General features: G+C 66.8%; 49 protein-coding genes, 1 tRNA gene and 1 other RNA gene (1 of these 51 running past the window's edge). 16 read left to right on the forward strand and 35 right to left on the reverse strand.

Annotation, left to right across the window (positions count from 1 at the left end):
* Positions 1 to 341 precede the first annotated feature (341 nt).
* The 4 genes from AB7P10_RS13360 to AB7P10_RS13375 all read right to left on the reverse strand — a co-directional run bounded on the left by AB7P10_RS13360 (position 342) and on the right by AB7P10_RS13375 (position 6,008).
* Entirely contained in the window at positions 342 to 3,431 is a 3,090-nt protein-coding gene (locus AB7P10_RS13360) for an efflux RND transporter permease subunit (RefSeq protein WP_428294350.1), read from the reverse strand.
* A gap of 24 nt (positions 3,432 to 3,455) precedes the next feature.
* Positions 3,456 to 4,598, reverse strand: a complete 1,143-nt coding sequence (locus AB7P10_RS13365; RefSeq protein WP_428294351.1) for an efflux RND transporter periplasmic adaptor subunit — start codon at positions 4,596 to 4,598, stop codon at positions 3,456 to 3,458.
* A 132-nt stretch (positions 4,599 to 4,730) separates the two neighbouring features.
* Complete coding sequence (rnhA, locus tag AB7P10_RS13370; RefSeq protein WP_428294352.1) at positions 4,731 to 5,165, reverse strand: ribonuclease HI; 435 nt, start codon at positions 5,163 to 5,165, stop codon at positions 4,731 to 4,733.
* A gap of 60 nt (positions 5,166 to 5,225) precedes the next feature.
* Positions 5,226 to 6,008 (reverse strand): class I SAM-dependent methyltransferase, encoded by a 783-nt coding sequence (locus AB7P10_RS13375; protein ID WP_428294353.1) that lies wholly within the window; start codon positions 6,006 to 6,008, stop codon positions 5,226 to 5,228.
* A 101-nt stretch (positions 6,009 to 6,109) separates the two neighbouring features.
* On the opposite strand from AB7P10_RS13375, the gene gloB reads away from it, so the two are divergent.
* Both gloB and AB7P10_RS13385 read left to right on the forward strand, forming a co-directional pair.
* Entirely contained in the window at positions 6,110 to 6,883 is a 774-nt protein-coding gene (gene gloB, locus AB7P10_RS13380; protein WP_428294354.1) for a hydroxyacylglutathione hydrolase, read from the forward strand.
* Positions 6,880 to 8,466 carry a transglycosylase SLT domain-containing protein gene (locus tag AB7P10_RS13385; RefSeq protein WP_428294355.1) on the forward strand — a complete coding sequence of 529 codons (1,587 nt, stop codon included), beginning with the start codon at positions 6,880 to 6,882 and terminating at the stop codon, positions 8,464 to 8,466. The genes gloB and AB7P10_RS13385 overlap by 4 nt, the downstream gene beginning before the upstream one ends.
* Positions 8,467 to 8,491: 25 nt before the next feature.
* Here AB7P10_RS13385 and AB7P10_RS13390 read toward each other — a convergent pair whose 3' ends face one another.
* From AB7P10_RS13390 to dnaX, 5 genes are all read right to left on the reverse strand, one after another.
* The gene (locus AB7P10_RS13390; RefSeq protein ID WP_428294356.1) at positions 8,492 to 9,562 is read right to left on the reverse strand and encodes an ABC transporter substrate-binding protein; all 1,071 of its coding nucleotides are present in this window, start codon (positions 9,560 to 9,562) and stop codon (positions 8,492 to 8,494) included.
* 145 nt (positions 9,563 to 9,707) lie between these two features.
* Positions 9,708 to 10,112, reverse strand: a complete 405-nt coding sequence (locus tag AB7P10_RS13395) for an MAPEG family protein (protein ID WP_428294357.1) — start codon at positions 10,110 to 10,112, stop codon at positions 9,708 to 9,710.
* A gap of 40 nt (positions 10,113 to 10,152) precedes the next feature.
* Positions 10,153 to 10,764, reverse strand: coding sequence for a recombination mediator RecR (recR, locus tag AB7P10_RS13400; protein ID WP_428294358.1), 612 nt, complete (start codon positions 10,762 to 10,764; stop codon positions 10,153 to 10,155).
* A gap of 28 nt (positions 10,765 to 10,792) precedes the next feature.
* A complete protein-coding gene (locus AB7P10_RS13405) occupies positions 10,793 to 11,125 on the reverse strand; it encodes a YbaB/EbfC family nucleoid-associated protein (RefSeq protein ID WP_204734911.1) in 333 nt (110 codons plus the stop codon).
* 36 nt (positions 11,126 to 11,161) lie between these two features.
* A complete protein-coding gene (gene dnaX / locus AB7P10_RS13410; protein ID WP_428294359.1) occupies positions 11,162 to 13,114 on the reverse strand; it encodes a DNA polymerase III subunit gamma/tau in 1,953 nt (650 codons plus the stop codon).
* Between the two features lie 74 nt (positions 13,115 to 13,188).
* On the opposite strand from dnaX, the gene ffs reads away from it, so the two are divergent.
* An RNA gene (gene ffs, locus AB7P10_RS13415) (signal recognition particle sRNA small type) lies at positions 13,189 to 13,285 on the forward strand.
* A gap of 18 nt (positions 13,286 to 13,303) precedes the next feature.
* Positions 13,304 to 13,654: a DOPA 4,5-dioxygenase family protein gene (locus AB7P10_RS13420; protein WP_428294360.1), complete on the forward strand. Its 351-nt coding sequence runs from the start codon at positions 13,304 to 13,306 to the stop codon at positions 13,652 to 13,654.
* Here AB7P10_RS13420 and AB7P10_RS13425 read toward each other — a convergent pair.
* From AB7P10_RS13425 to AB7P10_RS13435, 3 genes are read right to left on the reverse strand one after another with little or no spacing between them, the layout of a single operon-like run.
* Positions 13,624 to 14,913: a TIGR03862 family flavoprotein gene (locus tag AB7P10_RS13425; protein WP_428294361.1), complete on the reverse strand. Its 1,290-nt coding sequence runs from the start codon at positions 14,911 to 14,913 to the stop codon at positions 13,624 to 13,626. The two genes, AB7P10_RS13420 and AB7P10_RS13425, sit on opposite strands and share 31 nt — an antisense overlap.
* Positions 14,910 to 18,287 (reverse strand): UvrD-helicase domain-containing protein, encoded by a 3,378-nt coding sequence (locus tag AB7P10_RS13430; RefSeq protein ID WP_428294362.1) that lies wholly within the window; start codon positions 18,285 to 18,287, stop codon positions 14,910 to 14,912. The genes AB7P10_RS13425 and AB7P10_RS13430 overlap by 4 nt, the downstream gene beginning before the upstream one ends.
* Positions 18,284 to 20,947 carry a PD-(D/E)XK nuclease family protein gene (locus AB7P10_RS13435; RefSeq protein WP_428294363.1) on the reverse strand — a complete coding sequence of 888 codons (2,664 nt, stop codon included), beginning with the start codon at positions 20,945 to 20,947 and terminating at the stop codon, positions 18,284 to 18,286. Before AB7P10_RS13435 ends, AB7P10_RS13430 begins: the two co-directional genes overlap by 4 nt.
* Positions 20,948 to 21,070: 123 nt before the next feature.
* Between AB7P10_RS13435 and trxA the strand changes: the two genes are divergently transcribed.
* The 4 genes from trxA to AB7P10_RS13455 all read left to right on the forward strand — a co-directional run bounded on the left by trxA (position 21,071) and on the right by AB7P10_RS13455 (position 25,075).
* On the forward strand, positions 21,071 to 21,403 hold the full coding sequence (gene trxA / locus AB7P10_RS13440; RefSeq protein WP_297647908.1) for a thioredoxin TrxA: 333 nt from the start codon (positions 21,071 to 21,073) through the stop codon (positions 21,401 to 21,403).
* A gap of 187 nt (positions 21,404 to 21,590) precedes the next feature.
* Complete coding sequence (rho, locus tag AB7P10_RS13445) at positions 21,591 to 22,853, forward strand: transcription termination factor Rho (RefSeq protein ID WP_428294364.1); 1,263 nt, start codon at positions 21,591 to 21,593, stop codon at positions 22,851 to 22,853.
* Positions 22,854 to 22,954: 101 nt separating this feature from the next.
* A complete protein-coding gene (locus AB7P10_RS13450; RefSeq protein WP_428294365.1) occupies positions 22,955 to 23,209 on the forward strand; it encodes a type B 50S ribosomal protein L31 in 255 nt (84 codons plus the stop codon).
* A gap of 132 nt (positions 23,210 to 23,341) precedes the next feature.
* Complete coding sequence (locus AB7P10_RS13455) at positions 23,342 to 25,075, forward strand: hypothetical protein (RefSeq protein WP_428294366.1); 1,734 nt, start codon at positions 23,342 to 23,344, stop codon at positions 25,073 to 25,075.
* Here AB7P10_RS13455 and phoR read toward each other — a convergent pair.
* The 7 genes from phoR to pstS form a co-directional block, all read right to left on the reverse strand.
* Positions 25,065 to 26,384: a phosphate regulon sensor histidine kinase PhoR gene (phoR, locus tag AB7P10_RS13460; RefSeq protein WP_428294367.1), complete on the reverse strand. Its 1,320-nt coding sequence runs from the start codon at positions 26,382 to 26,384 to the stop codon at positions 25,065 to 25,067. The genes AB7P10_RS13455 and phoR overlap by 11 nt on opposite strands.
* Positions 26,381 to 27,112, reverse strand: a complete 732-nt coding sequence (phoB, locus tag AB7P10_RS13465; protein ID WP_428294368.1) for a phosphate regulon transcriptional regulator PhoB — start codon at positions 27,110 to 27,112, stop codon at positions 26,381 to 26,383. Before phoB ends, phoR begins: the two co-directional genes overlap by 4 nt.
* On the reverse strand, positions 27,109 to 27,810 hold the full coding sequence (gene phoU / locus AB7P10_RS13470) for a phosphate signaling complex protein PhoU (protein WP_428294369.1): 702 nt from the start codon (positions 27,808 to 27,810) through the stop codon (positions 27,109 to 27,111). Before phoU ends, phoB begins: the two co-directional genes overlap by 4 nt.
* A gap of 54 nt (positions 27,811 to 27,864) precedes the next feature.
* Positions 27,865 to 28,668 carry a phosphate ABC transporter ATP-binding protein PstB gene (gene pstB / locus AB7P10_RS13475; protein ID WP_428294370.1) on the reverse strand — a complete coding sequence of 268 codons (804 nt, stop codon included), beginning with the start codon at positions 28,666 to 28,668 and terminating at the stop codon, positions 27,865 to 27,867.
* A gap of 52 nt (positions 28,669 to 28,720) precedes the next feature.
* Positions 28,721 to 29,575 (reverse strand): phosphate ABC transporter permease PstA, encoded by an 855-nt coding sequence (gene pstA, locus AB7P10_RS13480; RefSeq protein ID WP_428294371.1) that lies wholly within the window; start codon positions 29,573 to 29,575, stop codon positions 28,721 to 28,723.
* 21 nt (positions 29,576 to 29,596) lie between these two features.
* Positions 29,597 to 30,577 carry a phosphate ABC transporter permease subunit PstC gene (gene pstC, locus AB7P10_RS13485; RefSeq protein WP_428294424.1) on the reverse strand — a complete coding sequence of 327 codons (981 nt, stop codon included), beginning with the start codon at positions 30,575 to 30,577 and terminating at the stop codon, positions 29,597 to 29,599.
* A 111-nt stretch (positions 30,578 to 30,688) separates the two neighbouring features.
* Positions 30,689 to 31,720 (reverse strand): phosphate ABC transporter substrate-binding protein PstS, encoded by a 1,032-nt coding sequence (pstS, locus tag AB7P10_RS13490; protein WP_428294372.1) that lies wholly within the window; start codon positions 31,718 to 31,720, stop codon positions 30,689 to 30,691.
* Between the two features lie 226 nt (positions 31,721 to 31,946).
* On the opposite strand from pstS, the gene ppx reads away from it, so the two are divergent.
* Positions 31,947 to 33,431 carry an exopolyphosphatase gene (gene ppx / locus AB7P10_RS13495; protein WP_428294373.1) on the forward strand — a complete coding sequence of 495 codons (1,485 nt, stop codon included), beginning with the start codon at positions 31,947 to 31,949 and terminating at the stop codon, positions 33,429 to 33,431.
* A gap of 111 nt (positions 33,432 to 33,542) precedes the next feature.
* Positions 33,543 to 33,980: a hypothetical protein gene (locus AB7P10_RS13500; RefSeq protein ID WP_428294374.1), complete on the forward strand. Its 438-nt coding sequence runs from the start codon at positions 33,543 to 33,545 to the stop codon at positions 33,978 to 33,980.
* Positions 33,981 to 34,014: 34 nt separating this feature from the next.
* On the opposite strand, the gene AB7P10_RS13505 is transcribed toward AB7P10_RS13500, so the two are convergent.
* The 5 genes from AB7P10_RS13505 to AB7P10_RS13525 form a co-directional block, all read right to left on the reverse strand.
* The gene (locus AB7P10_RS13505; protein WP_428294425.1) at positions 34,015 to 34,497 is read right to left on the reverse strand and encodes a SixA phosphatase family protein; all 483 of its coding nucleotides are present in this window, start codon (positions 34,495 to 34,497) and stop codon (positions 34,015 to 34,017) included.
* 20 nt (positions 34,498 to 34,517) lie between these two features.
* Positions 34,518 to 36,599 carry a polyphosphate kinase 1 gene (ppk1, locus tag AB7P10_RS13510; RefSeq protein ID WP_428294375.1) on the reverse strand — a complete coding sequence of 694 codons (2,082 nt, stop codon included), beginning with the start codon at positions 36,597 to 36,599 and terminating at the stop codon, positions 34,518 to 34,520.
* Positions 36,600 to 36,675: 76 nt separating this feature from the next.
* Positions 36,676 to 37,773, reverse strand: coding sequence for a glycosyltransferase family 4 protein (locus tag AB7P10_RS13515; protein WP_428294376.1), 1,098 nt, complete (start codon positions 37,771 to 37,773; stop codon positions 36,676 to 36,678).
* Positions 37,774 to 37,789: 16 nt separating this feature from the next.
* A complete protein-coding gene (locus tag AB7P10_RS13520) occupies positions 37,790 to 38,716 on the reverse strand; it encodes a UDP-2,3-diacylglucosamine diphosphatase (RefSeq protein ID WP_428294377.1) in 927 nt (308 codons plus the stop codon).
* A gap of 1 nt (position 38,717) precedes the next feature.
* Positions 38,718 to 39,584 carry a GNAT family N-acetyltransferase gene (locus tag AB7P10_RS13525; protein ID WP_428294378.1) on the reverse strand — a complete coding sequence of 289 codons (867 nt, stop codon included), beginning with the start codon at positions 39,582 to 39,584 and terminating at the stop codon, positions 38,718 to 38,720.
* A 162-nt stretch (positions 39,585 to 39,746) separates the two neighbouring features.
* On the opposite strand from AB7P10_RS13525, the gene AB7P10_RS13530 reads away from it, so the two are divergent.
* Together AB7P10_RS13530 and AB7P10_RS13535 are read left to right on the forward strand one after the other, a co-directional pair.
* Positions 39,747 to 40,319: a DOMON-like domain-containing protein gene (locus tag AB7P10_RS13530; RefSeq protein WP_428294379.1), complete on the forward strand. Its 573-nt coding sequence runs from the start codon at positions 39,747 to 39,749 to the stop codon at positions 40,317 to 40,319.
* 9 nt (positions 40,320 to 40,328) lie between these two features.
* Positions 40,329 to 41,531, forward strand: coding sequence for an exo-beta-N-acetylmuramidase NamZ family protein (locus AB7P10_RS13535; RefSeq protein ID WP_428294380.1), 1,203 nt, complete (start codon positions 40,329 to 40,331; stop codon positions 41,529 to 41,531).
* A 4-nt stretch (positions 41,532 to 41,535) separates the two neighbouring features.
* Here AB7P10_RS13535 and AB7P10_RS13540 read toward each other — a convergent pair whose 3' ends face one another.
* The 5 genes from AB7P10_RS13540 to AB7P10_RS13560 form a co-directional block, all read right to left on the reverse strand.
* Positions 41,536 to 42,039: a GNAT family N-acetyltransferase gene (locus tag AB7P10_RS13540; protein WP_428294381.1), complete on the reverse strand. Its 504-nt coding sequence runs from the start codon at positions 42,037 to 42,039 to the stop codon at positions 41,536 to 41,538.
* On the reverse strand, positions 42,036 to 43,379 hold the full coding sequence (glmM, locus tag AB7P10_RS13545) for a phosphoglucosamine mutase (RefSeq protein WP_428294382.1): 1,344 nt from the start codon (positions 43,377 to 43,379) through the stop codon (positions 42,036 to 42,038). Before glmM ends, AB7P10_RS13540 begins: the two co-directional genes overlap by 4 nt.
* A gap of 74 nt (positions 43,380 to 43,453) precedes the next feature.
* Positions 43,454 to 44,284 (reverse strand): dihydropteroate synthase, encoded by an 831-nt coding sequence (gene folP / locus AB7P10_RS13550; protein ID WP_428294383.1) that lies wholly within the window; start codon positions 44,282 to 44,284, stop codon positions 43,454 to 43,456.
* Positions 44,285 to 44,356: 72 nt separating this feature from the next.
* A complete protein-coding gene (gene ftsH, locus AB7P10_RS13555; RefSeq protein WP_428294384.1) occupies positions 44,357 to 46,276 on the reverse strand; it encodes an ATP-dependent zinc metalloprotease FtsH in 1,920 nt (639 codons plus the stop codon).
* A 133-nt stretch (positions 46,277 to 46,409) separates the two neighbouring features.
* Entirely contained in the window at positions 46,410 to 47,081 is a 672-nt protein-coding gene (locus AB7P10_RS13560; RefSeq protein WP_428294385.1) for an RlmE family RNA methyltransferase, read from the reverse strand.
* A gap of 44 nt (positions 47,082 to 47,125) precedes the next feature.
* Here AB7P10_RS13560 and AB7P10_RS13565 point away from each other — a divergent pair, with 44 nt between their 5' ends.
* The 3 genes from AB7P10_RS13565 (at position 47,126) to AB7P10_RS13575 (ending at position 50,443) form a co-directional block, all read left to right on the forward strand.
* The gene (locus tag AB7P10_RS13565; RefSeq protein WP_428294386.1) at positions 47,126 to 47,602 is read left to right on the forward strand and encodes a YhbY family RNA-binding protein; all 477 of its coding nucleotides are present in this window, start codon (positions 47,126 to 47,128) and stop codon (positions 47,600 to 47,602) included.
* Positions 47,603 to 47,676: 74 nt separating this feature from the next.
* A complete protein-coding gene (locus tag AB7P10_RS13570) occupies positions 47,677 to 49,758 on the forward strand; it encodes a M3 family metallopeptidase (protein WP_428294387.1) in 2,082 nt (693 codons plus the stop codon).
* 31 nt (positions 49,759 to 49,789) lie between these two features.
* Positions 49,790 to 50,443 (forward strand): glutaredoxin family protein, encoded by a 654-nt coding sequence (locus AB7P10_RS13575; protein WP_428294388.1) that lies wholly within the window; start codon positions 49,790 to 49,792, stop codon positions 50,441 to 50,443.
* Positions 50,444 to 50,482: 39 nt separating this feature from the next.
* On the opposite strand, the gene rpiA is transcribed toward AB7P10_RS13575, so the two are convergent.
* Complete coding sequence (gene rpiA / locus AB7P10_RS13580) at positions 50,483 to 51,154, reverse strand: ribose-5-phosphate isomerase RpiA (RefSeq protein ID WP_428294389.1); 672 nt, start codon at positions 51,152 to 51,154, stop codon at positions 50,483 to 50,485.
* Positions 51,155 to 51,191: 37 nt separating this feature from the next.
* On the opposite strand from rpiA, the gene AB7P10_RS13585 reads away from it, so the two are divergent.
* Complete coding sequence (locus AB7P10_RS13585) at positions 51,192 to 52,277, forward strand: quinone-dependent dihydroorotate dehydrogenase (protein ID WP_428294390.1); 1,086 nt, start codon at positions 51,192 to 51,194, stop codon at positions 52,275 to 52,277.
* On the opposite strand, the gene AB7P10_RS13590 is transcribed toward AB7P10_RS13585, so the two are convergent.
* The 5 genes from AB7P10_RS13590 to pheT all read right to left on the reverse strand — a co-directional run.
* On the reverse strand, positions 52,278 to 53,399 hold the full coding sequence (locus tag AB7P10_RS13590; protein WP_428294391.1) for an NAD(P)/FAD-dependent oxidoreductase: 1,122 nt from the start codon (positions 53,397 to 53,399) through the stop codon (positions 52,278 to 52,280).
* Between the two features lie 70 nt (positions 53,400 to 53,469).
* Positions 53,470 to 53,546 (reverse strand) — tRNA-Pro (locus AB7P10_RS13595).
* Between the two features lie 36 nt (positions 53,547 to 53,582).
* Positions 53,583 to 54,035: a MerR family transcriptional regulator gene (locus AB7P10_RS13600; RefSeq protein WP_428294426.1), complete on the reverse strand. Its 453-nt coding sequence runs from the start codon at positions 54,033 to 54,035 to the stop codon at positions 53,583 to 53,585.
* Between the two features lie 192 nt (positions 54,036 to 54,227).
* A complete protein-coding gene (locus AB7P10_RS13605) occupies positions 54,228 to 54,554 on the reverse strand; it encodes an integration host factor subunit alpha (protein WP_291127007.1) in 327 nt (108 codons plus the stop codon).
* A gap of 25 nt (positions 54,555 to 54,579) precedes the next feature.
* Positions 54,580 to 56,510 carry the 3' portion of a phenylalanine--tRNA ligase subunit beta gene (pheT, locus tag AB7P10_RS13610; protein WP_428294392.1) on the reverse strand. Its footprint extends 490 nt past the window's final position, so the window shows 1,931 of its 2,421 coding nt (coding positions 491-2,421); its start codon lies off the right edge, out of view; the stop codon is at positions 54,580 to 54,582.

Below are 56,510 nucleotides of genomic sequence, written 5' to 3' on the forward strand. Positions count from 1 at the left end.
CGTCGAAGTGATGCTATTTGATGGGGTTGTCTGAGGGGCCTCTCCGGCAGGTCCGGCGGACGGCGACCGGGATGTCCGGCTCCGCTCATGTACCCCGGGCCGGCTGCGCCGGCCCTCCTCCTTGACTTCGCTGCGCCGGACACCCCGATCACCGCCCACCTCGTGCCCATGCGATGCGGGCACGCTCAAACATCACTTCGGCTCGCGGTTGTGGGGTGCTCCACGCAGCGGCATCAAGGAGGAGGACCGCGCAGCGGTCCGGGGGACAGCCGCGGAGTGGAGTACCCCGCGACCGCGAGCACGCGAGGAGCAACCAGCGAGGCCCGCCGAACCCCACAACATCACTTCGCGGGAATCACCTCGGAAGGCGGCACATCGTCGTGCATCACCGGATGCGCCGGCTGGTGGGCCTTCATGCGCGAGAGCAGCGTGTACATGGTCGGCACCACGAAGATGGTCAGCAGTGTGCCCACGCTCATGCCGCCCACGATCACCCAGCCGATCTGCTGGCGGCTTTCGGCACCAGCGCCCGTGGCCAGTGCCAGTGGGATGGCGCCCAGCACCATGGCGCCGGTGGTCATCATGATCGGACGCAGGCGCAGGCCTGCCGCGCGCTTGACGGCTTCGATCTTGTCCACGCCCTGCTCGCGCAACTGGTTGGCGAACTCCACGATCAGGATGCCGTGCTTGGTGATCAGGCCCACCAGCGTGATCAGGCCGATCTGGCTGAACACGTTGAGCGTGCCGCCCGACAACTTGAGTGCGAGCAGGGCCCCCAGCATGGACAGAGGCACGCTGAGCATGATGATCAGCGGATCGACGAAGCTCTCGAACTGGGCCGAGAGCACCAGGAAAATGAACAGCAGCGAGAGCACGAACACCAGCGCCAGCGAACCCGAGGCGTTGCGGAATTCGCGGCTCTGGCCATTGAGATCGGTGGCATAGCCCGCCGGCAGGATCTCGGCCGCGGTCTGCTCCATGAAGACCAACGCCTCGCCCAGCGAATAGCTGGGGCTGATATTGGCCGTGATCGATGCGCTGCGACGCTGGCCGAAGTGATTGAGCTCGCGCGGCACCACCGCTTCGCGCGTGGTCACGAGCGAGGCCAGCGGGATCATCGCGTCCCCACGACCACGCACGAAGAGGCGATCGATGTCCTCGGGCGTGCTGCGGTTGGTCGAGACGGTCTGCACCACCACGTCGTACTGCTCGCCGTCGCGCTTGTAGCGCGTCACTGTGCGCCCGCCCAGCATGGTTTCGACGGTGCGGGCGATGGTATCCACGCTCACGCCCATGTCGGCCGCGCGCTCACGGTCCACGTCCATGCGGATCTCGGGTTTGTTCAGCCGCAGGTCGGTGTCCACCTGCATCAACCCGGGGTTCTGCGCCATGCGGTCCTGGAACTGGCGCACCACGGCCGACAGGTTCTCGTAGGTATCGCTGGTGACGATGATGAAGTTCACCGGGCGCTCGCGAAAGCCCTGACCCAGCGAGGGCGGCGTGATCGGGTAGGCACTGATGCCTGGCAAGCCGGCCATCTGCGGCGCCATCTTGTTCGCAATCTCCATCGTGGTGCGGTCGCGCTCTTCCCAGGCCTTGCCGCGCATCACCACCGCACCCTGGGCCACCGTGGGATTGCCCACCACCGTGAAGATCCGGTCGAACTCGGGCTGGGCCATCGCCATCTTCTCGATCGCGTCGGCATAGCGGCTCGTGTAGGCCAGTGTGGCGCCATCCGGGCCATTGATGTTGGCCAGGACGACCCCGCGGTCTTCCATGGGGGCCAGTTCGGAGCGCGTGCTCTGCAGCAACCACCAGCTCGCGCCGGCACTGCCCATCATCACCGCGACCACCAGCCAGCGCACGTTCAGCGACCAGCTCAGCGCGCGCTCGTAAGCCCGGTTCATGCGCACCAGGACGGCTTCCATGAACCGGTCAAACCGCGAGGGCTCGTCCACATGGCGCAACAGCTTGGAGCACATCATGGGCGAGAGCGTGAGCGCCACGAAACCCGACACCACCACCGCACCCGCCAGCGCCAGCGCGAACTCGGCGAACAGACGCCCGGTGCGCCCGGGCGTGAAGGCCAGCGGCGCATACACGGCGGCCAGCGTGAGTGTCATGGCCACGATCGCAAAACCGATTTCCCGCGCGCCCTTGATCGCCGCGTCGAACGGCTTCATGCCTGCCTCGATGTGCCGGTAGATGTTCTCCAGCATCACGATCGCGTCGTCCACCACCAACCCGATCGCGAGCACCAGGGCCAGCAGCGTGAGCGTATTGATCGAGAAGCCGAACAGCGCCATCAGGGCAAACGAGCCGATCAGGCTGACCGGAATCGTGATCAGCGGAATCACGGACGCGCGCACCGTGCGCAGGAAGACGAAGATCACCAGTGCCACGAGCACCGCGGCTTCGGCAATGGTCGTGTACACCGCCTTGATCGAGCGGTCGATGAAGATCGAATTGTCGTTGGCGACCTCGATGCTCACGCCTTCGGGCAGTTCCTCCACGATGCGCGGCAGCATGACCTGCACCGCGGCCGAGAGCTCCAGCGGGTTGGCCGTGGCCTGGCGGATCACGCCCAGGGAAATCGCATCGCGCCCGTTGTAGCGCACCGAGGTGCGCTCATCCTGCGGCGCCTGCTCCACGCGCGCCACGTCGCCAATGCGGATGGTCTGGCCGTTGATCGTGCGGATGCCGATGGCACGGAACTGCTCGGGCGTCTGCACGTCGGTGGCGGCCGTGACGTTGAATTCGCGCAGCGAACTCTCGATGCGCCCGGCCGGCACCTCCAGGTTGGAGCGGCGCAGTGCGTCCTCCACATCCTGCGTGGTCAGGCTGTAGGCAGCGAGCCGATCCGGGTCCAGCCAGATGCGCATGGAGTAGCGCCGTTCGCCCCAGATGCGCACGTCGGCCGCGCCGGGCGCGGTCTGCAAGCGGGGCTTGACCAGCCGGTTGGCGATGTCGCTGAGCTCCAGTGCGGAGATCGTGTCGGAGTTGAGCGCCAGCCAGATGACCGGCGACGCATCGGCCTCGACCTTGGCGATGGTGGGTTCATCCACCTCGCTGGGCAGGCGCTGGCGCACCCGGCTGACCTTGTCGCGCACATCGGCCGCGGCGGAGTCGGGGTCGCGTTCGAGCTTGAAGCGCACCGTGATCTGGCTGCGTTCGGCGCGGCTGATCGAGGTGATGATGTCCACCCCCTCGATGCCCGCGAGCGAATCCTCGAGCACCTTGGTCACCTGCGATTCGATCACCTCGCTGGACGCACCACCAAACGTGGTGCTGACTGTCACGGTTGGTTCGTCGATGCGCGGGTACTCGCGCACCGTGAGTCCGTTGAACGAGACGAAGCCCACCAGCAGGATGAGCAGAGACAGCACCGAGGCGAAAACCGGGCGGCGAATGGCAATTTCTGGCAGTTGCACGGGGACTCCTGTGCGGATGGGGACTCAGCGCGCCGGCGGGGTGGCCGCGCCCGGGGCTCGCGCCATGTCGATCACGCGCACGGCCGTGCCGTCGCGCTGCAAGCGCTGCTGCCCGGCGACGACCACCGTGTCGCCCGCCGCCAGGCCCCGGGTCACCTCGACCTCGGCGCCCCGGCGCACGCCCAGCTCCACTTCAACGCGGCGCGACACCAGCTTTCGCGCATCGCCCTGGCCTTGCTCTTCCAGGACGTACACGAACTGCTTGCCCCCCTGGGGCACCATGGCCTCCTCGGGCACCACCAGCGCGCCGTCGTTCACCGAGAATAGGATGAGCACCCGGGCGAACATGCCAGGGCGCAGCTCCGAACCGGCGCTTCGCGGCATCACGGCCCGCACGGCGATAGAACGCCCGTTGGCGTCCAGCAGGGGGTCGACCGCGAGCACCCTTGCCTCGTACTTCTTGCCCGGAAGGGCATCGAGCTGCACCTGCACGCCTTGGTCCACCGCCAGGCGGCTCTGGTAGCGCTCGGGCAGACGGAAGTCGACCGTCAGCAGCGAGGTGTCCTCGAGATTCACGAGGCTGTCGCCCACCCCCACGTACTGGCCCAGGTTGATGCTGCGCAGGCCGAGCGTGCCGTCGAACGGCGCGACGATGCGCATGCGCTGCATGCGGGCCTCGGCCAGGGCCACCTGGGCCTGCGCGACCTGCAGGTTGGCTTCGCTCTCCTCCACCACCCGCTGCGCCACGAAGTTCTGCGCCACCAGTTCCTGGTTGCGTTTGAGGTTGGCGCGCGCGATGGAAAGCTGGGCCTGCGCCTGGCTGAGTTCGGCGCGTTGCAGCGTGTCGTCCAGTTGCACCAGCAATTGCCCCCGGCGCACCTGGGCACCGTCGGCAAACGCGATGCGGGACACGCGCCCGGCCGTCTCGGGCTTGAGCGTGACGCTCTGGCGCGAACGCAGCGACCCCACCGCCTGTGCGTCGTCACGCAGCGACGTGGTCCTGACCTTGGCGACTTCCACGCTGGGCGCGCCCCCTGGATTACCAGACCGGGCACTGGCCGGCGCAGGCGGGGCGGACGACGGGCCTTTTTGAAGCCACCAGGCCGCGCCGGAGGCCAGCCCGATACCGGCCACGGCCACCAGCACATAGAGCGTTTTGTTCGCCATGAAGTCACTTGCTGCAGGGAAGATGCCATGCCCTGCGGGGTATGGCCCGGATCAAGAAACGAAATGTAGCAGTGGTGAGGGCAAATCGCCTGCCGAGTTCCATGCGTCCGACCACCGATCCGGAACAAAGGCTCACTGGGGCACGCCCCGGTTGGCCAGCGCGTCGGCCCGTTCATTGCCCGGATCCCCTGCGTGGCCTCGCACCCAATGCCATTCGATCTGGTGCACGCCACCATGCACCAGCGCGTCCAGCCGTTGCCAGAGGTCCGCGTTCTTCACCGGCTGCTTCGCTGCCGTGACCCAGCCCTTGCGCTTCCAGCCATGGATCCATTCGGTGATGCCCTGGCGCACGTACTGGCTGTCGAGGAAGAGCGACACCCGGCACGGGCGCTTGAGCGCGCTCAGCGCCTCGATCACAGCGGTGAGTTCCATGCGGTTGTTCGTGGTCTCGCGCTCACCGCCCCAGAGCTCCTTTTCAAGGCCGCCGGACTTCAGATAAACGCCCCAGCCACCCGGGCCGGGGTTGCCCTTGCAGGCGCCGTCGGTGTAGATCACCACGTGGTTCAAGAAATGGCCTCCTCAAGGGTATGTAAAGACGAAGTAAAGATGACCACAACGGACGGTGCGTCAATGGCGGTTGGTCAGCGACACCGGCGCGGCCGAGGTGGCGCGCCGCGGCTTCCAGGCCGGGCCCAGCAGGCGCATGCCGCGCACGCGCTTGACCGCCACCACGAAGTACACCGCCCCGAAGATCGGCCACCAGCGCGCGCCCGCGCGGTCCAGCCAGGCATAGCGCTGCAGCCAGGCGTCGGTGCGCATGGCCGGGCGGTAACAGCCAAAGCGGTCGGACTCCACCTCGAAGCTGAGCAGGCGCAGCCAGTCGCGCAGGCGCCAGGGCCCGATGAAGTCGCCCGACTCGGGCAGGTACAGGCTGGACGCGCCAAAGGCCTTCAGCCCGACCCGGGCGCACAGACGCCCGCGGGCCTGGCGCAACCCCCACAAGCTGGCGGGGTTGAAGCCCGAGATCACCACCCGCCCCTCAGGCACCAGCACCCTTTCGACCTCGCGCAGCACATGGTGCGGATCGGCGCTGAACTCCAGCGTGTGTGGCAGCACCACCAGGTCGAGGCTGGCCTCGGGGAACGGCAGGGCGGCCGCGTCGGCAATCAGTGCCGTGCGAGGCGAACGGGTGGTGATGTCGCCGTCGGCCACCTCGGGCAAGGCCAGCCAGCGGTGCGGCATGCGGTTGGCCTGCAGCCCGTCCAGTTCGGGCAGGCCGAGCTGCAGCGCGTTGAAACCGAAAATGTCAGCCACCGCGAGGTCGAACTGCGCCCGCTCCCACGCCAGCAGGTACTGCCCCGGCGCGGTCGAGAACCACTCGGTCAAACCTATAATTTTTTCTTCGGTCATCTGGTGCGGGTATGAGGTCGGCTGCGACCCGAAGTCTGCGACACTGCAAGACACCGGGTAGGCCAGCCCGCACTCTACACGCCCCATCCGACATCCGCGCCATGCAGCTCATCCCCATTCCGGCCTTCAGCGACAACTACATCTGGGCCCTGCATGACGGGCGGCGCGCCGCGGTGGTCGACCCCGGCGAAGCCGATGGCGTTGCCCACTGGCTCAAGCAGCAAGGCTTGCAACTCGACACCATCCTCATCACGCACCACCACCCCGACCACACCGGCGGCGTCGCGGCCCTGCGCGAGGCGACCGGCGCGCGCGTCATCGGCCCCGCCCACGAGCCCATGCCCGAGCCGCTGCGGCGAGTCGGTGCGGGCGACACGGTCGAGGTGCTCGGCCTGCACTTCGAGGTCATGGAAGTGCCCGGCCACACGGCGGGCCATATCGCGTACCACACACCCGACATGGACGGACGCCCATTGCTGTTCTGCGGCGACACGCTCTTCTCGGGTGGCTGTGGCCGCCTGTTCGAGGGCACACCGGCGCAGATGCTGGATTCGCTCACCCGCCTGGCCGCGCTGCCCGATGACACCCGCGTGTGCTGCACGCACGAATACACCTTGTCCAACCTCAAGTTCGCACTGGCCGTGGAACCAGGCAATGCCGCGCTGGTGGATTACGCCACGCGCTGCCAGGCCCTGCGCGCGCAGAACTTTCCCACCCTGCCCAGCTCCATCGGGCTGGAAAAAAAGATCAACCCCTTTCTGCGCACCCGCGAAGTGGCTGTGGCGCAGTCCGCCCTGGCCCGTGAACCGGGCAGCGCCAACGATGCCGTGGCCGTGTTCGCCACGCTGCGTGAATGGAAGAACGTTTTCAGATGACCCCTGCCTCCCTCGCGGACCGACCCGCGCCCAGCACGCCTCGCACTGGCGCGGCATCCACCAGGTTCAAGCTCGCGACCGCCGCCCTGACCCTGTTCGTGACCGGTTGCGCCACCACCGTCGTGCCCGACGTGCCAGCCACGCCAGCAACTGCTCCGGTTCCCGTCGCCGCCGCCAAGCCCAGCCTGCCCTCCTACCGCCTGCCCAGCGACATCCCCCTGCAGGACATCGCCACGGTCAGCACCAGCCCCTACGGCGTGGTCACGCTGGATGCCCCCACCGACCTGTGGGACCGCATCCGGCGCGGCTTTGCCATGCCCGATCTCGACAACGACATGGTGCGCGACCGCGAGCAGTGGTACGCCACGCGGCCTGACTACATGCAGCGCATGACCGAGCGCTCGCGCCGCTACCTGTTCCACATCGTCGAAGAGATCGAGCTGCGCAACATGCCGATGGAACTGGCGCTGCTGCCTTTCATCGAGAGTGCCTTCAACCCGCAGGCCGTCTCCAGCGCGCGCGCCGCGGGCATGTGGCAGTTCATGCCGGCCACCGGTGAGTCGTTCGACCTGAAACAGAACGCCTTCCGCGACGACCGGCGCGACGTGCTCGCCTCCACCCGCGCCGCGCTGGACTACCTGCAGCAGCTGCACGGCCGCTTCGGCGACTGGCACCTCGCGCTGGCGGCCTACAACTGGGGTCAGGGCAACGTCAACCGGGCCATCACGCGCAACCAGCGCCAGGGTCTGCCCACGGGCTACACGGACATCAACATGCCGCTGGAGACGCGCATGTACGTGCCCAAGCTGCAGGCGGTGAAGAACATCCTGGCGCGTCCGCAGGACTTCAATACCACCCTCCCCCTGATTGGCAACCACCCCTTCTTCGATACCGTCACGCTGCTGCGCGACATGGATGTGGACCTCATCGCCCGCCTGGCGGAGGTGGATGAAAAGGACTTCCGCGTGCTCAACCCTTCGCTGCGCCAGCCGGTGGTGATGGCCGCGGGCACGCCGCACGTGCTGCTGCCCTGGGACAACGCCATCATCTTTCAGCGCAACCTGCAGCAGTACACCGGGCCACTGGCGAGCTGGACGGCCTGGGTCGTGCCCAGCACGATGACCGCGGCACAGGCGGCCGCCAAGGTCGGCATGAGCGAGAAGGAACTGCGCGCCGTGAACAACATCCCGCCGCGCATGCGCGTGCGCGCCGGCTCCAGCCTGCTCGTGCCGCGCACCGAAAAGCGCAACGGCGACGTGCCCGTGCACGTGGCAGACAACGGCCAGCTCAGCCTGCAACCGGAACTGGTGAACGGCCGCAACACGATCACTGTGCGCAAGGGCGACACCCTGAGCGGGCTGGCCCGGCGCCACGGCGTGAGTGTGGCGAAGCTCGCCTCCTGGAACCGGATCAGCGTCAAGGCGCCGCTGAAAGTCGGGCAGCGACTCGCACTTCACACGCCGCAGCGAGCGACGCAGGCCAGGTCGTCTTCGGCCAAGAAGGTGGTGTCCGGGTCTGCGCGCAAAACGGTGAAAGGCAAGCCGACAGCGAGCAAGACCCGCGTGGCCGCCACCGGCAAATAACCCCGGGGTCATCCCCCGACACGGATCAGGCCCTGAACCGGGCCTTGGCCTTGCGCGCGAATTCGTTGGTGAAGGTGCGCGCCAGATCCACCTTTTGCACCTGCGCCGGCTCCTCGAACTGCGCGAGCATGCGTGCCGCCGTGGCCGGCCCGGTCTCGGGCATGAGGCCATCGGCTGTCCAGGCCTCGCGCACCCGGGTGAAAGCTGCCAGGTACAGCGCGCGGTCACCCTGGAAGTACCGCTCCGGCACCGTCTTGATGATGTCGGACGGACCTGCCGTCTGCAGCCACTTGAGCGCGTGGACCATGGCATCGGCCAACGCCTGGCTGGCCTTGGGATACTGCGTGAGAAATTCAGCTGGCGCGCACAGGCAGCCCGATGGCATGGGCCCGCCAAACACCTCGGACGTGCCCCGCGTGCTGCGCGTATCCGCCACCACCCTGAGCGCGCCGAGCTGCTCCAGCTGCGTGACCGTCGGGTCGGTGTAGCTGATCGCGTCGAGATCACCACGGCGAAACGCCTGCACCGCCGCCGCCGGGTTGGCCAGCGGCACGTACTGCACGTCTGCCGAGCGTAGCCCCACTTTGCGCAGCACCAGGCTGGCCACGCGTTGCGAGGCCGAACCAGCTGCCATGACCCCCACCCGCCGGCCCCGAAGGTCGTTGAGCGTGCGGTAGTGCCCCATGGTTTCCTTCGACACACCCACCACCACTTGCGGCGCGCGACCTTGCAGCACAAAGGACTGAAGCGACTGGCCGCGCGCCTGCGCGGCGATGGTGCTGGCGTAGGCGCCTGAAAGCACATGCGCCGCGCCGCTTTGCATGGCCTGCAGGGCCTGCACATCGTCGGGGAACTCGCGCACCTCCACGTCCAGCCCCTCCTGCACAAAGTAACCCAGCTGCTCGGCAATCGTCAGCGGCAGGTAGCAGAAGGAGGCGCGATGGCCAATCGCAATGGCCAGCTTGGTCGCATCCGGTTTGGGCGGAGGTGGCACCGCAGGTGCCGTGAGGGACGGCGTCTGGGCGCGCAGCAGCGGCGTGGCAGCGGCGATCACGCCCAGTGCGCAGGCACGTCCCCAGTTGCGACGACTCCACATGTCCCTGTTGTCCTCTCTTGGCACGCCTGTGCCTGTGTGAAGCTTGAGACTAGGGGTCCCGAAAAAAACCCGCATCGGGACGAATCCCGAGCGGGTTTTCACCGAGCAGATGCAAGCCGATGTAACAGCGTGCGGCGCCCCATCCTCAGACGAACAGGATCGCGATATTCACCAGCAGGGCCAGTGTCCAGACCAGGCTGCGCGCGGTGGCCATGTCGGCCACGTACATCAGGATGAAGAGCAGGCGCAGCACGACAAACACGAAGGCCAGCACGTCCAGCCGCAGCTGCGAAGCGCCGAGCTGGTGCGCGATGATCACCGCGCCGATGAAGAACGGCAGGGCCTCGAAGCTGTTGGCCTGGGCCGCATTGGCGCGCGCGCGCCAATCGGTCTGGCGCGCGAGCCACGCGCGCGGGTTGTGGTTGTCGAACCCGCCCTCGCGGCGCGGCTTCCCGAACGTGCCACTCTTCGCGAGCCACGCGCAGCCGATGGGCAGCAGCGACGCCACCACGACGGCCCAGTAGGCCACGGTCAATCCTGCGAATTTCATGAGTGACTCTTTAGAGAAGGGAAGAACACGGGAGCGCTGTTCAGCGCCGATCCACCAGGGCATGGGCGATGGTGCCCAGGTCCACATACTCCAGTTCGCTGCCCACCGGCACGCCGCGCGCCAGCCGCGTCACCTGCACGTCTGTGCGTCCCTTGAGCGCCTGCGCAATGACATGCGCGGTGGTCTCGCCTTCTGCGGTGAAGTTGGTCGCCAGGATCACCTCGCGCACCGGCGTGTCGTCCGGCCCCACAGGGGCAGCAATGCGGTCAAACAGCTTCTGCAAGCCGATGTCGCGCGGGCCCACTCCGTCGAGCGGGCTGAGCTTGCCCATGAGCACGAAGAACAGGCCCTTGTAGGCCCCGGTGCGCTCCATGGCCGCCTGGTCGGCCGGGGTCTCGACCACGCACAGCTGGGAGCGGTCGCGCCGCGGGTCCCGACATGTGTGGCAGATCTCGTCCTCGGTGAAGGTGTGGCACAGGTTGCAGTGCCGCACCGAGGCGGTAGCGTGGTCCAGCGCGCGCGCCAGTTGCGTGGCGCCGTCGCGGTCGTGCTGCAGCAGGTGGAAGGCCATGCGCTGCGCGGACTTCACGCCCACGCCGGGCAGCCGGCGCAGCGCCTGAATCAGCAGTTCGAGCGAGTGGTTCTCAGCCATCAGCCTGTCTCGCCCGGGCAGCCCGCGGTCAGAACGGGAATTTCATGCCCCCGGGCAGGCCCGGCATGCCTGCGGTGATCTTGCCCATCTTCTCGGCCGAGGTTTCTTCGGCCTTGCGCACCGCGGCGTTGAAGGCGGCGGCCACCAGGTCTTCGAGCATGTCCTTGTCGTCGGCCAGCAGGCTGGGGTCGATGGTCACGCGCTTGACGTCGTGCTTGCAGGTCATGAGCACCTTCACCAGACCGGCGCCGGACTCCCCCGTGACCTCGATGAAGGCCAGTTCGTCCTGGGCCTTCTTCAGGTTGTCCTGCATGGCCTGCGCCTGCTTCATGAGGCCGGCGAGTTGTCCTTTGTTGAACATGGTCTTCCTTGCGTGTTCCGGGTGAAAAAAAAGAGGTCAGGCCGTGATGGCCTTGAGCGTGCCAGGCACGATTTTGCCGCCAAAGTCGCGCATCATCGCCTGCACGAACGGGTCGCTCATAATCCGGGCCTCGGCTTCGCGCTGGCGGCGCGAGGCCTCGGCCGCCAGGCGGCGCGCGGGCGAATCGGTCACGGTGCCGATCTCGACCGCCAGGCGCACGCCATGGCCGAGCGTCTGCAAGGCGGTGGCGAGCCGCTCGCGGTTGTTGCCCTGGTTGAGCGAACTGCGTTCCACGCGCAGCAGCCACTGGTCGGCGTCGCGCGCCACCAGTTGCGACTGCAGACCGAGTTCGCGCACCAGCGCGGTGATGGCTTCGGCGCGCACCAGTTGCATCACGGTGTCGAACCAGAAGTCGCCCTCGACGCTGCCGCCAGGAGCGGCCGGCAACACGGCCTGCGCGCCGAGCTCGTCGCGCGGCTGCGGCTGGTCCAGCGGCCCGGGTTCGCCCGCATCGCGCACGGGGATCGCCATGACGCGGCTGGTCGCCGGTTCGGCCTCTACCCAGGGCGGGCCGTCGTCTTCAGGCCAGGGCGCGTCGTCGGCCGGCGGGCCGGGTTCTGGTGCGGCCCGCGCCACGGCCGGGGTCACAGCCTGAGCTGTGGGCGCCAGTGCGACGGGCGCCACGGGAGACGCAGAGCGAATCGGCAGCGTTGCCAGCGCGGGGCGAGGCGCCTGCGGCGCGGGCGCGGGCACAGGCACCGCCACCGGCTTGTGGACTGCGGGGGCGGAGGCGGGCGCGGCCACGGTGGCGGGCACCGCCGCAACCACCGCCTCAGCCGGTTTCAGAGTTTTTTTTTCCGCCGCGGCGCTGCTGGCCGTGCCGGCGGGTTTGAAGGCCATGAGCCGCAGCAGCACCATGGTGAGCGCGGCGTACTCGTCGGGCGCCAGGCCCAGTTCGCCTCGGCCATGCAGGCACAGGCTGTACAGCAGTTGCGTCTCGTCCGCCGGCAGGCTTTGCGCCAGCCCGGCAATCTGCGCCTCGTCCGGGTCGTCCACGCCCTCGGCTTGCGCGCGTTCGGGCACGGCCTGCAGCACCGCCATGCGCTGCAGCACGCCGGTCATTTCCTCCAGCGTGGACGCGGCGTTCAGGCCGTTGAGCCGCAGCGTGTCGATGGTGTCGACCACCGCGGCGCCGTCGCCGCGCGCCAGCGCGTCGATCAGGCGCAGCACGTAGGAGCGGTCCACCGCGCCCAGCATCTGGCGCACCGTGGCCTCCTGCAACTGGCCGCCGCCAAAGGCGATCGCCTGGTCGGTGAGCGAGAGCGCATCGCGCATGGAGCCGCGCGCGGCGCGCGCCACCAGGCGCAGCGCCTGCACATCGGCCGGCACCTGCTCGGCTTCGAGTACCAGCTTGAGGTGCTCCAGCACCGTCTCGGGTGCCATGGGCCGCAGGTTGAACTGCAGGCAGCGCGAGAGCACCGTCACCGGCACCTTTTGCGGGTCGGTCGTGGCCAGCACAAACTTCAGGTACTCGGGCGGCTCCTCCAGCGTCTTCAACATGGCGTTGAACGCCGTGTTGGTCAGCATGTGGACCTCGTCGATCATGAATACCTTGAAGCGGCCCTGCACCGGCTTGTAGACCGCCTGCTCCAGCAGCGCCTGCACCTCGTCCACGCCGCGGTTGGAAGCGGCGTCGAGCTCGGTGTAGTCCACGAAGCGGCCGCTGTCGATGTCGGTGCAGGCCTGGCACACGCCACACGGCTCGGCGGTGATGCCGCCCTGCCCGTCCGCGCCCAGGCAGTTGAGCGACTTGGCCAGGATGCGCGAGACCGTCGTCTTGCCCACGCCGCGCGTGCCGGTGAACAAATAAGCGTGGTGCAGCCGCTGCGTGGTCAATGCGTTCGACAAGGCCTGCACCACATGGCCCTGCCCCACCATCTCGGTGAAATTGCGCGGGCGGTACTTGCGGGCCAGAACGACATAGGACATGCCGGCGATTCTAAGCGGCGGGGTATCGCGCCCATGCCCTGCGCCGGGCTGCCCCATCGCCTACAATTCCCCTCGACGGGCCTTCCCGCATGGTGAAGCGGCCAACCGGGTCAGGTGGGGAACCAAGCAGCCCTAACTGTGAATCCAGTGCCGGGGTCAAGGCTCGTCACCTTCTTCTCTCCATCCGCCATGTCTGTGCGCGATCCCTCCCTCATCTCCAGCTGGCACGCCCACGTCTATTTCGGCGCGGACAGCCGTGATGCCGCCTGGGCGTTGCGCGAGGTCATTGGTGCTGAACTCGGCTCGCGCGTCGAGATCGGGCGCTTTCACGAAAAGCCGGTCGGGCCGCACCCGGCCTGGACCTACCAGCTGGCCTTCGATGCCGGCGAATTTGCCTACGTGACGAGCTGGCTCGCGCTCAACCACGGTGCGCTCGACGTGTTCATCCACCCCAACACGGGTGACGAACTGGCCGATCACCGCGACGGTGCGCTCTGGCTGGGCAAGTCCTACACGCTGGATCTGAGCGTACTGGCCTGATCGGCCAGCCAGCGGCGCACGCCCTCGCCCGCTGCCACCCCGCTGGCCATGCAGGCTGTGAGAAGGTAGCCCCCGGTGGGCGCCTCCCAGTCCAGCATTTCACCGGCGCAGAACAGCCCAGGCTGGCTGCGCAGCATCAGCTGCTCGTCCAGCCCGTCCCAGCGCACGCCGCCGGCGCTGCTGATGGCTTCGTCGATGGGCCGCGTGGACACCAGGGTGATGGGGAGCGCCTTGATGGCGGCGGCGAGTTGCGCGGGCTCGTGCAGCGCGGCCTTGTCCAGCAATTCGTTGACGATGGCCATCTTGATGCCGTCCACGCCCAGCCGGCTCTTGAGGTGGCTGGAGAGGCTGCGCGAACCGCGCGGGTGGCTGACTTGCGACAGCACGTGTTCGGCCGACCGGTCGGGCAGCAGGTCGAGTTCGAAGCGGGCCTGGCCTTCGCGTGCGATCTGCTCGCGCAGCAGGGCCGAGGCGGCGTAGATCAGGCTGCCTTCGACACCGGTGGCGGTGAGCACGAATTCGCCCTTGCGCTGGAACGGCTGCCCGGCGGGGTCGGCGACCCGGATCGCGACCGACTTGAACGGCTGGCCGGCGAAACGCTCGGCCAGGAAGGGGCTCCAGCCGCCGGCCACGTCGAAGCCACAGTTGCTGGGCTGCAGGGGTGCGACGCCGATGCCGCGCGCCTGCAGGGGCGCCACCCAGGCGCCGTCGGAGCCCAGGCGCGCCCAGCTGGCGCCGCCGGTGGCCAGCACGGTGGCACGGGCCCGCACCGGCGCCGTGCCCTGGGGCGTGTCGAAGACCAGGGCGCCGTCATCGGCCCAGCCCGTCCAGCGGTGCCGCATGTGGAATTGCACGGGCACCCCACCGTCCGCGGGGTGGCGCAGGCGGTGCAGCCAGGCGCGCAGCAGCGGCGCGGCCTTCATGTCGGTGGGAAAGACGCGCTGCGAGCTGCCCACAAAGGTGGCGATGCCCAGGCCGGCGGCCCAGTCGCGCACGGCCTGCGGGCCGAAGGCGTCGAGCAAGGGCCGCAGGCGTTCGGCCTGCGCGCCGTAGCGGCCCACGAAAGCGGGCAGCGCCTCGGCGTGGGTGAGGTTCATGCCGCCCTTGCCGGCCAGCAGGAACTTGCGGCCGACCGAGGGCATGGCGTCGAACAGGTGCACGGCCAGGCCGGCGCGGCCCATGACCTCGGCGGCCATCAGGCCCGCCGGGCCACCACCGACGACGGCCACGTCCACCTGCAAGGGGGCGTGGTGGCTCATGCCGTGGACGCCGTGTCGGCCAGTTCGATCAGCCGGCCCTCGGCGTTGATGAAAGCGAGGTGCACCACTTCGCCGGGCTGGGCTTCCAGCATGGCCTGGCGATAGCCCTGCATCTGCGCGAGCAAGGCGGGCTGTCGCTCGGGGTGCACCGCGCTCTTGTAGTCCAGCACCCACCAGTCGCCGCTGTCGCGCCGCCGCACCAGGCGGTCCAGGCGCAGGCGCTCGCCCCGGTGGAACAGCTCGACCTCGTTGCCCCAGTGGTTCAGCACCTCCGCATCCCAGGCCCAGGCCGCCTCGCCGCCAACGATGCGCCGGGCCATGGCCAGCGCGTCGCGCGCCTGCGCGGGCTCCAGCGCGAACTCGCGCGCCACCGCCTGCGCGTGCTCGGCGGCCCAGTCGAAGCCCATCGCGGGCGTGGGTCGCCATTGCAGCAGGCGGTGCAGGGCCAGGCCGATGCGCGTGGCGGCATCGTCCATGGGTTCGGTGTCGACAACCGCATCGCTCGCGGGCATGGGCGCTGCCTGGAACTGCAAGGCCGGCAGGCTCGGCACATGGAAGACCGGGCCTTCGCCCTGCTCGCCCGCGGGCACGGCGTGCGGGGTGGCGGGCGGCGGCGCTTCGACCGCTGTGGCCAGACCCTGCAGTCGCTGGTACCAGGTGGCGCTGGCGCTGCGCTGGTGGGGCTCGAAGCTGGAAACCACCAACTGCGATTCGGCCCGCGTGAGTGCGACGTACAGCGCGTTGAGTTCTTCCAGCGCGCGCGCCTGCTGCTCCTGCTGCAGCACCTCGACGGCGCAGGCCGGGGGCGACTTTTCACTGGCCAGGAAGATGAAGCGGCGCGGCAGGGGGTCTTCACCCGGCCAGTCGATCAGCACGCCCATGTTCTCCGGCCGTGCGGCGCCGGTGTCGGTGTCCAGCAGCAGCACGGTGGGCGCCTCCAGACCCTTGGCGCCGTGGATGGTGAGCAGGCGCACGGCATCGGGCGTCTGCACCGGCGTGGCCTTGATGCCACCGGCCTTGAGCGCGCGCACGAAGCGGTACGGGGTGAGGAAACGCCCGCCGTCCTGGGCGAGCGACTGGGTCAGCAAGTCGCGCAGTTGCGCCAGCACCGCGCCGTGCTGGCTGACGGGCACGGCCTGCGCGAACCGCGCCAGCACGTCGCCGTGGTCGTACATCGCCGAGAGCGCGTCGTGCGGCGGCAGGCTGTGCAGCCAGCCGCGGTACAGGGCCAGGCGTCGCGCGGTCTCGATCAGGCGCGCAGCTTGGGCTGCGTCGGACACCAGTGTGGCCTGCTCGGTGGCCGGCTGCGCCGCGAATCGCTGCAGCACCTCCCACCACGAGGGCCTGGGCGGTGACTTGGCCCCCGGCTCCGCCGCCGGGGTCCAGCGCAGGCGCAGGCGCGCCAGTTGGGCCAGGTCGTCGTCGCTCCAGCCGCACAGCGGCGACTTGAGCGCGCGCGCCAGGCTCAGGTCGTGGCCGGTGGAGACCAGCGCGTCGAGCAGCGCCACCACGTCCTGTACGGCGGGCGCCTCGGCGAGGTCGAGCTTTTCTGGTTGTTCGCTCAGAATGCCGCGCTCGCGCAGGGCTTCGTGCATCCAGCCCAGGCGCTCGCGCCGCCGCGCCAGCACCATGACGTCACCGGCCCGCAGGCGGCCGTCCTCGATCTGCAGCGCCACCCAGTCGGCCGCCTGCGCGGCCTCCAGGGCGGCCAGGCTGTCCTCGGGCAGCACGCGCGGTGTGACCAGGCTGTCGCGCCATGCGGGTTCGCCGCTCCCACCGTCGCTGCGCTCGCGCAGGCTGCGCGGCAGTTGAGGCAGGCAAAGCACCTCGCCGTTGGCCGTGCTCTCGGTGCTGTGCTCGCGGTAGTCGCTGCCGTACTGGCCGGCCTGCACCGCCGCACCCATGGCGGCGTTGAGCGCATCGACCACAGCGGGCGCACAGCGGCGCGTGTGGTCGCAGCTGAGCAGCGCGCCCGCCAGGCCCTGCACCACGAAAGCCTGCGCGGCCTTGAACACCTGGGGCTCGGCACGGCGAAAGCGGTAGATCGATTGCTTGGGGTCGCCCACCAGAAACACGCAGGGCGCTTCGCCCGGGCCGGCGCCCGCGTACGCGGAGAGCCAGCCATAGAGTGCCTGCCATTGCAGGGGGTTGGTGTCCTGGAACTCGTCGATCAGCACGTGGCGCAGCCGCGCGTCCAGCCGTTGCTGCAGCCAGCCCGAGAGCTCGGCGTCGCCCAGTAGTCGGCGCGCGGCGCCTTCCACATCGTTCATGTCGACCCAGCCGCGCTCGCGTTTGAAGGCCGCGAAACTGGCCAGCAGCACGCGCGCCAGGCGCGACATGCGCTGGTGGTGCTGCCAGGCTCGGTGCTGTCGCACTGCGCCGCAGAGTTCGATGAGCTCGACCTCGGCGGCTTGCGCCGCTTCGAACTTCGCCAGGCGGCTGTTGAGGCGATCCTCGTCCGCCACCAGAAAGGCCTTGCGCAGCCGGGCCAGACGCTGCGGCATGAGGCCCGGTTCATCGGGCAACCCGAAGGCGTCGATCACCTGCGAAGCGCTGTCGCGGGGTGTCTTGTTGGTTTCGGCGCCCAGCGCGCTTGCCCAGGCCTGCCAGCGCGCACGGGCTTCAGGGTGCAGCAAGGCCAGTTCGGGGCGGGCCAGACTGCCCAGTGCCGGATACCGCGCGGCAACCGCCTCCACCGACGCCTCCACCACGCCTGCGGCATCGGCCAGCGCAAACTCCACGCGTTTGCCCAGCGCCTTCTCCAGCGCCTTGAGGGTCTGGTGGCGGCCGTGTTCAGCCACACAGTCCATGAAGTCCTGCCGCGCTGCCGCGTCGACCATCAGCGCGGCGTAGAACCGCGGCCAGACCAGGGCCACGGCCTGTGCATCGTCTTCCAGCAGTTCGTACTGCACGGGCAGCTGCAATTCCTGCAGCACGGTAAGGGGCGCGCCGCGCAGCAGCGCGGCGAACCAGCTGTGGAAGGTGCGCACCTGCACCGGTCGGCCCAGCGCCATCACGCGCGCATGCAGGCCGCGGGCATCGGGGAGGCGCCGCTGTGCGTCCGCCTCGTTCAGCCCGCGCGCGCGCAGTTCACCCGCCAGTGGCTCGTCGCTCAACATGGCCCAGCGCCGCAGCTCGGCATGGAGTCGCTCGCGCATTTCGCCCGCCGCCTTCTTGGTGAAGGTAATCGCCAGGATGTCCTGCGGTGCGCAGCCGTCAAGCAGCGCGCGCAGGATGCGCGAGACCAGCATCCAGGTCTTGCCGGCGCCCGCGCAGGCCTCCACCGCGATGCTGCGCGCCGGATCGCAGGCCAGCGCGTAGAAAGCCTCGCGTGCGGCGGGTGCGCCGTTGATTCGGTAGGCAGGCGCGTTCATGGTTCGAGTGACCAGAAATCCTTGCGGCACAGGCCGCGCGCGGCGCAGAACTCGCAAACGCGGCCCTCGCCCTGCGCCGGCATGGGGTGGCCGGCGGCCACGCGCGCCATGTCGTGCGCCAGCCCCGCGCGCAAGTGTTCGCGCGCCATCAGCACCTCGGGCTGCTCGACCAGCCAGGTGGGGCCGTCCTTGCCGCTGTCGCCGCGCTTGTCTGTGATGCTCAGGTAGGCCGCGCGCAGGTTCTCGTCGGGCAGGAGCGCGGCGTAGAACGCAAGCTGCGTATCTTCCAGCGGCTCCTTCACCCGCTCGGTGGTCTTGCTGCGACCCTCGGTCTTGTAGTCGATCACGAAGGGAATCGGGCCTTCGGGGCTGTCCTGCGCGTCGATGCGGTCGAGCTTGCCGAAGAGTTGCCAGGGGCCTGCGGTTGCGGTGAGCGCGACCTCGGCCGAGACGAAGCGGGGGCCGGCCTGCCCCTCGGCGGCCTCGAAGCCGGCCAGCCAGTCCAGGTAGCCTTCGCGCAAAGCGGGCCATACCGCCTGGTACGGCAGGAAGCCCGCGCCACCCTCACCGCCGTGCAGACCCATGTCGGTGGCGGTGTGCTCGGCCAGTTGATCGAGGTGGGCACGGTCGGCTTCGCGCCCGGGGCGGGCGTCGGCGCGCTGTTCGTGAAAGGCGCGCAGCACCGCGTGCAGCCAGTTGCCCATGTCGCGCTGGTCCGGTTCGCTCTCGAGCTCGGGCGCTTCCACCAGACGCAACTGGCGCAAGGCAAAAAAACGGTAGGGGCAGTCGCGCAGGTCCTGGTAGGCACTGGCCGAGAGCGAGGCGGGCAGCACGTCCGCCGCCGAGGGCGCGGGCCGTGGTTGGGGCATGGCGCGCAGCGGGCGCGGCACGCGGGGATCGGCGCAGGGCACCGCCGCGAGCGACTGCACCCAGGCGCTGGGCACCACCGACTCGCCGCGGTCCTGCGTGCGCCACAGCAGGTCAAGCTGGGGCGCTGCCAGCGTGGCCTGCCAAGCGTGGGCGGCGGCCTCCGCCAGAGCCTCGCGCGAGGGCAAGCCGAGCAGTTCGCGCTGCGCGCTGGTCCACTCACCGGCTGGCTCGGGGTTCGGGCTGAGGTGCGTTTCATCGCAGCCCGGTACCACGGTGGCGGCAAAGGCGCGCCCCAGCATCTGCGCCATCGGCAACACGACCACCAGGGCATCGCCCTCGCCGCGCGGCTGGAAACTCGCCCCTTCGAGCACGGTGCGCACCCACGCGGTGAAGGCACTCGGCGACAAGGACCGGCCACCACCGCCGCGCGTGCTACCGCCGGCACCGGACGCAATGGCGTCGGTCACATGGCTGAGCTCGATGCCCGCTCCATCAAACAGGCGCAACACCTGCAGCATCTGCTGGCCTGCGGCGTCGGACTCCAGCGGCGTCCATAGGCCACAGGTACGCAGGGCGCCCGCCAGATCGTCGAGCCAGCGGGACAACGTTCGCTGGGCGCGCAAACCCTCCAGCAGGGGTTCCAGGCCATCGGGCAGGCACTCGACCAGCGCGGGATGTTGCCGGGCGGTGGCCCAGCGCGACACGCCTGCGCCCCGTGCAGCCTGCTCCAGCCGCAGCACCTGCGCCTCGGGCCAGGCGGTGGCCTGCTTGAGCAGGTCCAGCACATCGTCCATCGACGCGCGCGCATCGGCGGCGCGCAGCAGGCTCATCAAGCGGGCTGCCACATGCGTGGTGGACAGCTTCCACCCAGTCTCGTCGCGCACGCTCACGCCCGCGCCCTGCAGCATCGCGCTCACACGTCGCGTGAGCAGCCGGTCGTTGGCGACCAGCGCCACGGGCACATGCGCCGCATTGATCTGTGCAATCACGCACGCGACGGCGCGCTGGGCCTCATCCTCGGCGTCATCGCAGGGGTGCAGGCGCGGTGGGTCAACAGCGTCGACGCCCTGTGGTTCTGTGTCCAGCGCGAGGCGGACGGCGCGTTCGCCCCATTGCATGGCCAGAGCATCGGCCAGGGGATCCTGCTGGAAACCTTGCAACAGCACCAGCAGATCGGCACTGGCGCCGGGCTGCGCCCACGGCATCCAGAGCGCGTCGGTCGCATAGGCCGAGGTGCTCGCCCAGGTCAGCGCCAGCGTGGCCAGAAGGCCTTCCCACTGAAGGGAAGGCAGGGTGGGTGTGAGGCCGGCACGCAATGGCTCGGCCCAGCCGAGTCGCTGGGCAGGCGGCACGGCCGCGGCCAGCGGCGCAAGTTGCCGCGCAGCCTCCACCAGGCGGTTGACCATGAGCGCGCGCAGGGTGGCGTCTGCCCGGGCGGGCGCAACGCGCTCGATCAGCGCGGCGGCGATCAATGTGTCGCGTGCCATGTCCACCCCCAGGTCACCCGGGCCCGGAACGAAGGGCGACAGGCTGGCGGCCCAGTTGCGGCTGGATTCGAAACGCGGCGCGAGCCCGCTCGGATGCGCGGTCGCCCAGGCACGCTGGCCGATGCCCATCAACTGCGCATAGGGCACCAGCACGACCACGCGGCTGGGCGGCACGCCGCGTTCGCGCAAGAGGCGGTCCAGCCGCAGCACCAGGCCCGCCCATGCGCTCGTCACCACATGGTCCATCGACGTCGACCCCACCACGGGCAAGCCGGTGTCGCGGATCGGGCTTACGGGCGTCATGGAAATGGGGGTTTCTGTCACAATGTCGCGGACCGGGAACACAGCGGCCGAGAGAACGACTTGAACCGCTGGCATGTGCCCCAAACTGTAACCTCCCCGATCACACACTTTTAGGACGGACTCATGGCCAGCGACCTGATCAAACACGTTTCCGATGCCAGCTTCCAGGCTGATGTGCTGGACGCCGGAGCGCCGGTGCTGGTGGACTTCTGGGCCGAGTGGTGCGGCCCATGCAAGATGATCGCCCCCATCCTGGACGAAGTGGCCGGCTCTTACGACGGCAAGCTCAAGATCGCCAAGCTCAATGTGGACGACAACCGCGACGTGCCCGCCAAGTTCGGCATCCGCGGCATCCCCACCCTCATGCTCTTCAAGGACGGGCAGCTTGCCGCCACCAAGGTGGGCGCCGTGAGCAAGGCGCAACTCACCGCGTTCATCGACCAGCAACTGGCCTGAGGCCTTGCTGCAAGGGCACCCGGGTGCAACGCCTGGGTGCCGTTTTCCTCCGGCCTCTGTTTCCTGTCATAATTTGCGCCAGCGGGCCTGACAGACACCCGCACTTCTTTCAGCGCACCGCTCGTCATCCGGACGCCAGCGCCCCCTCCCCCGGTTTTTGACTCAACTCCTCCTCGGAGTGAATTCCATGCACCTCAACGAACTCAAGGCACTGCACGTGTCTGAAGTCCTCAAGCAGGCTGAAGCGCTTGAGATCGAAAACACCGGCCGCATGCGCAAGCAGGAGCTGATGTTCGCCATCATCAAGAAGCGCGCCAAGGGTGGCGAACTGGTGAACGCGGACGGCGTGCTGGAAGTGCTTCCTGACGGTTTCGGTTTCCTTCGCGCGCCGGACACGAGCTACACGGCCAGCACCGACGACATCTACATCTCGCCCAGCCAGATCCGCCGCTTCAACCTCCACACCGGGGACATGATCGAGGGCGAGGTGCGCATCCCCAAGGACGGCGAACGCTACTTCGCGCTCAACAAGCTCGACAAGATCAACGGCCTGCCCCCCGAGGACAACAAGCACAAGATCATGTTCGAGAACCTGACGCCGCTGTTCCCCAAGGAACAGATGCGCCTGGAACGCGACATCAAGAGCGACGAGAACATCACCGGTCGCGTGATCGACATCATCTCGCCCATCGGCCGCGGCCAGCGCGCACTGATCGTGGCACCGCCCAAGAGCGGCAAGACTGTCATGATGCAGCACATCTGCCATGCCATCACCGCCAACCACCCCGACGTGGAACTGATGGTACTGCTGGTGGACGAGCGCCCGGAAGAAGTGACCGAGATGCAGCGTACCGTGCGAGGCGAGGTTATCGCCTCCACCTTCGACGAGCCCGCCGCCCGCCACGTGCACGTGGCCGAGATGGTGATCGAGCGCGCCAAGCGCCTGGTCGAGCTCAAGAAGGACGTGGTGATCATGCTCGACTCGATCACCCGTCTGGCACGCGCCTACAACAACGTGCTGCCCTCCTCGGGCAAGGTGCTCACCGGCGGTGTCGATGCCAACGCCCTGCAGCGGCCCAAGCGCTTCTTCGGCGCGGCACGCAAGGTGGAAGAAGGCGGCTCGCTCACCATCATCGCGACCGCGCTGGTCGACACCGGCAGCCGCATGGACGAGGTGATCTTCGAAGAGTTCAAGGGCACCGGCAACTGCGAGATCCACCTCGACCGCCGCCTGTACGAAAAGCGCGTCTTCCCCTCCATCCAGCTCAACCGCAGCGGCACCCGCCGCGAAGAGCTGTTGCTGCAGCCGGAGATCCTGCAGAAGACGCGCATCCTGCGGCAGTTCATGTACAACATGGACGAAATCGAGGCCATGGAAATGGTGCTCAAGAGCATGAAGTCGACCAAGAACAATTCGGAGTTCTTCGACATGATGCGTCGCGGCGGTTGAGCGCCAGCCGTTTCCTGCTAAAATCGCAGGCTTTGCAAATTGCGGCAAGTACAGCGAAATGGTTTCGCTGCGGCTGCGGCACCTGACCTGAAGGAAACGCCATGAAAGAAGGCATTCACCCCAACTACCGCGAAGTCTGCTTCCAGGACCTCTCCAACGGTTTCAAGTTCGTGACCCGCTCCTGCGCCAACACGAAGGAAATGATCAAGCTGGAAGACGGCCGCGAACTGCCGCTGTACAAGCTCGACACCTCCAGCGAGTCGCACCCCTTCTACACCGGTACGCAGAAGAGCGTGGACAACATGGGTGGCCGCGTGGAGCGTTTCCGCAACCGCTACGCCAAGGCCGCCAAGTAAGCGGCGGCGACGCCGGGGGCCCATGCTCCCGGTGCCTCGCGCACATGAAGCAGCCACCCGGCTGCTTTTTTTTCGCCGGCCTTCGTGCGCCGCTGGCAGCCCTTCGGGAGCTGCCCTGTAATATTCGCCGCAGTGAACCAGCCCACCCCCGCCATCGTCACGCAATCGGCCGTGCGCCGCTTGCCGCGGCTCGTCCTCATCCTCTTCTGCGCCGCCTACGTACTGCCAGGTTTCCTCGGCCGGGAGCCCTGGAAGAACGCGGACGTCTCGGCATTCGGCGTGATGCTGGAGATGGCCGCTGGCCACAGCAGTTGGTGGCAACCCCAGGTCCTTGGCCGTCTGGCGGAGGAAGCTGGCCCGCTGCCCTATTGGCTGGGCGCGATCTTCATCAAGCTGCTGCCCTTTGCGTCGCCCGAGTTCGCGGTGCGCGTTCCGTTCGCACTGCTGCTGGCGCTCACGCTGGTCTGCACCTGGTACACGGTGTACCACCTCGCTCGCCAACCCGCGGCGCAGCCTGTGGCCTTTGCTTTTGGCGGTGAAGCCCGCCCCACGGACTACGCGCGCGCACTCGCCGACGCCGGCCTGCTCGCGCTAATGGCCTGCCTGGGGCTGGCGCAACTGTCACACGAAACCACGCCCGATCTGGCCCGTCTGGCCCTGGTGTCGCTGCTGCTGTATGCCGCGGCGCGGCTGGCCCATTCTGGCCAGCGTCAACCCGGCCGCAGCGTGTTCGCCTGGGGGGTGGCCTTGGTCTCACTGGTGCTCAGCGGCGCCCCCTGGATCGCCGGGCTGCTCGGCGCAGGCCTGCTGCTGGTGCTCTGGCGGTCGCGCCGGACGGACGGGACGCCTGCGCCCGAGACCAACTGGTTGCTGGAGGCCCCGGCCTCGGTGCGCGACCCTCTGCTGTGGTCGGCCATATTGTTGGTGGGTGCGATGGCCATGGCGGCCATGGCGGGCCTGCTGCCGGCACCGGCACTGCAGACACCGCTGGCCGAGGTGCAATGGCGCAGCTGGGGCAAGTTGCTGGTGTGGTTCACCTGGCCAGCCTGGCCCCTGGTGCTGTGGACGCTCTGGCGCTGGCGCCATCAGCTGCTGCGACCTCATGTCGCATTGCCGCTGTGGGCCGCCGTGGTGGGCGTGGCAGACAGCGCATTGTCGGACGAACGTGACCGCGCGCTGCTGCTGGCGCTGCCCGCCTTCGCCGCACTGGCGGCCTTCGCCCTGCCCACGCTGCGCAGAAGCCTGTCGGCGCTCGTGGACTGGTTCACCCTGGTGTTTTTCTCGGGCTGCGCACTGGTGATCTGGGTGATCTGGGTGGCCATGCAGACCGGCGTGCCCGCCAAGCCGGCAGCCAATGTGGCCCGACTCGCCCCGGGCTTCACACCCGAGTTCTCTTTCATGCTCTTTGCCCTGGGAGCACTGGCCACGGCCGCCTGGCTCTGGCTGGTGGCGTGGCGGGTGGGCAAACACCGCCAGGCGCTGTGGAAAAGTCTGGTGCTGCCAGCCGCGGGCAGCACGCTGTGCTGGTTGTTGCTCATGACCCTGTGGCTGCCACTGCTCGACTTCGGTCGCAGCTACGGCCCGATCTCGCGCCGCATTGCAGGGCTGGTACCGCCCGGGAGCTGCGCGCTGGCCGATGGACTGAGCCAGGCCCAGATCGCGGCGCTGCAGTACCACGGCAAGTTGCGACTGGTGCGCACCGGCTCGGCCAGTCAGGGCGAGTGCCGTGGCTTGATCGTGGCGCCGGCGTCTCAGCCCACGCTGGATCAGCGGGTGAACCTCACCGAATGGGCGTTCAAGGCCACGGTGCGGCGGTTGACCGACAACAAGGAAAGCCTGCTGGTGTACCAGCGCGTCAGTCGCTGAAACGCTGGCGCACCCGCGAGGGTGGGAGGGCAATCGCAAACGTCGACCCCACGCCGACGGTGCTCTGCACCTCGATCTGCCCGCCGTGCCGCTGAGCCACATGCTTGACGATGGCCAGGCCGAGGCCCGTGCCGCCGGTTTCGCGTGAGCGGCTGCGGTCCACGCGATAGAAGCGCTCGGTGAGCCGGGGCAGGTGCTCGGCGGCGATGCCGGGGCCGGTGTCGCTGACAAAGAACTCCGCGCCCCCCTCTTCTCGCATGCGCCAGCCCGGCCGGATGGTGCCGCCACCCGGGGTGTAGCGCACCGCGTTGCTCAGCAGGTTCGACATTGCGCTGAGCAGCTCGGTCTTGGCGCCAGAAACCCAGAGGTCCGGGCCGCTGGCCGGTTCGATCAGATGGGGAGTCGACGCGATGGCCTGGGCGAGCCCACGCGCCTCCTGCACCACGTGGGTCAACAGCTCCCCGCTGTCGATCCATTCACCCGGCCCTGGTGCAGGGCTGCCCTCCAGGCGCGAGAGCGTGAGCAGGTCGCTCACCAGGGTCTGCATGCGGTGCGCCTGCTGGCTCATGAGATCAAGGTATCGCGCGCGGTCGGACTCCTCCAGCGGGATGCTTTGCATGGTTTCCACGAAGCCGCTGAGCACAGTCAGCGGCGTGCGGATTTCGTGCGAGACGTTGGCCACGAAGTCGCGCCGCATGGCCTCGGCCAGCTGAACCGCAGTGACATCGCGCGAGATCATGAGCTTGCGCTTCTTGCCGTAGGGGTGCACCTGCAGCGAGATCTTGGTCGGCTGCGAGGGCCGTGGGCCCGGTCCGTCGATCTGGATTTCGTGGCCAAAGTCGCCACCCGCCAGATAGGCGGTGAACGCGGGGTTGCGCACCAGGTTGCGCACGTACTGCCCGAGATCGCGCTGGGGGTCGAAACCGAGGTGGTTGGCCGCCGTGAGGTTGGACCATTCGATCCGCCCGGAAGAGTCCAGCAGCACGACGCCATTGGGGGAAGCCTGGATCGCGGCGAGGAAGTCTTCCAGCCGCGCGTCGCTGCTCTGCGCTTTTTTCTCCAGCTTCTTGATCAGCTTGCGGCAGCGCTCGACCAGCTCGCCCCAGGCGCCACCGAGGTTCGGCGCTCGCGCGGCCTCGGCCTTGTTGAGCCAGCGCAGCACGCGCCGGGCACGCAGGCCGTCGAGCACCGACCATGCCAAGGCACCCAGCAGGCCTCCGCCGAGGGTGAAACCGGGTGAATCTTCGGCCAAACCCCAGACCGCTCCCAGCGCCACCAGGAGCAGCAGCTCGATCGCGCGCCGGGTCATGCGGCGGAGGTCTGTGCGCCTTGCGCCGGTTTGCCGGCGTTGTTGAGTGCCGTGAGGCGGTAGCCCGCGCCGCGCACGGTTTCCACCATGGCGGACGCTTCACCCAGTGATTCCCTCAATCGCTTGACATGCACGTCCACGGTTCGCTCCTCGATGAAGACATGGTCTCCCCAGACCTTGTCGAGCAGCGTACCACGGGTGTGCACCCGCTCCGCGTGCTTCATGAGGTAGTGCAGCAGCTTGAATTCGGTGGGCCCGACCTTGAGTTCGTTGCCGCGGAAAGTCACCCGGTAGGTCGAGGTGTCCAGCGCCAGTTCACCTACCTGAACGGAGTCGTTGATGATCTCCGGCGCACGCCGGCGCAGCACCGCCCGGATGCGCGCCAGCAGTTCCTGGGTGGAGAACGGCTTGGTGATGTAGTCGTCGGCACCCGCGTCCAGGCCCTGCACCTTGTCGCTTTCGTCGCTTCGCGCGGTCAGCATGAGGATGGGGACCGTCTTGGTGCGTTCGTTCTTGCGCCACTGGCGCGCCAGCACGGCGCCGCTTTCACCGGGCAGCATCCAGTCGAGCAGGATCACGTCGGGGAGCACCGCGCCCACCTCGCGCTGGGCCGCCGCACCGTCAAACACCACGGTTGGCGCAAAACCGTTGTGGCGCAGGTTGACGGCGATCAGTTCGGCAATGGAAGGCTCGTCCTCCACCACCAGAACCCTGGGTAGTTTTCTCATCCGACCACCGACTCCACTTCCGACGCCGGCGTGTGGCGCACGTCTTCGCCCTTGACGATGAAGATGATCTGTTCGGCGATGTTCTTGGCGTGGTCGCCCACGCGCTCGATCGACTTGGCCAGGAACAGCAGGTCCAGGCTCGGGGAGATGGTACGGGGGTCTTCCATCATGTAGGTAATGAGTTTTCTCAGGAAACCGTTGTACTCGTGATCGATGGCGTTGTCGCCCTTGATGATCGCCACCGCCATGGTGGTGTCAAGCCGGGCAAACGAATCCAGTGTCTTGCGCAGCAGCGCGGCGGCCAGGTCGGCGGCCATGCGCAGCTCCGAACTGGGCAGGTTGCGCGGCGAACCGCCCTGAATGATGGATTTGACCATGCGGGCGATGCGGGCGACCTCATCGCCAGCGCGTTCCAGGTTCTGCGTCGTGCGCGAGATCGCCATCAGGAAGCGCAGGTCGCGCGCCGTGGGCTGTCGGCGGCCGATGGTGGAGATGATCTCGTGATCGATCTGCAGCTCCATGGTGTTGATGCGTGCCTCGTTCTCGAGCACCTGCTCGGCCGACTCCAGACTCATGTGAATCAGGGCATACACCGCCTGGTGCAGCTGGGACTCGACGAGGCCGCCCATTTCGAGCACGTGGGTGGAAATGGAGTTCAACTCGGCGTCGAACTGGCTGGAAATGTGTTTGTCGCTCATGAAAGGTCTCCCGTGTTGGCGCTGGACATGCGGTTGTCGGATGGCCGGGCCACGTCAGCCGAAACGCCCCGTGATGTAGTCTTCCGTCTCGGTCTTGCCAGGTTTGAAGAAGATCTGCTCGGTCGAACCGAATTCGATCAGCTCGCCCAGGTACATGTAGGCGGTGTAGTCGCTGCAACGGGCGGCCTGCTGCATGTTGTGTGTGACGATGGCGATGGTGTAGTCCTGCTTGAGCTCGTGCACCAGTTCCTCCACCTTGCCGGTGGAAATCGGGTCCAGCGCGGAGGTTGGCTCGTCCAGCAGCAACACCGAGGGCTTGACCGCCACGCTGCGCGCGATGCACAGGCGCTGCTGTTGACCGCCCGAGAGCGACAGACCGCTCTGGTTGAGCTTGTCCTTCACCTCGTTCCACAGCGCGGCCTTGGACAGCGCCCATTCGACGCGGTCGTCCATCTCGCCCTTGGACAGATCTTCGTACAGCTTCACGCCAAAGGCGATGTTGTCGTAGATCGACATGGGAAACGGCGTGGGCTTCTGGAACACCATGCCGATGCGCGCTCGCAGCAGGTTGATGTCCTGCTTGGCATCCAGGATGTTCTGGCCGTAGAAATTGATCTGCCCCTCGGCGCGCTGTCCCGGATACAGGCTGTACATGCGGTTGAGCGTGCGCAGCAGCGTGGACTTGCCACAGCCCGAAGGACCGATGAAGGCAGTGACCTTGCGCTCCTCGATGTTCATGTTGACGTTCTTCAGGCCCTGGAACTTGCCATAGAAGAAGTTCAGGTTGCGCAACTCGAGCGCATTCCTGGCGGTGGTGGCCGGCTGGGCAATGGCGGCAGTAGCGGCAACGTTCGGCATGGTCATGTCCATATCAGTGACTCTTCAACGGGTTCGGTGGGTGGGTGTGGGTTCAGCCGGTCGTCTTCTCGCGCAGGAATACCCGCGCGACGACGTTGAGCACCAGCACCGAGAGGGTGATCAGCAAGGCGCCGCCCCAGGCCAGACGGATCCAGTTGTCGTAAGGGCTGAGCGCGAACTGGAAGATCACCACCGGCAGGTTGGCCATGGGCGCGCCCATGTTGGTGCTGAAGAACTGGTTGTTCAGCGCGGTGAACAGCAGCGGCGCGGTTTCGCCGCTGATGCGGGCCACGGCCAGCAGCAGGCCCGTCATGACGCCGCTCTTGGCCGCGCGCAGCGTCACCATGGTGGCCACTTTCCAGCGCGGCGCGCCCAGGGCAAACGCCGCTTCCCGCAGGCTGCCGGGCACCAGGCGCAGCATGTTCTCGGTGGTGCGCACGACCACGGGCACCGCGATCAGCGACAGCGCCAGACTACCGGCCCAGCCGGAGAAGTTGCCCACGGTGGCCACTGCGATCGCATACACGAACAGGCCCAGCACGATGGACGGTGCCGAGAGCATGATGTCGGTGACGAAGCGGGTGAGTTCGGCGGTCTTGCTGGTGTCGCCGTACTCAGCCAGGTAGACGCCGGCGAAGATGCCCACGGGTGTGGAGACCAGCACCGAGAAGCCGACCATCATCAGGCTGCCGACAATGGCGTTGGCCAGACCACCGCCTTCGCTGCCCGGGGCCGGAGTGGATTCGGTGAACATGTTCCAGTCCAGCGCGGCGAAACCGTTGCCGAACAGCACGACCAGGATCCAGAGCAGCACGAACAGGCCCAGCACCATGGCGCCCATGGACAGGGTCAGTCCGACGGCATTGGAGCGCTGGCGGCGCTTGTAGAGGGTTTGGTTGAATTCCATGATGGCTCTCGGTGTGGACGTTCAGAGGCCCTTGGCCTTCTCGGCGCGCAGCAGCATGATCTTGGCCGCCGAGAGCACGATGAAAGTGATGACGAAGAGCAGGAAACCCAGCGCGAACAGCGTGGAGAGGTGGAAATCGGCGGCCTCGCCGAATTCATTGGCCAGCGTGGACGCGATCGAGGTACCCGGCGAGAACAGCGAGGTCGGCATGCGGTTGGCATTGCCGATCACGAAGGTGACGGCCATGGTCTCGCCCAGGGCACGACCCAGGCCGAGCATGATGCCGCCGATGACGCCCTTCTGCGTGTAGGGCAGCACCACCCGGCGCACCACCTCCCAGGTCGTGCAGCCCAGGCCGTAGGCCGATTCGCGCAGGATGGGCGGCACGATCTCGAACACATCGCGCATCACCGCCGCAATGAAGGGCAGCACCATGAAGGCCAGCACGATGCCGGCGGCCAGGATGCCGAAGCCGTTGGTGCTGCCGCCAAACAGGAAGCCCACCAGGGGCATGCCACCCAGCATCTGCTGGACCGGCATCTGGAAGTAGTCGGCAAACAGCGGCGCAAAGACGAACAGGCCGAACATGCCGTAGATGATCGAAGGCACGGCGGCCAGCAGTTCAACGGCGGTGCCCAGTGGCCGGCGCAGCCACACCGGGCAGGTTTCGGTCAGGAACAGCGCGATGCCGAACGCCAGCGGCACCGCGATCAGCAGCGCAGTGCTGGCGCTGGCCAGCGTGCCGACGATGGCGATCGCCGCGCCGAATTCTTCGTTGATGATGTCCCACTCAACGCGCCAGATGAACTCGAAACCGAACTTCTGGAAAGTGGGCCAGGCATTGATGAACAGGGAAACGATGATGCCCAGCAGCGCGACCAGCACCAGCAGCGAGAAGCCCTGGGTGACGCGGTGAAAGACGATGTCCTGGATTCGTTGCCGCCGGGCGATCGACTCCATGTCGGGGTTGCCCGCGTTGACGGACACTGGTTGCGAACTCATGGTGGTGCCCAGGCTCATGTTGACTCCCATCCGGACGATGGCGCCCCGTGATCCGCGCCCGCCGGGCCCGAACGGGCCGCCTGACGGGCGCGGATCGGGGTGCGGCCTGACTTACTTGGCGATCTGCGTCCAGACCTTCGAGCGGATCTGCGCGGTCAGGGCATCGGGCAGTGCGACATAGTCCAGTTCGGCGGCCATGCCCTTGCCGTTCTTGAAGGCCCAGTCAAAGAACTTCAGCACCTCGGCGGACTGCGCTTTGTCGGCCGGGTCCTTGTACATCAGGATGAAGGACGCGGTGCTCACGGGCCAGCTGTCGGCACCCTTGGCATTGACCATCGAGATGCCCATGCCCGGCACGCTGAACCAGTCGGCGCCCGCGGCGGCGGCAGCGAAGGCCTTGTCGTCGGGGCTCACGTACTTGCCATCGGCGTTCTGCAGCTGCAGGAAGTTCATGTTGTTCTTCTTGACGTAGGCGTATTCCACGTAGCCCAGCGCGCCCTTGACGCGGTTCACGTTGGCGGCCACGCCTTCGTTGCCCTTGCCGCCGACGGAGGAAGGTGCAGGCCACTTCACGGCAGCGCCCTTGCCCACGGTGTCGGCCCACTCCTTGCTCACGGCGGTGAGGTAGTCGGTCCAGTTGAACGTCGTGCCCGAGCCGTCGGCGCGGTGCACCACCGTGATGTTGGCGTCCGGCAGGGTCTTGCCCGGGTTCAGGGCGGCCAGCTTGGGGTCGTTCCACTTGCTGATCTTGCCCAGGAACATTTCGGCCAGCACCGGGCCGGTCACGCGCAGTTCGCCAGGCTTGAAGCCGTCGAGATTGATCACGGGGACCGTGCCGCCGATGATGGCGGGGAACTGCACCATGCCGTCCTTTTCGAGGTCGGCGCCGGAGACGGGCGCGTCCGATGCACCGAAGGCCACGGTCTTGGCGCGGATCTGGCGCAGACCACCCGACGAGCCGATGGACTGGTAGTTCAGGCCGGTGCCGGTTTCCTTCTTGTAGGCTTCGGCCCACTTGGCGTAGATCGGGAAGGGAAAGGTGGCGCCGGCACCGGTGATGTCGGCGGCGAATGCGGAGCCCATGCCGGTGGTGGCCAGCGCAGCGGCGGCCACGGTCTTGAGGAAGATGCGTTTGGTGATCATGAAGTGACTCCTTGCGGTTGGAAAACAGGAACAAGGAGGACTCTAGGCAGGCAATGTGACAACGGTGTGACACCACAGACTTGTCACAGGAGCGGTTGACCCGATGCGCGCCGAAACACAGACCCGCCCCTGGCCATGCGTCACAATCCGGGCTCACGCAGCGCTGCCTGTCCTCGCCCATCCCCGCTGACCAGCCCCTTCCGGCGGCCCCGCCCCTTTTTCCCGCATGCAAAACGGAACCCTTCTTGCCGCCGTCGACCTAGGCTCCAACAGTTTTCGGCTGGAGATTGGCCGTTACCACTCCGGGCACATCGAGCGCATCGAGTACCTGAAGGAGACCGTTCGCCAGGGAACAGGGCTGGACGAGGACAAGAACCTCAGTCAGGCCGCCATGGAACGCGGCTGGGAATGCCTGGCGCGCTTCGCCGAACGCCTGCACGGCTTCAAGAAGCAGCAGGTGCGGGCCGTGGCCACCCAGACGTTGCGGGAAGCGAAAAACCGCGACGAATTCCTGCGCAATGCCCAGGCCATCCTGGGCTTTTCCATCGAGGTGGTGTCCGGCTATGAAGAGGCGCGCCTGATCTACCAGGGCGTCTCGCGCTTGCTGCCGCACTCGGACGAAAAGCGGCTGGTGGTGGACATCGGCGGGCGCTCCACCGAAATGATCATGGGCGAGGGCTACACCGCACGCGCCATGGAGTCCTACCGCCTGGGCAGCGTGGCCTGGTCCACGCGCTACTTTCCGCGCGGCCAGTTCACCGCGGCGGCCTTCAAGACCGCGGAAGTGGCGGCCAAGGCCGTGATCGACGAGGCACTGGACAAGTTTCCACCCGCCGAATGGACGATCGCCTACGGCTCCTCCGGCACCGTGGGCGCGGTGGCCGACATGCTCGGCGCCAACGGCTGGGCCACGGGCCTGGTCACGCGCTCGGGCCTGGACTGGCTGACGGAGCGCCTGATCAAGGCCGGCAGCGCCGAGCAATTGCGCCTGGAGGGGCTCAAGGACGACCGGCGCCCGGTGATCGGCGGCGGCCTGAGCGTGCTGCGCGCGATCTTTGACCTGTTCGGCATCGAACAGATGATTCCTGCTCAGGGCGCGTTGCGACACGGTGCCCTGTACGACCTGATCGACCGGGACACCCACGGTGGCGATGTGCGCGAGCGCACGGTGCGCTGGCTCGCCAGTCGCTTCTCGGCCGACGAGGCCCAGGGCAAACGGGTCAGTGAAGTCAGCACCGCCCTGTTCGCTCAGATTGCCGCGGTTGACGCACAGAACGAACGCTACTCGCAGAAACTGGCCTGGGCCGCGCGGCTGCACGAGATCGGCACGCACATCTCGCACGATCGCTCGCACCACCACGGCGCCTACATCCTCGACAACGTCGACGCGCCCGGGTTCTCCCTGCCGGAGCTGCACCGAATGAGCCAGCTCGTCATGGGCCAGCGCGGCAAGCTGCGCAAGCTCGAAGCGGCGCTGATGGACGAACTGTTCGCCAAGCAGCTGATGGCGCTGCGGCTGGCGGTGCTGCTGTGCCATGCCCGCCAGATGCCCGAACACGAGTCGGTCAAGCTGAGCTACAAACCGCGCGCCTTCAAGCTCTCCACCAACCCGGGCTGGGCCCGGCGCTATCCGCAGTCGGCCTGGCTGCTGGGCGAGGAAGTGGTGGCCTGGCAGAAGTCGGCCTGGAAGTTCACGGCCGACATCCGCTGAAGCGCGGTCGGCCGGCGCGGGTGTCATCGGGCTGTCACACCAGTGTCACAACCGTATAAACGGTATATACCGTTTATACTTTCCGTCCGATCATCTTCCAGGAGCCCGTACATGGCCAGCCAGAGCAGCAAGACCAACCCCAAGAAACCCAAGCTGGTGCGCGACAGTTTCACGATCCCCAAGACCGAATTCGCCGCGATTGACGCGCTCAAGACGCGCGCCATCGCGCTGGGCACCAGCGTGAAGAAGAGCGAATTGCTGCGCGCCGGGCTGATGGTCTTGCAAGGCCTGAACGATGCCGCCTACAAGGCCGCGCTGTCGGCGGTGCCCACGCTCAAGACCGGCCGGCCGGCCACCACCGAGAAGAAGGCAGCCACGAAAACCGCCGGGAAGCCGGCGTTGAAGCCCGCGGCCAAGGTCCCGATGAAGAAACCGGCACCGCGCAAGGCCGCTGCCAAGCCAGTTGCCAAAAAGGCGGTGTCCACACCGAGGGCCGCCGCCAAGCGCCCTGTGGCACGCCGCCGCCCCGCTCCGGCAAAAGCAGCCTGAGCGCTCCCACGCCGGCCCAACGGGCCGTGCGGTGTCAGATCAGCTCCGGCGTCTGAACGGTGACCACCACCGTCTGGCCCGTGCTGCCACGCTCGCGGTGGCGCAGCCACCACACGGCGCCCTTCTTCACCGAACAGTCCTCCTCGGTCAGGCCGAGCAGGCGGGCCACCACCCGACCCAGCGTGGGCTGGTGTCCCACCACCAGCACGGGCGACTTGCCGCTCGGCCATTGCACGAGCTCGAGCAAGGCCAGCGGATCGCCTTCGGGGGCAAGTTCGTCGCGCAGCTTGAATTTGCGCCCCAGGGCCAGGGCCGTCTGCTCACAGCGCACGGCGGGGCTGCTCCAGATGCGCGCCCCGTTGGGCAACTGGCGGTCCAGCCAGGCCGCCATGCGCGCGGCCTGCTTCTCGCCGCGCGGGGTGAGGCGGCGCGCCAGGTCCAGCGCGTCGCCGGGGCGCCCCGCGAGCAGATCCGGGTGGTCGTGCGCCTCGGCATGCCGCCACAGGATCAGATCCATGCCGCGGCTCTCGACCATGTTCAGCCCTTGCTGCCGTAGCGGGCCATGAGGCTCGCCTGGGCCGAGTGCAGTGCCTGCGGGCGGCCGCGCGCGCCGCCCGGGGTGGCCGCTGGCACGTAGCGGCCATCGGGCTGCAGCAACCAGGCGTCCCGGGTGTCATGCAGGTAGGCGAGCAGGCATTCGTCGATGATGCGATGCCGAAGCCCGCTGTCCGTCACCGGCCAGGCCAGTTCGATGCGGCGCAACATGTTGCGGTTCATCCAGTCGGCGCTGGAGAGCCACAGCTCTTCGGTTTCACCGGTCCGGAAATAGAACACCCGCGAATGTTCGAGCAGTCGACCAATCACCGAGCGGATGCGCACGTTGTCGGTGAAACCGGGCAGCTGTGCCGGCAGGATGCAGGCGCCACGCACGATGAGATCGACCTTCACGCCCTGCTGCGAGGCCAGCGCCAGCGCGCGCGCCATGGGCTCGTCCGTGAGCGCGTTCATCTTGAGGATGATGCGCGCGTCCCCACCGGCCTTGGCCGCGGCCCCGGCTGCCTCGACCTTGTCGAGCATGGCCCGGTGCAGGTGAAAGGGGGCGATCAATGCCTTGTTCAGCCTCGGCAGGCGGTTCTGGCTTGCCAGGTGCAGGAAGATCTGCTCCATGTCGGCCGTGAGCGCGTCGTCGGCCGTGAGGTAGCTCAGATCGGTGTAGAGGCGCGCCGTGCCGGGGTTGTAGTTGCCGGTGGACAGGTGCGCGTAGCGCCGCAGCCCGTGGGCCTCGCGCCGCGTCACCAGCAGCATCTTGGCGTGGGTCTTGAGCCCCACCACGCCGTACACCACCTGCGCACCCACCGACTCCAGCCGCTCGGCGTAGTTGATGTTGGCCTCTTCGTCGAATCGCGCCTTGAGCTCCACCACCGCCGTCACTTCCTTGCCCCGTCGCACAGCCTCGCGCAGCAGGTTCATCAGTTCGGACTTGGCGCCGGTGCGGTAGATGGTCTGCTTGATGGCCAGCACATCAGGGTCTTCCACGGCCTCGCGCAGGAAGGCCAGCACGGCGTCAAAGCTCTCGTAGGGCTGGTGAATCAGCACGTCACCCTGCTGCAGCCGCTCGAAATACGACTGACCGGGATGGAGCTGCGCCGGCCAGCCGGCGTTGTAGGTCTCGAAACGCAGGGCCGGTGCGTCGACCTTGTCGATGAGCTGGTTCAGCCGCACCAGGTTCACCGGACCCGGCACGCGGTAGAGAGCGCTTTCAGGCAACGCAAACTGTTCAAGCAGGAAGTTGGACAGGTAGACCGAGCATCCTGCGGAAACCTCCAGCCGCAGTGCCTGGCCATAGTGGCGCTGCTGCAAGCCCTTGCGCAGCGCCGTGCGCAGGTTCTTCACCTCTTCCTCATCCACCGCCAGGTCCGAGTGGCGCGTGACGCGGAACTGCGAGAACTCGGTGACCTGGCGACCCGGGAACAGGTCACCCAGGTGCGAACGGATCAGGCTGGAGATGGAGACGAAGTGCGTCTGTTTCGAACCCTTGACCGGTGGCATGCGGAAGAAACGCGGCAGGATGCGCGGAACTTTCACGATCGCGATCTCGTTCTCGCGCCCGAACGCGTCCTTGCCCGTCAGGCGCACGATGAAGTTGAGCGACTTGTTCGCCACCTGCGGGAACGGGTGGGCAGGGTCCAGCCCGACGGGCATCAGCAGGGGTTGCACCTCCCGGACAAAGAAGTCCTTGACCCAGCGCCGCTGTCGCGGGTTGCGTTCACCGTGCGAAATCAGCTTGACACCCTTTTTCTCCAGCAGCGGCAGGAGTTCGTCGTTGTAGATCGCGTACTGTTGCGCCACCAGCGCGTGGACCTGGTCCGACAGGCGCTCGTAGGTCTGCGCGGTATACGGCCCGCGCTGTTCGTTGGTCCGCATCGCGGTGAGGTGCGGGGCCACGCGCACCTCGAAGAACTCGTCGAGATTGCTGGACACAATGCTCAGGTAGCGCAGTCGTTCCAGCAGGGGCACGTCGGGTCGGCGCGCCCAGTCCATCACGCGTTCGTTGAAGGCCAGGATGCTGTGGTCGCGATCGAGAAAGGGGATCTTCTGATTGTGGTTGTTGCCGCTCATGGAAACCGCTGGATTCGTGGAGTCCGCCCGTTGCCCGCCGCTCCCGGTCATGGGTCTGTGGCGCACCATGTGACGATTATTCAACGGCGTGATGACGTTTGTGTGACAGTTTCGCACCACGCGGCTCTGACAGGCCCACCGTGGGCCGATGGCGACGCGGGCGGTTCAAGACACTCAGGTGGGACACGAACAGCGTGGCCGCCCTGCCCCATCCGAAATGCAGCGCCCGATCGCGCGCTTCATGGCGCTTGATCTTGAGCGCCTCGCTCCAGGCTTCACGCAGATCGTCCCGCATCGCTCCGCCACCGCTGTCGCCGATCACCTGCATGGGCCCCGCCACCGGATAGGCAGCCACCGGCACACCGCAGGCCATGGCCTCCAGCATCGCCAGACCGGACGTCTCGCCGCGACCGGGGAACACGAACACATCGGCCGCGGCATACAGGCGCGCGAGTTCGTGCCGCGGCAACACGCCCAGCCAGTGCACATAGGGATAGCGATGGCGCAGCGCCGACTGCATCGGCCCCACGCCGCACACGACCTTGCTGCCCGGCACATCCATACGCAGGAAAGCCTCCAGGTTCCTCTCGGGGGCGATGCGCCCCACGTACAGGCTGACCGGATGGGCCAGCGGACCCAGTGGCAGGCCAGCCCCCGGTGCATCGGCCAGCGTGAACAGGCGCGAATCCACACCGGGCGTCCAGGCAAGCAACTGCCGAAATCCGCGCACCCTGAGCATGTGGAAGTCCCGCTGGGTGGGCACCATCACGCCCCGGCTGGGCCGGTGGAACCAGCGCAACAGCGCATACCCCCAGGCAATCGGCAGGCGCATTGCCGCGTGCAGGGTCTCGGGCAGTCGCGTATGAAACGCCGTGGTGAAACTCAGCCTGTGGCGCAGGCAGTGGCGCCGCGCCGCCCAGCCCAGAGGGCCTTCGGTCGCGATGTGGATCGCATCGGGTGCGGCCACATCGATCAGCTCGCGCAGCCTGCTGCCCGGGAACAGCGCAAGGTCGATGCCGGCACGTCCTGGACACGGCCAGGTGCGGAACTGACCAGGCTGGATCACCACGACCTCGTGACCGTGCACCTGCAGCTGGCGCACCAGTTCCGTCAGCGTGGTGACCACCCCGCCGACCTGCGGATGCCAGACATCGGTCACGATCAGGATCTTCATGGCGGGCTGGACGTTCTCACCCGGCTGGCACGCGGGCCTCGTCGGCCTGTGGCACCGGCCCGGCTTCGCGCTCGTCAGGGCGCCACTGCACCAGCTCCAGCCTGCCGTCGAGGTGCTCGACCAGCGCGGTCAGGCTTTCCACCCAGTCGCCGTCGTTGCAATAGAGCGTGCCATCGATGTGGCGCATCTCAGCGCGGTGGATGTGTCCGCAGACCACCCCCTGGTAACCGCGGGCGCGGGCCTCGGCGGCCACGGCGCGCTCGAAGTCGGTCACGTAGTTCAGGGCGCTCTTGACCCTGTGCTTGAGGTACTGCGAAAGCGACCAGTACGGCAGGCCCAGGCGCGCGCGCAGCGAATTCAGGTGCCTGTTCAGGCGCAGCGTGAGTTCGTAGGCGTTGTCCCCCAGGTAGGCCAGCCACTTGGCGCACTGGATGACGCCATCGAAGTGGTCGCCATGCACGATCCACAGCTGCCTGCCGTCGACCGTGGTGTGCACCGCCTCGTTGGCGACTTCGATGCCACCGAAGTTGTGGCCGTCAAACTGACGCGCGAACTCGTCGTGGTTGCCCGGCACGAACACCACGCGACAGCCCTTGCGCGAGCGGCGCAGCAGCTTCTGCACCACGTCGTTGTGCGCCTGCGGCCAGTACCACTTGCGGCGCAGTTGCCAGCCGTCAATGATGTCGCCCACCAGGTACAGCGTGTGGCTCGGGTGGTGCTTGAGAAAGTCCAGCAGGGGTCGGGCCTGGCAGCCGGCCGTGCCCAGATGCAGATCGGAGATGAAAACGGTCCGGTATCGGGCCCGTTCGCCGCCATCGCCATGGGGCTCGTCATCGCGCGACGGCGCGGCGCCCCCATCGGCCAGGTCACCGCGGAACTGGCTGTGCCAGGCCGCCAGAGCCGCCCCCTGGAGGGTCGAGCGAAGCGCGGCGGGGGGTGCCATGTCAAGCCCCCAGGAAATGTTTGCGGTAGCGCGCCGGCAAATTCGAGATGCGCATGAGCATGGGCAAGTCTGCGGCGTTGAAATCGGGGTCCCAGGCCGGTGGGCCGAGCACCCTGGCGCCCAGCCGCAGATAGCCCCTGATCAGCGCAGGCGGTTCCACATCCAGCGTGTCGTCCAGTTGCTCGATGGGCAGCGGCAGGCGCGGTCGCACATGGCAGTCGATCGGGGCCAGGTGTTTGTCCTTCACCTGGCGCCAGATGCTGGCCGCGGCATGACCGCCACCCACCATGCCATGCGGGCCCTCATGCTGCATCGGGATGCTGGCGCAGCCAATCATGGTGTCGAGCTGGTTGCGCACCATGAATTCGGCCAGCGCACCCCACAGCGCCATGATCACGCCGCCGTGGCGATGCTCCCGGTGCACGCAGCTGCGCCCCAGTTCCACCATGCGATCGCGCACCTGGCGCAAGCGCGTCAGATCGAACTCGGTGTCGCTGTAGGTGCTGCCCACGCGTTTGGCCTGCGCGGGCGTGAGCACGCGGTAGGTGCCGATCACGCGCCGGCTGGCCGCGTCCCGAACCAGCAAGTGTTCACAGAAATCGTCGAACAGGTCGACGTCGTGGCCTGGCAGCGCCTGCGGCAGGCGTGCGCCCATTTCGGTAGCGAAGACATCGAATCTCAGCCTTTGCGCCTCACGTACTTCGTCCAGATGGCTCGCCCACGAAACGTCGATGCCGGTGGTGGCACCGGGTGCACTCGGCGACGGCGCCACCAGCGGCGCAGGCGTGAAAGGCGAGCGGGGATGAAGCGACCCCCGTGGCAGTGACACTGGCGAGAGATCCAGCGTGGGCGTGGGCAGTTCTTTCATGGCGGGCTCCTGCGACAGTGCACCCGACCGGGGCGCGAAGGGGATGGAAGCTGTGGTCATGAACAGGCAGTGTGCGAACCAGGCATGACCCTCACATGGCAGACATGTGAACTTTGGGTGACACCCGGCTGCCCGCGCGGCGGCCTGCCAGAATACGAAGCCGTGACGCCCAGCCCCGCTCCCCTTCGCGCGCAGTTGCACTGCCACCCTTCGACGCCAGCCGGTGTGACGCTGGCCGTGTCGGCGGAGGTGCGCGCTGGCGTCGATGCCCTGCACCTGCGCTACACGCTGCGTGGTGACACCACGGCGCTGCGCCTCCCGTCTCCCTCCGCACCAGTTGCCACCGATGGACTTTGGCAACACACCTGTTTCGAGGCCTTTGTGGCGGCCGCCGACGAAGCCGCCTACCAGGAGTTCAATTTCTCATCCTCCAGCGCCTGGGCGGCGTACCGCTTTTGCGCCGAACGGGCACGCGATACCGTGGCCGAAAGCAGGCACCCCGTGCGGCTGTCCGCACCGCTGGCCGCCATCACACCCGAAGCGCTCACGCTCACTGCGCGCGTGCCTGCTGGTGCACTGCCGCACAGCCCGGCTGTACTGTCCATCGGCCTGTGCGCCGTGATCGAGGAGCGCGACGGACGCCTGAGCTATTGGTCACTGCACCACCCGGGCCAACGCCCGGACTTTCACCACGCAGACGGCCGCACCCTGCGGCTGGCCGCCCCCCTGAACTGACCCAACCCCATGCAATTCGGCATCGAACGTTTCCTGCAAGACCCGGCCCTGCGCGCGCCCCTGGGCGGCCGCCGTGTCGCCCTGCTCGCCCACCCCGCGTCGGTCACACGCGACCTGACCCATTCGCTGGACGCGCTGGCCGCCCTGCCCGATGTCCGGCTCAGCGCTGCTTTCGGCCCGCAGCATGGCCTGCGCGGCGACAAGCAGGACAACATGGTCGAGTCCCCCGACTTCCACGACCCGCGCCTGGGCATTCCCGTGTTCAGCCTGTACGGCACGGTGCGCCGCCCGACCGACGCCATGATGGGCAGCTTCGACGTGCTGCTGGTCGACCTGCAAGACCTGGGCTGCCGCATCTATACGTTCATCACCACGCTGCGCTATGTGCTGGAAGCTGCCGCACGGCATGGCAAGGCGGTCTGGGTGCTGGACCGCCCGAACCCGGCGGGCCGGCCGATCGAGGGACTCACGCTGCGCGAGGGCTGGGAGAGCTTCGTGGGGGCGGGTCCCATGCCCATGCGCCACGGCATGACGATGGGCGAACTCGGGCACTGGTTCATTGCCACGCTCGGTTTGCAACTGGAGTACCGCGTGATCGCCATGACCGGCTGGCAGCCCGACGCTGCTCCAGGCTTTGGCTGGCCCGAGGGCCGCACCTGGGTCAACCCGAGCCCGAACGCCGCCAACCTCTCGATGGCGCGCGCTTACGCCGGGACCGTGATGCTTGAAGGCACCACGCTCAGCGAAGGCCGCGGCACGACGCGGCCGCTGGAGCTCTTTGGTGCACCGGGTATCGACGCACGTCGCCTGATCGACGACATGCGCGGCCTCGCACCGCAATGGCTGCGGGGCTGCGTGCTGCGCGAATGCTTCTTCGAGCCCACCTTCCACAAGCACGTGGGGCAGTTGTGCGCCGGCGTGCAAATCCATGTGGAAGACCCGAGCCACTACGACCATGTGGCCTTCAAGCCGTGGCGCCTGCAGGCCCTGGCGTTTCGCGCCCTGCGCCTGCAGTCGCCCGAATACCCGTTGTGGCGCGACTTTGCCTACGAATACGAGCACGACCGCCTGGCGATCGATCTCATCAACGGCGGACCCCTGCTGCGCGAGTGGGTGGACGATGTCACCGCCGCGCCAGAGGTTCTGGAGGCTGCGGCGGCCACCGACGAGGCCGCCTGGGCGGAGGCGCGCAGGCCCCACCTGCTCTACTGAAGCTTCAGAGCCACTTCTGGAGGAAGACCGCCGCGCCCATGGCCGGATCGAGCTGGTAGCCAGCAAAACCGATGCGCTCGTAGAGCCGGATCGCGCTGTGGTTGCCCGAGAGCACTTCCAGCGTCAGCTTCACCGCGCCACGCTCAAGCGCGATTCGCTCCGCCTCGCGCAACATCTGCTTGGCAATGCCGCGTCCACGGTGGCTGGCAAGCACGGCCACGTCGTGCACGTTCACCAGCGGCTTGCAGGCGAAGGTGGAGAAACCTTCGATGCAGTTGACCAGGCCCACTGGCTGCTCCCCGTCGAACGCGAGCACGCTGTAGGCTTGCGGCCGCGCGGCCAGTTCGTCCACCAGATTCGCCTTGGCGAAGGCCGACAGTCTCTTGCCACCCCCTGCAGGGTCGCTGGCGTAGGCGTCCAGCAGCATCACAAGTGCGCTCGCGTGGCCAGGGTTCGCGTAGTCGGCTTGCAGCGTGACAATCGCGCCGCGTTCGGCCCCGCGGATCATGCGGGCACCTGCGCCTGCACCGCCGCCACCAGCCGCTGCGCACAAGCCTGTGCCTGCCCGGGGTCGCGCGCCTCCACCATCACACGCAGCAGCGGCTCGGTGCCGCTGGCGCGGATGAGAACACGGCCACCGTCCCCCAGTTCCGCCTCGACCGCGCGCGTTTCCTCAGCGAGGAGGGCGTTGGTTTTCCAGTCCTGGCCGGGCAACAGGCGCACATTGATCAGCGTCTGCGGGAACAGCGTGATGCCGGCCAGCAAACCCGCCATGCTCTTGCCGCTGTCCACACAGGCCTGCAGCACCTGCAAGGCCGAGACAAGTCCGTCGCCGGTGGTGTGCCGGTCCAGCACCAGCAGGTGGCCCGAGCCCTCGCCGCCGAGGATCCAGCCGTGGCGTTCAAGCTCTTCGAGCACGTAGCGGTCGCCCACCCTGGCGCGAACGAACTTCACGCCACGCCCCTTCAGCGCCACCTCCACCGCCATGTTGGTCATCAGCGTGCCGACCACGCCAGGAACGTCCTCATCGCGGGCCAGACGGTCAGCCACAAGCAGATAGAGCAACTCGTCGCCGTTGTAGAGCCGCCCGTGCGCATCGGCCATCTGGACGCGGTCGGCATCACCGTCCAGCGCGATGCCGTAGTCGGCGCCATGGGCCTTGACGGCGTCCAGCAGGGCCTGCGGATGGGTGGCGCCCACGCCCTGGTTGATGTTCAGGCCATCGGGCGAACAGCCGATCCGGACCACTTCGGCGCCCAGCTCGTGGAACACGGCGGGCGCAATCTGGTAGGCCGCGCCGTTTGCGCCATCGACCACGATCTTCAAGCCCTTGAGGCTGAGGTTGTTCGAACAGGTGCTCTTGCAGAACTCGATGTACCGCCCTGCCGCATCATCCAGCCGGCGCGACTTGCCCAGGTGCGCGGACTCCACCCAGGAGGGCGGCTCTTCGAGCGCAGCCTCCACGGCCTGCTCCCAGTCGTCGGGCAGCTTCGCACCCTGAGCGCTGAAGAACTTGATGCCGTTGTCGGCAAACGGGTTGTGGCTGGCCGAGATGACCACGCCCAGGCTGGCGCGCTGGGCGCGCGTGAGGTAGGCCACCGCCGGCGTGGGCACGGGCCCGAGCAGCACGACGTCCACACCTGCCGAGTTGAAGCCGGATTCAAGCGCCGATTCCAGCATGTAGCCGGAGATGCGCGTGTCCTTACCGATCAGCACCGTCGGGTGCGCCTCGGTGCGGCGCAGCACGCGCCCCACGGCGTGCGCCAGGCGCAATACGAAATCGGGGGTGATCGGAGCCTGGCCCACGGTGCCACGAATGCCGTCGGTGCCAAAGTAGTTGCGGGCCATGTGTCCTGTTCCTCTTTATCTTGTTGTGGCGGGGTGTTCGCGCAGCCAGACATTATCGCGGCCTGCCCCCACCTTCAGGCGCCTTGCACGGCCTGCCAGACCTTGAGCGCGTCCACCGTCTCGCGCACGTCGTGCACCCGCACCACCCGTGCACCGCGCTCCACCGCCAGCACGGCGGCGGCCACGCTGGCCGCGACCCGCTCGGACGGCACCTCGCGTCCGGTGAGCGCCCCCAGCGAGGATTTGCGCGACCATCCCGCCAGCACACCGAAACCGCTTGCCACCAGTTCCCTCTGGCGGGTCAGCAGGCTGAAGTTCTGAGCCACCGTCTTGCCGAACCCGATGCCCGGGTCGAGCACGATGCGCTCGCGCGCCACCCCTCGTCCTGTGAGGGCCTGAGCACGCTCGCCCAGGAAGGCTTTGACTTCCGGCAGCACATCGCCTTCCATCGGGGCAAGCTGCATGGTCTGCGGATCGCGGTGCATGTGCATCAGGCACACGCCGCAGCGTGGGTGCCCGGCCACCACCTCCAGCGCGTTGCCGCGCCGCAGGGCCCAGATGTCGTTGACGATGTCTGCACCCGCGTCCAGCGCCGCCTGCATCACCTCCGCCTTGCAGGTGTCGATCGAGACCGGCACGCCCAGCTGTGTCGCACCGTGCAGCACCGGCATCACGCGCTCGAGCTCCTCCGCGAGTGGCACGGCCGGGCTGCCCGGCCGGGTGGATTCGCCACCGATATCCAGGATATGGGCACCCGCGTCGATCAATTGCTCGCAATGCCGCAGCGCGGCCGCCACGCTGGCATGCTGACCGCCATCAGAGAACGAATCGGGTGTGACGTTGACGATGCCCATCACGCGGGGACTGGACAGGTCGATGTCGAAACGGGAAGTCAGCCAGCGCATGGTGTGCCGCAGAGAATGAAACGACAACGGGGCCGAAGCCCCGTGTGTGATTGATCGCGTTGCGCCGGTCGATCAGGCAGCCGTCGGGGACGGGTCGGTCGACACCTCGGGGGTGCCGCCACCACCGCCGCCGCCACCCACCGAGGGGTTGCGCGGCGTCCAGTCCTTGGGCGGACGCGGTGGCTTGCCGGCCATGATGTCGTCGATCTGGTCCGAATCGATGGTTTCCCATTCGAGCAGGGCCGTGGCCATGGCATGCATCTTGTCGCTGTTCTGCTCGATCAGGTCGCGGGCCAGCTTGTACTGCGCATCGATGATGCGGCGCACCTCGGCGTCCACCTTCTGCATGGTGGACTCGCTCATGTTGGTGGTCTTGGTCACGGAACGGCCCAGGAACACCTCGCCCTCGTTTTCGGCATAGACCATCGGGCCCAGCGCATCGGTCATGCCGTAGCGCATCACCATGTCGCGCGCGAGGGTGGTGGCGCGTTCGAAGTCGTTGGAAGCACCGGTGGTCATCTGGTTCATGAACACTTCTTCGGCAATGCGGCCACCGAACAGCATGCTGATCTGATTCAGCATGTAGTCCTTGTCATAGCTGTAACGGTCCTGCGCCGGCAGGCTCATGGTGACACCCAGCGCGCGGCCGCGCGGAATGATGGTGACCTTGTGCACCGGGTCGCACTTGGGCAGCAGCTTGCCAATGAGCGCGTGGCCGGACTCGTGGTACGCCGTGTTGCGGCGCTCTTCCTCAGGCATGACCATGCTCTTGCGCTCGGGGCCCATGAAGATCTTGTCCTTCGCCTTCTCGAAGTCCTGCATCTCGACCACACGCGCATTGCGGCGCGCGGCCATCAGCGCGGCCTCGTTGCACAGGTTGGCCAGGTCGGCGCCGCTCATGCCGGGCGTGCCGCGCGCGATCACGCTGGCATTCACGTCCGTGCCCAGCGGCACCTTGCGCATGTGCACGTTCAGGATCTGCTCGCGGCCACGGATGTCGGGCAGCGTCACGTAGACCTGGCGGTCAAAACGGCCCGGGCGGAGCAAGGCGGCGTCCAGAATGTCGGGGCGGTTGGTGGCCGCGACCACGATCACGCCCAGGTTGGTCTCGAAACCGTCCATCTCGACCAGCATCTGGTTCAGGGTCTGCTCGCGTTCGTCGTTGCCGCCACCCAGGCCGGCGCCACGCTGGCGGCCCACGGCGTCGATTTCGTCGATGAAGATGATGCAGGGTGCGTTCTTCTTGGCGTTCTCGAACATGTCGCGAACGCGCGCCGCGCCGACGCCAACGAACATTTCCACGAAGTCAGAGCCCGAAATGCTGAAGAACGGCACCTTGGCTTCACCCGCGATGCCCTTGGCCAGCAGCGTCTTGCCCGTGCCGGGAGGACCGACCAGCAGCAAACCGCGCGGAATGCGCCCGCCAAGCTTCTGGAACTTTGCGGGGTCTTTCAGGAAGTCGACCACTTCCTTGACTTCTTCCTTGGCTTCGTCGCAGCCAGCGACATCGGCGAAGGTCACGGTGTTGTTGTTTTCGTCCAGCATCCGGGCCTTGCTCTTGCCGAAGCTGAACGCCCCGCCCTTGCCGCCACCCTGCATCTGCCGCATGAAGTAGATCCAGACACCGATCAGCAGCAGCATCGGGCCCCAGCTCACAAGCAGCGTCATCAACAGCGAACTCTCCTCGCGAGGGCGCACATCGAACTTGACGTTGTTGTTGATCAGGTCGCCCACCAAGCCACGGTCCAGGTAGGTGGCCGTGGTGCGCACACGGGTGTTGTCCTGGGTGATGGCAACGATTTCGGTGCCACCCTGGCCCTCCTGGATGGTGGCGCTCTTGATGCGCTGGGCCTTCACTTCGTCAAGAAACTCGGAGTAGCCGATGTAGCCCGCGCCCGCGGCGGTCCGCGTATCGAACTGCTTGAAGACGGTGAAAAGCACCATGGCGATGACCATCCACACGGCGATTTTCGAGAACCACTGGTTGTTCAAGTGCAGCTCCTGGAGACGATAGTGACTGACAGACTCATATGTTCCCCATTCTAGGACTTTCAAGCCCTGGAACTCCCGCGCATGACAGGGCCATTTCAATGACGGGGTTAGGTATTTTTGCTGCGCTCGGGTTTCAGGCCTTCTTTTTCAGACCCAGGCCGACCAGAAAGGTTTCCGACGACTTGTCGCGCGACGCCTTGGGTTTGACTGGTTTGACCACACGAAAGGTCTTGCGGAAAAGCGCCACCATCGGGTCATAGGCACCGCCGTGGAACAGCTTGACCACCAGGGCTCCCTCCGGTGTGAGGTGATGAACGGCAAAGTCCACCGCCAACTCGACCAGGTCGGTGATGCGCGCGGCGTCGGTCATGCCGATGCCCGACAAGTTGGGCGCCATGTCGGAGACCACCAGGTCCACCTGCTGCGCACCGCGGTCAACCAGGGCCTGCTCCAGCAAGGCGAGCACCGCCGGCTCGCGGAAGTCGCCCTGGATGAAGTGCACGCCCTCCACGGCCTCCATCGGCAACAGGTCCAGCGCGACGATGGTGCCCTGGAGTTCTCCCACGGCCGCACCCTGAGGGCTGAGGCGGCGGCGCAGGTACTGGCTCCAGGCGCCCGGAGTGGATCCGAGGTCCACCACGCACTGTCCGGGCCGCACCAGACCGAGCAGTTCATCGATTTCCTTGAGCTTGTAGGCCGCGCGTGCACGGTACCCGTCCTTCTGCGCCAGGCGCACGTACGGATCGTTGACGTGCTGGTTGAGCCAGGCCTTGTTGACCTTCTTGCTCTGGGTTTTGACTTTCATGCCCATGAGGGACGCCCGGGGTCTGTGTAAACGATAATTGTCCCATGCCCCTGATCACACTCACCCCTGCCCAGCGCAAAGTCCACCGGGCCGAGGCCCACCATCTCGACCCTGTCGTCCACGTCGGCGGGGACGGTTTGAGTGCCGCCGTCAAGAAGGAGACCGATGCCGCACTGAAGGCGCACGGGCTCATCAAGATCCGGGTGCTCAATGACGACCGGGCCGCCCGTGAGGCCATGCTGCAGACGCTGGCCGACGAACTCGGCGCGGCGCCGATCCAGCACATCGGCAAGCTGCTGGTGCTCTGGCGCCCGATGCCCGAGAAGGCAAAACCCGTCGACGAGGACCGCAAGCCCGGGCCGCGCGACGTGAAGGTGCTCAAGTTCAGCAAGCGCGGTGGCCAGCGACCCGAAGTCAAGATGGTGCGCGTGCTGGGCAACCAGCGGCTCACCCCCGGAGGCCAGGTCAAGCGCGCCAAAGTCCTGAAGAAGAGTGTCAAGAAGAGCGCCCAGTACCAGTAGGCACGGTCGACGGCGTATTAGCCCCCCTTGCGGCCTGCCTTGAAACCTCACCACTGCGCCCTATCTGAGAACGCATGAACGACCGCACCGCTCCGTCAGTCCGAAACCCCTTGCTCGAATTCGGCGGGCTGCCGCTGTTTGACGCCATCACCCCGGCATCCGTGGTCCCGGCTATTGACGAGCTTTTGCAGGCCGCGAGTGCGGCGCTGGAAGAGGTCACCGCGCCCGATTTCCCGAACGAGTGGTCGCGAATCTCCCTTGCACTGGACGTACCCACGGAGCGCCTGTCACGCGCCTGGGGTGCCGTGAGCCACCTCAACAGCGTGGCCGACACGCCCGAACTGCGCGCGGCCTACAACGAGGCTTTGCCCAAGGTCACCGAGTTCTGGACCCGACTCGGTGCCGATGAGCGGCTCTACGACAAATACAAGGCCATGGATCCGGACACGCTCAACGCGGAGCAGGCCCAGGCCCACCGCAATGCCATGCGGGGCTTTGTGCTCGGTGGCGCCGCCCTGCAAGGGGAGGCCAAGGTCCGCTTTGCCTGGCTGCAGGAACGACAGGCAGAGTTGGGGCAGAAATTCAGCGAAAACGCGCTGGATGCCACGGATGCGTTTTCGCTCTACGCCACCACCGATGAAATGGCCGGCGTGCCCGACGACGTGCTGCAAGCCACGGCCGCCGCAGCGCAGGCGCAGGGCAAGACCGGGCACAAGCTCACCCTGAAGATGCCGTGCTACCTCCCTGTGATGCAGTTCGCCCACAGCAGCACGCTGCGAGAAAAGCTTTACCGAGCGTATGTCACACGCGCCAGTGACCAGGCCGGCGGCGATGCACTGAAGTTCGACAACACCGCCATCATGAGTGAGCTGCTCGCCCTGCGTCACGAAGAAGCTCGACTGCTCGGCCACCGCCACTACGCCGACGTCTCGCTGGTGCCCAAGATGGCCGAGTCGCCCGAGCAAGTCATCGCCTTCCTGCGCGATCTGGCGGCCAGGGCGCGGCCGCACGCCGAGAAAGACCTGGCCGACCTGCGCGCATTCGCAGCCGGCGAACTCGGTCTGAGCGAGCCGCAAGCCTGGGACTGGCCCTACATCGGTGAGAAGCTCAAGGAGGCGCGGTATGCCTTCAGCGAGCAGGAAGTCAAACCCTATTTCACGGCGCCGAAGGTGCTGGCCGGCCTGTTTCAGATCGTCGAAACCCTGTTCGAGGTCGCCATCCGCCGGGACCAAGCGCCTGTCTGGCACCCGAGCGTCGAGTTTTACCGCATCGAACGCAGTGCCCCCCGAGGCCCGCAACTCGTGGGCCAGTTCTACCTCGATCCGGCCGCGCGCACGGGCAAGCGGGGAGGCGCCTGGATGGACGATGTGCGCGCACGCTGGTTGCGTCCGGACACGGGTGCGCTGCAAACCCCGGTGGCACATCTGGTGTGCAACTTCGCCGAAGGCGTCAGCGGAAAACCGGCCTTGCTCACCCACGACGACGTGATCACCCTTTTCCACGAATTCGGCCACGGCCTGCACCACATGCTCACGCAGGTGAACGAGCGCGACGTCTCGGGCATCAGTGGCGTCGAGTGGGATGCGGTGGAGTTGCCCAGCCAGTTCATGGAGAACTTCTGCTGGGAATGGGATGTGCTGAGGCACATGACGGCCCACGTCGACACTGGCGAACCCCTGCCGCGCGCGCTGTTCGACAAGATGCTGGCGGCCAGGAATTACCAGAGTGGCCTGCAGACGCTGCGCCAGGTGGAGTTCTCGCTGTTCGACATGTTGCTGCACAGCCAGCCCGAGCCCATCACAAGCGGTGCCGCCATCCTCGCCTTGCAGCAGCAGGTGCGCGATGAGGTCGCGGTGCTCCATCCCCCGGCCTACAGCCGTACGCCGCACACGTTCAGTCACATATTTGCGGGTGGCTACTCCGCCGGCTACTACAGCTACAAATGGGCCGAGGTGCTGTCGGCCGATGCCTATGCCGCGTTCGAGGAAGCCGCGCAGCAAAATGGCCACAGCACACTGGACGTGGCCACGGGCCGCCGGTATCGTCAGGCGATCCTGGAAGCTGGCGGCAGCCGGCCGGCCATGGAGTCATTCAAGGCCTTCCGCGGCCGTGAGCCGAGCATCGACGCCCTGCTGCGCCACCAGGGCATGACTTGATTTGTCCCGTGGCCTGCCGATAGGAGCCGTCATGAGCGCCCTCTCCCACCCCGCAACCCGCTTTCTGACCCTGGCGGCACTGGCCAGCCTGCTCGCCATGCCCGCGCTGGCACAAAGTGTTTACCGCATCGTGGGCCCGGATGGTCGCGTCACCTTTTCAGATCAGCCACCGCCCGCTGCCGCCGCGTCTCGCCCGATCGGCAGCGCAACAGCAGGTTCAGGCACGACCAGCACCAATGCACAGTTGCCCTTCGAACTGCAGCAAGTCAGCAACCGCTACCCGGTGACGCTCTATTCCAGCCGCGATTGCGCACCTTGCAACAGCGGGCGCAACCTGCTCAACGCACGCGGCATTCCCTACAACGAAAGAACCATTGACACGTTCCAGGACAGCGAAGCACTCAAGCGCCTCAGCGGTGAGACTTCCCTGCCCTTCCTGACCATCGGCGGCCAGCAGATCAAGGGTTACTCCGACACGGAATGGTCGCAGTTCCTGGATGCCGCAGGTTACCCGAAGCAGTCGACGTTGCCCGCGAACTACCGCCGCCCTGCCGCCACACCGCTGGTGACAGTGAGGGCCGAACCCGCGCCAGGCGCGCCGACTGCGAGTCCTTCGAGTGCCTCTGCCCCAGTCGAAGTGCCGGTGGCACCGCCCACGCAGAACCCGGCCGGCATCCGCTTCTGATCCTGGGGGTCGTCCGCCCGCACAGGCGCGGCTTGCGCTTCAGAAGGCCAGAGTCTTTACACCGTCGGGCGTACCCAGCAGGCAGACGCTTGCCCTCTGGTGCGCGAACACGCCCACCGTCACCACCCCGGGCCACTGGTTCACCTGACTCTCGAATGCCAGCGGGTCGGTGATCTGCAGGCCCGTCACGTCCAGAATGTGTTGTCCGTTGTCGGTCAGCAGCGGCGCGCCGTCTTTCTGGCGCACCTGCGCCAGACCGCCCAGTTGCGCAAACTGGCGCGTGATCCGGGCCGCGGCCATGGGAATCACCTCCACCGGCAAGGGGAACGCGCCCAGCACCTTGACCAGCTTGGACTCGTCTGCAATGCAGACAAATTGACGTGACTGAGCGGCCACGATCTTCTCACGCGTGAGCGCCGCGCCTCCGCCCTTGACCATGTGCCCCCGGGCATCGATTTCGTCCGCTCCGTCGATGTACACGGACAACTCGCCAACGGCATTGGCCTCGAAGACCGGGATGCCCAGCGCCTTCAGGCGTGCCGTCGAGGCTTCTGAGCTCGATACGGCCCCAGGAATGTGTTCCTTGATGCTCGCCAGCGCCTCAATGAACTTGTTGACGGTCGAGCCAGTGCCGACACCAACGATGTCACCTGGTGTCACGTACTTCAGGGCTGCCTGGCCCACCAGGGCTTTGAGTTCGTCTTGGGTCATTTGAGACAATCGGTAAAACAACAAGTCGGATTATCCAATGTCGCTCTTTCCGTATGCTGTCGCACGTCCCTTCCTGTTCGGTCTTGACCCAGAGGTCGCCCACGAACTCACCCTGAACTCAATCGCCCGGCTGCAGAACTCGCCGCTGACCTGCCTGTACGGTGAACCCCGCGTGCACGATCCGTACACGCTGGCTGGTTTGCACTTTCCGAACCGCGTGGGCCTGGCGGCCGGGCTGGACAAGAACGCCCGATGCATCGACGGACTGGCCGCCATGGGTTTCGGGTTTGTCGAGGTTGGCACCGTCACCCCCAGGGCGCAGGCCGGCAACCCGAAGCCGCGCATGTTCCGACTGCCCAAGGCAAACGCCCTGATCAACCGCCTGGGCTTCAACAACGACGGGCTGGACGCCTTTATCGCCAATGTCCAGCGCACGCGCTTTCGCCGTCACGGTGGCGCCAGCCCCATGCTGCTGGGCCTGAATATTGGCAAGAACGCGAGCACGCCCATCGAACGCGCCACCGAGGACTACTTGATTTGCCTGGATGGCGTCTATCCCCACGCCGACTACGTCACAGTCAACATCTCCAGCCCGAACACGCAGAACTTGCGCAGCCTGCAGAGCGACGACGCGCTGGACGCACTTCTGGGCGCGGTGGCCGAGCGGCGCGAGTTGCTGGCCCAACGCCACGGGCGGCGCATTCCGGTCTTCGTGAAGATCGCGCCGGACCTGGACGACCCGCAGATCGAAGTCATTGCAGCAACCCTCATGCGATATGGTGCGGACGGCGCTGGTCAGGCAACCGGCGCTCTCGGAGTGATAGCGACCAACACCACGCTCAGTCGCACGGCGGTGGAGGGACTGCCCCACGCGCAAGAGGCCGGCGGCCTGTCGGGTGCGCCCGTGCTGCAGGCAAGCAACCGTGTGATACGCCAGTTGCGCGCCTGCCTGGGCAAGAGCTTTCCCGTCATCGGTGTCGGTGGTGTGCTCAGCGCGGACGATGCGGTGAGCAAAATCCAGTCTGGCGCCAATGTGGTACAGATCTACACCGGACTGATCTACCGCGGCCCTTCGCTGGTGTGGTCGTCCGCGCGCGCCATCCAGGCACACGCGGAAGGCTGATCACACGACTGCCGCCACGCGCTGCGCAATCGCCAAGCAACTGGTCAGACCAGGTGACTCGATCCCGAACAGGTTGATCAGCCCGGGTATGCCGTGCACCGCAGGTCCCTGGATCAGGAAGTCGGCTGCCGCTTCACCGGGGCCACTGATCTTTGGCCGCATGCCGGCATAGCCTGGCTGCAGTGCGTCGTCAGGCAGTCCGGGCCAATAGCGCCTGACTTCGGCATAGAACGCCTCACCCCGGGCCGGGTCCACCAACAGATCATCGGCCTTCTCGACCCATTGCACGTCCGGCCCGAATTTGGCCTGCCCTCCCAGGTCGATCGTGAGGTGCACGCCCAGTCCCGCCAGATGGGCATCGGGCTCAGGGGCCGGGTAAATGAGATGCGAAAAGGGAGACCGCCCAGCCAGCGTGAAGTAGTTGCCTTTGGCAAACCAGGCCCGAGGCACATGGCGCGCATCCAGCCCCCGGGTGCGCCGCGCCAGGTCGCATGCCCCCAGGCCCGCGGCGTTGACCACCGTGCGCGCCCGCAAGCGCATGCCATCGGTTGTCGCCACTTCGATGCCGTCGCCGCCGATAGCCACCTGCTCGACGCTGCAGTGACAGACCACCAGTCCACCTGCATGCTCTAGGTCACCCTGCAGCGCCAGCATCAGGCCATGGCTGTCGACGATCCCCGTGGAGGGTGAGAGCACGGCGGCCAGGCATTCCAGCTGCGGCTCGAGTTCACACGCTTGCTCGCGCGTGATCAGGCACAGATCGCTCACCCCGTTGGCATGCGCTTTTTCAAGAATCGCGGGCAATGCCGCCAGCTGCGACTCGGTGTTGGCCACAATGAGCTTTCCGCAGCGCTGGTGCGCCACACCGCGCTCGGCGCAATACGCATAAAGTGCCCGCCGTCCCTGCACGCACAGCTGCGCCTTGAGTGTGCCTGCGGGGTAGTAGATGCCAGCGTGGATCACTTCGCTGTTGCGCGAACTGGTGCCGGTGCCGATGGCAGCCTCGCGCTCGAGCACCATGACGTCCCGCCCGCTCAATGCCAGTTGGCGCGCCACCGCCAGACCAACCACCCCGGCGCCGATCACCAGTGCGTCCAGCTGTTCTACCTCTGTCTGAGCCATCAGGACTCCTTCTCCAGCCGTTCGAAACAGAAAAGCCCGCAACCTTTCGATTGCGGGCTCTTGGAACAAATGGTCGGCGTGGCGGGATTCGAACTCGCGACCCCTTGCACCCCATGCAAGTGCGCTACCAGGCTGCGCTACACGCCGACAAGCCTCAAATTATAGCGTCCAAACCAGTGGCATTCAGACCGCATGCCTGAGAAGCTCGCGAATTTCGAGCAGCTCGCGGCGCACATCGTTCAGCAGCGCACCCGAGGCCCCTGGCGCGGGGAAATGGGCCTCGATGAAGGGCACCACTTCCTCGCCATGAACGACTTCGTCCAGATCGATCACGTCGATGGCGTCGTCTTCGTCGTTGCGGCGCTTCTCACGTTCGGCCTGGACGAGTTCCTGCAACTTGTTGCGCGCACCGCTGATGGTGAAACCCTGGTCATACAGCAACTCCCTGATCCTGCGGATCATGAGCACCTCGTGATGCTGGTAATACCGGCGATTGCCGCGGCGCTTCATCGGCCGAAGCTGCGTGAACTCCTGTTCCCAGTACCGCAGCACATGTGGCTTGACACCACACAGCTCGCCCACCTCACCAATCGTAAAGTAGCGTTTTGCGGGAATGGGCGGAAGCGTTTTTTCCATGAAAATCAAGGCGGTACGGACCGAACCTTGAAATCTACTCTAACTTGAGCTGGCGCGCGTGGCCCAGTGAACATTTCCGTGTGAAATGTTGCAACCAGCCACCTGTGCAGAGAATATGCACCAATACAGTGCAATTCCAGCAAGGGCTCGGGGCACTGACTGTCTTCAGTACGCCACGGCCCAAGGTGCCAATCAGGCGCCAATCACGGCGGTCTGCACCTGCTCCTTGAGCTTGGGGCTGGCGTGGAACGTGACCACGCGCCGGGCCTCGATGGCCACGGGTTCTCCAGTGCGGGGATTGCGGCCGGGCCGAGGCGCCTTGGTCCGGATCTGAAAATTGCCGAAGCCGGAGATCTTCACGTCTGTCCCGTTGACAAGACTGTCGGTGATCAGATCGAAAAAGGCGTCGATCATGTCCTTGGACTCGCGCTTGTTCAAACCGATCTGATCAAAGAGCAACTCGGCGAGCTGAGCCTTGGTCAGTGCAGGTGTTTCCAGACTTTCAACAGCGAGTTCCATCTAGGCTTTCTCCATTCTTGTTCGTTCAGGCGCGAAGCCGGCCATCGACACGACGCGCCAATGCCTGTATCGCGGCTTGCACCGTCGCTTCAATGTCCTCGTCGGTCAGTGTAGCGTCGTCGCGATTGAGCACCAGCCGCACCGCAAGGCTTTTTTCGCTCTCGTCCAGCCCACCTGTGGCCGTTCCCTTTTTTGGCCGATACACGTCAAACAGGACGACGTCACGCAGCCAGGGGTTTGCGAGCCCCCGGATCGCCTCCGTCACCGCGTCATGCGTCACCGATTCCTTCACCACGACAGCAATATCGCGTTCGACAGTCTGATGACGACTGACACCCTGATACGTCGGCACAGGTCGATCCAGCAAGGCATCCAGTTCCAGTTCAAACAACACCGGTGCCTGCGGCAGTTCGTAGGCCTGACGCCAACGCGGGTGCAACTCCCCCACGTATCCAACGCAACGCCCGTCCACCCAGACACTGGCGCAGCGCCCTGGATGCATCGCCGGGTGCTCGGCCACCTTGAAGTCAGGACGGCGAGGCGACAGCAGCGCCTGCACATCACCCTTGAGATCGAAGAAGTCGGTGACGCGCTCGGTCAAGCCCCACTGCAGAGAGTCCACTGCACCGTAGGCCAGACCAGCCGCTCGCATGGGCTGGTGAAACCCGGCCACTGTGGTGTCACTGTCGACGATGGACGCGTCCTTGAGAAACACACGGCCCACCTCAAAAAGACGCACGCGGTTGGCGCGGCGGTCGAGATTGAACTTGAGCACAGACACCAGTCCGCCCAGCAGCGACGAACGCATCACGCTCATATGGCTCGCAATCGGATTGAGCAGCCGCACCGGATCGGCGTTGCCGGCCAGTTCCCGCTCCCAGCGTGCATCCACGAAGCTGAAGTTGATGGTCTCCTGGTAGCCGAGTCGAGCCAGACTGCGGCGAACGTCGAAAGGACCACGGCGCGATTCGGTACGGATTCTGGCCGTGATCGGAGCCAGGGGTGGCGTGTTGGGCAGATACTCATAGCCAATCACGCGCGCGACCTCCTCGATCAGATCCTCCTCGATCTGCAAGTCAAAGCGGTAGGGTGGTGGCACCACGGCGAGCACACCATCCGCCGCGTCGACCGGCAATCCAAGTCTGCGCAAGGCGCCAACGCACTGCTCCTGCGTTAGCGGCATGCCGATGACCTTGACGGCGCGCGCGATGCGCAGGGTCACGGACGAAGGCTTTGGAAGATCGACCACATGGTCGTCGAGCACACCCGCCTGCCCACCACAGATGTCCAGCACGAGCTGCGTGATGCGTTCCACGTGTTCGCACGTCGTGGAAGGGTCCACGCCCCGTTCAAAGCGATGGCCGGCGTCGGTGGAAAAGTTGTAGCGGCGCGAACGGCCCGCAATGGATTTGGGCCACCAGAAGGCGGCTTCGATGTAGATGTTCTGCGTGTCGTCCGATACCGCTGTGGAGTCGCCGCCCATGATGCCCGCCAGCGACTCCACACTTTGGTCATCGGCGATTACGCCGACTTGTGCATCCACCGCGACAGTGTTGCCGTTGAGCAGCTTGAGCGACTCGCCCTCGCGACCCCATCTCACCCGCAGGCCACCATGAATCTTGTCCAGGTCAAAGATGTGCGAGGGCCGACCCAACTCGAACATCACGTAGTTTGAAATGTCCACCAAGGGCGACACACTGCGTTGTCCACAGCGAGCCAATCGCTCGACCATCCAGTCCGGTGTCGTCGCACGGGTGTTCACGCCCCGCACGATGCGCCCCGTGAAGCGCCCGCACAGATCGGACGCCTCCACCTTGACCGGCAATCGCTCCTGCAGCACCGCGTTCACCGCGGGAAACTCGGGCTCGTTCAGCGGCGCGCCCGTCAGCGCCGCCAGTTCCCGGGCAACGCCGTAGACGCTCAAGCAATGCGCCAGATTGGGCGTGAGTTTCAGCG

Origin of the sequence: Hydrogenophaga sp. (genome assembly GCF_050182545.1) — a bacterium.
Lineage (GTDB): Bacteria > Pseudomonadota > Gammaproteobacteria > Burkholderiales > Burkholderiaceae_C > Hydrogenophaga.

Bases quoted from the DNA above. Each gene is read 5' to 3' on its own strand.
- AB7P10_RS13365 (WP_428294351.1), bottom strand. From the start codon at position 4,598: ATGGCGAACAAAACGCTCTATGTGCTGGTGGCCGTGGCCGGTATCGGG.
- AB7P10_RS13375 (WP_428294353.1), bottom strand. From the start codon at position 6,008: ATGACCGAAGAAAAAATTATAGGTTTGACCGAGTGGTTCTCGACCGCG.
- gloB (WP_428294354.1), top strand. From the start codon at position 6,110: ATGCAGCTCATCCCCATTCCGGCCTTCAGCGACAACTACATCTGGGCC.
- AB7P10_RS13385 (WP_428294355.1), top strand. From the start codon at position 6,880: ATGACCCCTGCCTCCCTCGCGGACCGACCCGCGCCCAGCACGCCTCGC.
- AB7P10_RS13390 (WP_428294356.1), bottom strand. From the start codon at position 9,562: ATGTGGAGTCGTCGCAACTGGGGACGTGCCTGCGCACTGGGCGTGATC.
- AB7P10_RS13395 (WP_428294357.1), bottom strand. From the start codon at position 10,112: ATGAAATTCGCAGGATTGACCGTGGCCTACTGGGCCGTCGTGGTGGCG.
- recR (WP_428294358.1), bottom strand. From the start codon at position 10,764: ATGGCTGAGAACCACTCGCTCGAACTGCTGATTCAGGCGCTGCGCCGG.
- AB7P10_RS13405 (WP_204734911.1), bottom strand. From the start codon at position 11,125: ATGTTCAACAAAGGACAACTCGCCGGCCTCATGAAGCAGGCGCAGGCC.
- dnaX (WP_428294359.1), bottom strand. From the start codon at position 13,114: ATGTCCTATGTCGTTCTGGCCCGCAAGTACCGCCCGCGCAATTTCACC.
- AB7P10_RS13420 (WP_428294360.1), top strand. From the start codon at position 13,304: ATGTCTGTGCGCGATCCCTCCCTCATCTCCAGCTGGCACGCCCACGTC.
- AB7P10_RS13425 (WP_428294361.1), bottom strand. From the start codon at position 14,913: ATGAGCCACCACGCCCCCTTGCAGGTGGACGTGGCCGTCGTCGGTGGT.
- AB7P10_RS13430 (WP_428294362.1), bottom strand. From the start codon at position 18,287: ATGAACGCGCCTGCCTACCGAATCAACGGCGCACCCGCCGCACGCGAG.
- AB7P10_RS13435 (WP_428294363.1), bottom strand. From the start codon at position 20,947: ATGACGCCCGTAAGCCCGATCCGCGACACCGGCTTGCCCGTGGTGGGG.
- trxA (WP_297647908.1), top strand. From the start codon at position 21,071: ATGGCCAGCGACCTGATCAAACACGTTTCCGATGCCAGCTTCCAGGCT.
- rho (WP_428294364.1), top strand. From the start codon at position 21,591: ATGCACCTCAACGAACTCAAGGCACTGCACGTGTCTGAAGTCCTCAAG.
- AB7P10_RS13450 (WP_428294365.1), top strand. From the start codon at position 22,955: ATGAAAGAAGGCATTCACCCCAACTACCGCGAAGTCTGCTTCCAGGAC.
- phoR (WP_428294367.1), bottom strand. From the start codon at position 26,384: ATGACCCGGCGCGCGATCGAGCTGCTGCTCCTGGTGGCGCTGGGAGCG.
- phoB (WP_428294368.1), bottom strand. From the start codon at position 27,112: ATGAGAAAACTACCCAGGGTTCTGGTGGTGGAGGACGAGCCTTCCATT.
- phoU (WP_428294369.1), bottom strand. From the start codon at position 27,810: ATGAGCGACAAACACATTTCCAGCCAGTTCGACGCCGAGTTGAACTCC.
- pstB (WP_428294370.1), bottom strand. From the start codon at position 28,668: ATGCCGAACGTTGCCGCTACTGCCGCCATTGCCCAGCCGGCCACCACC.
- pstA (WP_428294371.1), bottom strand. From the start codon at position 29,575: ATGGAATTCAACCAAACCCTCTACAAGCGCCGCCAGCGCTCCAATGCC.
- pstC (WP_428294424.1), bottom strand. From the start codon at position 30,577: ATGAGTTCGCAACCAGTGTCCGTCAACGCGGGCAACCCCGACATGGAG.
- pstS (WP_428294372.1), bottom strand. From the start codon at position 31,720: ATGATCACCAAACGCATCTTCCTCAAGACCGTGGCCGCCGCTGCGCTG.
- ppx (WP_428294373.1), top strand. From the start codon at position 31,947: ATGCAAAACGGAACCCTTCTTGCCGCCGTCGACCTAGGCTCCAACAGT.
- AB7P10_RS13500 (WP_428294374.1), top strand. From the start codon at position 33,543: ATGGCCAGCCAGAGCAGCAAGACCAACCCCAAGAAACCCAAGCTGGTG.
- AB7P10_RS13505 (WP_428294425.1), bottom strand. From the start codon at position 34,497: ATGGATCTGATCCTGTGGCGGCATGCCGAGGCGCACGACCACCCGGAT.
- ppk1 (WP_428294375.1), bottom strand. From the start codon at position 36,599: ATGAGCGGCAACAACCACAATCAGAAGATCCCCTTTCTCGATCGCGAC.
- AB7P10_RS13515 (WP_428294376.1), bottom strand. From the start codon at position 37,773: ATGAAGATCCTGATCGTGACCGATGTCTGGCATCCGCAGGTCGGCGGG.
- AB7P10_RS13520 (WP_428294377.1), bottom strand. From the start codon at position 38,716: ATGGCACCCCCCGCCGCGCTTCGCTCGACCCTCCAGGGGGCGGCTCTG.
- AB7P10_RS13525 (WP_428294378.1), bottom strand. From the start codon at position 39,584: ATGAAAGAACTGCCCACGCCCACGCTGGATCTCTCGCCAGTGTCACTG.
- AB7P10_RS13535 (WP_428294380.1), top strand. From the start codon at position 40,329: ATGCAATTCGGCATCGAACGTTTCCTGCAAGACCCGGCCCTGCGCGCG.
- AB7P10_RS13540 (WP_428294381.1), bottom strand. From the start codon at position 42,039: ATGATCCGCGGGGCCGAACGCGGCGCGATTGTCACGCTGCAAGCCGAC.
- glmM (WP_428294382.1), bottom strand. From the start codon at position 43,379: ATGGCCCGCAACTACTTTGGCACCGACGGCATTCGTGGCACCGTGGGC.
- folP (WP_428294383.1), bottom strand. From the start codon at position 44,284: ATGCGCTGGCTGACTTCCCGTTTCGACATCGACCTGTCCAGTCCCCGC.
- AB7P10_RS13560 (WP_428294385.1), bottom strand. From the start codon at position 47,081: ATGAAAGTCAAAACCCAGAGCAAGAAGGTCAACAAGGCCTGGCTCAAC.
- AB7P10_RS13565 (WP_428294386.1), top strand. From the start codon at position 47,126: ATGCCCCTGATCACACTCACCCCTGCCCAGCGCAAAGTCCACCGGGCC.
- AB7P10_RS13570 (WP_428294387.1), top strand. From the start codon at position 47,677: ATGAACGACCGCACCGCTCCGTCAGTCCGAAACCCCTTGCTCGAATTC.
- AB7P10_RS13575 (WP_428294388.1), top strand. From the start codon at position 49,790: ATGAGCGCCCTCTCCCACCCCGCAACCCGCTTTCTGACCCTGGCGGCA.
- rpiA (WP_428294389.1), bottom strand. From the start codon at position 51,154: ATGACCCAAGACGAACTCAAAGCCCTGGTGGGCCAGGCAGCCCTGAAG.
- AB7P10_RS13585 (WP_428294390.1), top strand. From the start codon at position 51,192: ATGTCGCTCTTTCCGTATGCTGTCGCACGTCCCTTCCTGTTCGGTCTT.
- AB7P10_RS13590 (WP_428294391.1), bottom strand. From the start codon at position 53,399: ATGGCTCAGACAGAGGTAGAACAGCTGGACGCACTGGTGATCGGCGCC.
- AB7P10_RS13600 (WP_428294426.1), bottom strand. From the start codon at position 54,035: ATGGAAAAAACGCTTCCGCCCATTCCCGCAAAACGCTACTTTACGATT.
- AB7P10_RS13605 (WP_291127007.1), bottom strand. From the start codon at position 54,554: ATGGAACTCGCTGTTGAAAGTCTGGAAACACCTGCACTGACCAAGGCT.